The 54,445-nt window shown below is 71.8% G+C and carries 55 protein-coding genes and 1 pseudogene (2 of these 56 running past the window's edge); 32 read left to right on the top strand and 24 right to left on the bottom strand.

The features are described from left to right. Both ABTZ54_RS19375 and ABTZ54_RS19370 read left to right on the top strand, forming a co-directional pair. On the top strand, positions 1-26 hold the final stretch of the coding sequence (locus tag ABTZ54_RS19375) for a GtrA family protein (RefSeq protein ID WP_502997274.1). The gene continues 445 nt to the left of window position 1, outside the view; 26 of the gene's 471 nt are visible here — the last part of the coding sequence; its start codon lies beyond the left edge, outside the window; it ends in the stop codon at positions 24-26. Next, on the top strand, positions 14-937 hold the full coding sequence (locus ABTZ54_RS19370; RefSeq protein ID WP_351664658.1) for a YihY/virulence factor BrkB family protein: 924 nt from the start codon (positions 14-16) through the stop codon (positions 935-937). The genes ABTZ54_RS19375 and ABTZ54_RS19370 overlap by 13 nt, the downstream gene beginning before the upstream one ends. On the opposite strand, the gene ABTZ54_RS19365 is transcribed toward ABTZ54_RS19370, so the two are convergent. Next, positions 849-2,141 carry a D-alanyl-D-alanine carboxypeptidase family protein gene (locus ABTZ54_RS19365; protein ID WP_351664696.1) on the bottom strand — a complete coding sequence of 431 codons (1,293 nt, stop codon included), beginning with the start codon at positions 2,139-2,141 and terminating at the stop codon, positions 849-851. The two genes, ABTZ54_RS19370 and ABTZ54_RS19365, sit on opposite strands and share 89 nt — an antisense overlap. A 124-nt stretch (positions 2,142-2,265) precedes the next feature. Between ABTZ54_RS19365 and ABTZ54_RS19360 the strand changes: the two genes are divergently transcribed. From ABTZ54_RS19360 to ABTZ54_RS19340, 5 genes are all read left to right on the top strand, one after another. Beyond that, positions 2,266-2,511, top strand: coding sequence for an SCO4848 family membrane protein (locus tag ABTZ54_RS19360; RefSeq protein WP_351664656.1), 246 nt, complete (start codon positions 2,266-2,268; stop codon positions 2,509-2,511). A gap of 28 nt (positions 2,512-2,539) precedes the next feature. Next, positions 2,540-3,841 (top strand): metallophosphoesterase, encoded by a 1,302-nt coding sequence (locus ABTZ54_RS19355; RefSeq protein WP_351664654.1) that lies wholly within the window; start codon positions 2,540-2,542, stop codon positions 3,839-3,841. A gap of 216 nt (positions 3,842-4,057) precedes the next feature. After that, positions 4,058-5,617: an ABC transporter substrate-binding protein gene (locus tag ABTZ54_RS19350; protein WP_351664652.1), complete on the top strand. Its 1,560-nt coding sequence runs from the start codon at positions 4,058-4,060 to the stop codon at positions 5,615-5,617. Positions 5,618-5,789: 172 nt separating this feature from the next. Continuing rightward, positions 5,790-6,296, top strand: coding sequence for a SigE family RNA polymerase sigma factor (locus ABTZ54_RS19345; protein ID WP_351664650.1), 507 nt, complete (start codon positions 5,790-5,792; stop codon positions 6,294-6,296). Positions 6,297-6,354: 58 nt separating this feature from the next. Beyond that, entirely contained in the window at positions 6,355-7,155 is an 801-nt protein-coding gene (locus ABTZ54_RS19340; RefSeq protein WP_351664648.1) for a hypothetical protein, read from the top strand. Between the two features lie 19 nt (positions 7,156-7,174). Here ABTZ54_RS19340 and ABTZ54_RS19335 read toward each other — a convergent pair whose 3' ends face one another. Together ABTZ54_RS19335 and ABTZ54_RS19330 are read right to left on the bottom strand one after the other, a co-directional pair. Next, complete coding sequence (locus ABTZ54_RS19335) at positions 7,175-7,936, bottom strand: TetR/AcrR family transcriptional regulator (protein ID WP_351664646.1); 762 nt, start codon at positions 7,934-7,936, stop codon at positions 7,175-7,177. Between the two features lie 163 nt (positions 7,937-8,099). After that, positions 8,100-9,338 (bottom strand): MFS transporter, encoded by a 1,239-nt coding sequence (locus tag ABTZ54_RS19330; protein ID WP_351664644.1) that lies wholly within the window; start codon positions 9,336-9,338, stop codon positions 8,100-8,102. An 87-nt stretch (positions 9,339-9,425) separates the two neighbouring features. On the opposite strand from ABTZ54_RS19330, the gene ABTZ54_RS19325 reads away from it, so the two are divergent. Continuing rightward, on the top strand, positions 9,426-9,956 hold the full coding sequence (locus ABTZ54_RS19325) for a MarR family winged helix-turn-helix transcriptional regulator (protein ID WP_351664642.1): 531 nt from the start codon (positions 9,426-9,428) through the stop codon (positions 9,954-9,956). A gap of 12 nt (positions 9,957-9,968) precedes the next feature. On the opposite strand, the gene ABTZ54_RS19320 is transcribed toward ABTZ54_RS19325, so the two are convergent. The 6 genes from ABTZ54_RS19320 to ABTZ54_RS19295 form a co-directional block, all read right to left on the bottom strand. Continuing rightward, positions 9,969-10,445, bottom strand: coding sequence for a hypothetical protein (locus tag ABTZ54_RS19320; protein ID WP_351664640.1), 477 nt, complete (start codon positions 10,443-10,445; stop codon positions 9,969-9,971). Positions 10,446-10,533: 88 nt separating this feature from the next. Then, complete coding sequence (locus ABTZ54_RS19315) at positions 10,534-11,292, bottom strand: succinate dehydrogenase iron-sulfur subunit (RefSeq protein WP_351664638.1); 759 nt, start codon at positions 11,290-11,292, stop codon at positions 10,534-10,536. Next, a complete protein-coding gene (gene sdhA, locus ABTZ54_RS19310; protein WP_351664636.1) occupies positions 11,292-13,046 on the bottom strand; it encodes a succinate dehydrogenase flavoprotein subunit in 1,755 nt (584 codons plus the stop codon). Before sdhA ends, ABTZ54_RS19315 begins: the two co-directional genes overlap by 1 nt. Before the next feature lie 24 nt (positions 13,047-13,070). Further along, positions 13,071-13,544 (bottom strand): succinate dehydrogenase hydrophobic membrane anchor subunit, encoded by a 474-nt coding sequence (locus ABTZ54_RS19305; RefSeq protein WP_351664634.1) that lies wholly within the window; start codon positions 13,542-13,544, stop codon positions 13,071-13,073. Between the two features lie 8 nt (positions 13,545-13,552). Next, positions 13,553-13,933, bottom strand: a complete 381-nt coding sequence (sdhC, locus tag ABTZ54_RS19300; protein WP_123954581.1) for a succinate dehydrogenase, cytochrome b556 subunit — start codon at positions 13,931-13,933, stop codon at positions 13,553-13,555. A gap of 224 nt (positions 13,934-14,157) precedes the next feature. Beyond that, on the bottom strand, positions 14,158-14,562 hold the full coding sequence (locus ABTZ54_RS19295) for a 2-oxo-4-hydroxy-4-carboxy-5-ureidoimidazoline decarboxylase (protein WP_502997278.1): 405 nt from the start codon (positions 14,560-14,562) through the stop codon (positions 14,158-14,160). 312 nt (positions 14,563-14,874) lie between these two features. On the opposite strand from ABTZ54_RS19295, the gene ABTZ54_RS19290 reads away from it, so the two are divergent. The 3 genes from ABTZ54_RS19290 (at position 14,875) to ABTZ54_RS19280 (ending at position 17,887) form a co-directional block, all read left to right on the top strand. After that, on the top strand, positions 14,875-16,515 hold the full coding sequence (locus ABTZ54_RS19290) for a beta-N-acetylhexosaminidase (RefSeq protein ID WP_351664632.1): 1,641 nt from the start codon (positions 14,875-14,877) through the stop codon (positions 16,513-16,515). A gap of 136 nt (positions 16,516-16,651) precedes the next feature. After that, entirely contained in the window at positions 16,652-17,299 is a 648-nt protein-coding gene (locus ABTZ54_RS19285) for a DUF4328 domain-containing protein (protein WP_351664630.1), read from the top strand. Positions 17,300-17,365: 66 nt separating this feature from the next. After that, on the top strand, positions 17,366-17,887 hold the full coding sequence (locus tag ABTZ54_RS19280; RefSeq protein ID WP_351664628.1) for a hypothetical protein: 522 nt from the start codon (positions 17,366-17,368) through the stop codon (positions 17,885-17,887). Positions 17,888-17,921: 34 nt separating this feature from the next. Here the strand turns inward: ABTZ54_RS19280 and ABTZ54_RS19275 are convergent, their stop codons facing one another. Beyond that, positions 17,922-18,668: a Clp protease N-terminal domain-containing protein gene (locus ABTZ54_RS19275; RefSeq protein WP_351664626.1), complete on the bottom strand. Its 747-nt coding sequence runs from the start codon at positions 18,666-18,668 to the stop codon at positions 17,922-17,924. A 372-nt stretch (positions 18,669-19,040) separates the two neighbouring features. On the opposite strand from ABTZ54_RS19275, the gene ABTZ54_RS19270 reads away from it, so the two are divergent. Both ABTZ54_RS19270 and ABTZ54_RS19265 read left to right on the top strand, forming a co-directional pair. Beyond that, on the top strand, positions 19,041-19,730 hold the full coding sequence (locus ABTZ54_RS19270; RefSeq protein ID WP_351664692.1) for an RNA polymerase sigma factor: 690 nt from the start codon (positions 19,041-19,043) through the stop codon (positions 19,728-19,730). Continuing rightward, positions 19,730-20,737: a hypothetical protein gene (locus ABTZ54_RS19265; RefSeq protein WP_351664625.1), complete on the top strand. Its 1,008-nt coding sequence runs from the start codon at positions 19,730-19,732 to the stop codon at positions 20,735-20,737. The genes ABTZ54_RS19270 and ABTZ54_RS19265 overlap by 1 nt, the downstream gene beginning before the upstream one ends. A gap of 183 nt (positions 20,738-20,920) precedes the next feature. On the opposite strand, the gene ABTZ54_RS19260 is transcribed toward ABTZ54_RS19265, so the two are convergent. Continuing rightward, complete coding sequence (locus ABTZ54_RS19260) at positions 20,921-21,796, bottom strand: L,D-transpeptidase family protein (protein WP_351664624.1); 876 nt, start codon at positions 21,794-21,796, stop codon at positions 20,921-20,923. Positions 21,797-21,993: 197 nt separating this feature from the next. On the opposite strand from ABTZ54_RS19260, the gene ABTZ54_RS19255 reads away from it, so the two are divergent. The 3 genes from ABTZ54_RS19255 to ABTZ54_RS19245 are packed head-to-tail and all read left to right on the top strand — an operon-like array spanning position 21,994 to position 25,160. Then, positions 21,994-23,574 (top strand): acyl-CoA mutase large subunit family protein, encoded by a 1,581-nt coding sequence (locus ABTZ54_RS19255; RefSeq protein ID WP_351664623.1) that lies wholly within the window; start codon positions 21,994-21,996, stop codon positions 23,572-23,574. A gap of 60 nt (positions 23,575-23,634) precedes the next feature. Then, positions 23,635-24,291 (top strand): leucine efflux protein LeuE, encoded by a 657-nt coding sequence (leuE, locus tag ABTZ54_RS19250; protein WP_351664622.1) that lies wholly within the window; start codon positions 23,635-23,637, stop codon positions 24,289-24,291. Positions 24,292-24,338: 47 nt separating this feature from the next. Beyond that, on the top strand, positions 24,339-25,160 hold the full coding sequence (locus tag ABTZ54_RS19245) for a MerR family transcriptional regulator (RefSeq protein WP_351664621.1): 822 nt from the start codon (positions 24,339-24,341) through the stop codon (positions 25,158-25,160). Positions 25,161-25,184: 24 nt separating this feature from the next. Here ABTZ54_RS19245 and ABTZ54_RS19240 read toward each other — a convergent pair whose 3' ends face one another. Continuing rightward, entirely contained in the window at positions 25,185-26,486 is a 1,302-nt protein-coding gene (locus ABTZ54_RS19240) for an alpha-2,8-polysialyltransferase family protein (RefSeq protein WP_351664619.1), read from the bottom strand. Next, positions 26,483-27,487, bottom strand: a complete 1,005-nt coding sequence (locus ABTZ54_RS19235; protein WP_351664617.1) for a glycosyltransferase family 2 protein — start codon at positions 27,485-27,487, stop codon at positions 26,483-26,485. Before ABTZ54_RS19235 ends, ABTZ54_RS19240 begins: the two co-directional genes overlap by 4 nt. Before the next feature lie 199 nt (positions 27,488-27,686). On the opposite strand from ABTZ54_RS19235, the gene ABTZ54_RS19230 reads away from it, so the two are divergent. From ABTZ54_RS19230 to ABTZ54_RS19180, 11 genes are all read left to right on the top strand, one after another. Continuing rightward, positions 27,687-28,988: a DUF6716 putative glycosyltransferase gene (locus ABTZ54_RS19230; RefSeq protein WP_351664615.1), complete on the top strand. Its 1,302-nt coding sequence runs from the start codon at positions 27,687-27,689 to the stop codon at positions 28,986-28,988. Continuing rightward, positions 28,988-30,211 (top strand): cytidylyltransferase domain-containing protein, encoded by a 1,224-nt coding sequence (locus ABTZ54_RS19225; protein ID WP_351664613.1) that lies wholly within the window; start codon positions 28,988-28,990, stop codon positions 30,209-30,211. The genes ABTZ54_RS19230 and ABTZ54_RS19225 overlap by 1 nt, the downstream gene beginning before the upstream one ends. A 19-nt stretch (positions 30,212-30,230) precedes the next feature. Beyond that, complete coding sequence (locus ABTZ54_RS19220; RefSeq protein ID WP_351664612.1) at positions 30,231-31,124, top strand: N-acetylneuraminate synthase family protein; 894 nt, start codon at positions 30,231-30,233, stop codon at positions 31,122-31,124. Further along, positions 31,121-32,269: a hypothetical protein gene (locus ABTZ54_RS19215; RefSeq protein ID WP_351664610.1), complete on the top strand. Its 1,149-nt coding sequence runs from the start codon at positions 31,121-31,123 to the stop codon at positions 32,267-32,269. The genes ABTZ54_RS19220 and ABTZ54_RS19215 overlap by 4 nt, the downstream gene beginning before the upstream one ends. A gap of 116 nt (positions 32,270-32,385) precedes the next feature. Then, positions 32,386-33,615 (top strand): amidohydrolase, encoded by a 1,230-nt coding sequence (locus ABTZ54_RS19210; protein WP_351664608.1) that lies wholly within the window; start codon positions 32,386-32,388, stop codon positions 33,613-33,615. Positions 33,616-33,893: 278 nt separating this feature from the next. Next, a complete protein-coding gene (locus ABTZ54_RS19205; protein ID WP_351664606.1) occupies positions 33,894-34,952 on the top strand; it encodes a BMP family lipoprotein in 1,059 nt (352 codons plus the stop codon). Positions 34,953-35,069: 117 nt separating this feature from the next. After that, positions 35,070-36,785, top strand: a complete 1,716-nt coding sequence (locus tag ABTZ54_RS19200) for an ABC transporter ATP-binding protein (RefSeq protein ID WP_351664604.1) — start codon at positions 35,070-35,072, stop codon at positions 36,783-36,785. After that, positions 36,782-37,900, top strand: coding sequence for an ABC transporter permease (locus ABTZ54_RS19195; protein ID WP_351664602.1), 1,119 nt, complete (start codon positions 36,782-36,784; stop codon positions 37,898-37,900). Before ABTZ54_RS19200 ends, ABTZ54_RS19195 begins: the two co-directional genes overlap by 4 nt. Then, complete coding sequence (locus ABTZ54_RS19190; protein ID WP_351664600.1) at positions 37,897-39,159, top strand: ABC transporter permease; 1,263 nt, start codon at positions 37,897-37,899, stop codon at positions 39,157-39,159. Before ABTZ54_RS19195 ends, ABTZ54_RS19190 begins: the two co-directional genes overlap by 4 nt. Further along, the gene (locus tag ABTZ54_RS19185; RefSeq protein ID WP_351664598.1) at positions 39,156-39,542 is read left to right on the top strand and encodes a cytidine deaminase; all 387 of its coding nucleotides are present in this window, start codon (positions 39,156-39,158) and stop codon (positions 39,540-39,542) included. The genes ABTZ54_RS19190 and ABTZ54_RS19185 overlap by 4 nt, the downstream gene beginning before the upstream one ends. An 80-nt stretch (positions 39,543-39,622) precedes the next feature. Then, the gene (locus ABTZ54_RS19180; RefSeq protein ID WP_351664596.1) at positions 39,623-40,900 is read left to right on the top strand and encodes a thymidine phosphorylase; all 1,278 of its coding nucleotides are present in this window, start codon (positions 39,623-39,625) and stop codon (positions 40,898-40,900) included. 42 nt (positions 40,901-40,942) lie between these two features. On the opposite strand, the gene ABTZ54_RS19175 is transcribed toward ABTZ54_RS19180, so the two are convergent. Further along, on the bottom strand, positions 40,943-41,590 hold the full coding sequence (locus ABTZ54_RS19175; protein WP_351664594.1) for an HAD family hydrolase: 648 nt from the start codon (positions 41,588-41,590) through the stop codon (positions 40,943-40,945). Here ABTZ54_RS19175 and ABTZ54_RS19170 point away from each other — a divergent pair. Next, positions 41,589-41,921 carry an STAS domain-containing protein gene (locus ABTZ54_RS19170; RefSeq protein ID WP_351664592.1) on the top strand — a complete coding sequence of 111 codons (333 nt, stop codon included), beginning with the start codon at positions 41,589-41,591 and terminating at the stop codon, positions 41,919-41,921. The genes ABTZ54_RS19175 and ABTZ54_RS19170 overlap by 2 nt on opposite strands. Here ABTZ54_RS19170 and ABTZ54_RS19165 read toward each other — a convergent pair whose 3' ends face one another. From ABTZ54_RS19165 to ABTZ54_RS19155, 3 genes are all read right to left on the bottom strand, one after another. After that, positions 41,922-42,884 (bottom strand): sigma-70 family RNA polymerase sigma factor, encoded by a 963-nt coding sequence (locus tag ABTZ54_RS19165; protein ID WP_351664590.1) that lies wholly within the window; start codon positions 42,882-42,884, stop codon positions 41,922-41,924. Between the two features lie 91 nt (positions 42,885-42,975). Continuing rightward, positions 42,976-43,671 carry a L,D-transpeptidase gene (locus ABTZ54_RS19160; RefSeq protein ID WP_351664588.1) on the bottom strand — a complete coding sequence of 232 codons (696 nt, stop codon included), beginning with the start codon at positions 43,669-43,671 and terminating at the stop codon, positions 42,976-42,978. A 66-nt stretch (positions 43,672-43,737) separates the two neighbouring features. Beyond that, positions 43,738-45,009, bottom strand: a complete 1,272-nt coding sequence (locus tag ABTZ54_RS19155) for an MFS transporter (RefSeq protein WP_351664586.1) — start codon at positions 45,007-45,009, stop codon at positions 43,738-43,740. A gap of 63 nt (positions 45,010-45,072) precedes the next feature. Here ABTZ54_RS19155 and ABTZ54_RS19150 point away from each other — a divergent pair, with 63 nt between their 5' ends. Beyond that, positions 45,073-46,026: a LysR family transcriptional regulator gene (locus tag ABTZ54_RS19150; protein WP_351664584.1), complete on the top strand. Its 954-nt coding sequence runs from the start codon at positions 45,073-45,075 to the stop codon at positions 46,024-46,026. 7 nt (positions 46,027-46,033) lie between these two features. On the opposite strand, the gene ABTZ54_RS19145 is transcribed toward ABTZ54_RS19150, so the two are convergent. Further along, positions 46,034-46,807 carry an alpha/beta hydrolase gene (locus ABTZ54_RS19145; protein WP_351664582.1) on the bottom strand — a complete coding sequence of 258 codons (774 nt, stop codon included), beginning with the start codon at positions 46,805-46,807 and terminating at the stop codon, positions 46,034-46,036. Between the two features lie 170 nt (positions 46,808-46,977). On the opposite strand from ABTZ54_RS19145, the pseudogene ABTZ54_RS19140 reads away from it, so the two are divergent. After that, a pseudogene (locus ABTZ54_RS19140) lies at positions 46,978-48,059 on the top strand (RNA-guided endonuclease InsQ/TnpB family protein). Positions 48,060-48,151: 92 nt separating this feature from the next. On the opposite strand, the gene ABTZ54_RS19135 reads toward ABTZ54_RS19140, so the two are convergent. Further along, on the bottom strand, positions 48,152-48,958 hold the full coding sequence (locus ABTZ54_RS19135; RefSeq protein WP_351664580.1) for a GNAT family N-acetyltransferase: 807 nt from the start codon (positions 48,956-48,958) through the stop codon (positions 48,152-48,154). A 105-nt stretch (positions 48,959-49,063) separates the two neighbouring features. On the opposite strand from ABTZ54_RS19135, the gene ABTZ54_RS19130 reads away from it, so the two are divergent. Continuing rightward, on the top strand, positions 49,064-50,218 hold the full coding sequence (locus ABTZ54_RS19130) for an adenosine deaminase (protein ID WP_351664578.1): 1,155 nt from the start codon (positions 49,064-49,066) through the stop codon (positions 50,216-50,218). 140 nt (positions 50,219-50,358) lie between these two features. After that, positions 50,359-50,793 (top strand): hypothetical protein, encoded by a 435-nt coding sequence (locus ABTZ54_RS19125; protein ID WP_351664576.1) that lies wholly within the window; start codon positions 50,359-50,361, stop codon positions 50,791-50,793. A 90-nt stretch (positions 50,794-50,883) separates the two neighbouring features. On the opposite strand, the gene ABTZ54_RS19120 is transcribed toward ABTZ54_RS19125, so the two are convergent. The 5 genes from ABTZ54_RS19120 to afsQ1 all read right to left on the bottom strand — a co-directional run. Continuing rightward, entirely contained in the window at positions 50,884-51,084 is a 201-nt protein-coding gene (locus ABTZ54_RS19120) for a PspC domain-containing protein (RefSeq protein ID WP_351664574.1), read from the bottom strand. Positions 51,085-51,175: 91 nt separating this feature from the next. After that, complete coding sequence (locus ABTZ54_RS19115) at positions 51,176-51,691, bottom strand: VanZ family protein (protein ID WP_351664572.1); 516 nt, start codon at positions 51,689-51,691, stop codon at positions 51,176-51,178. Positions 51,692-51,849: 158 nt separating this feature from the next. Then, on the bottom strand, positions 51,850-52,482 hold the full coding sequence (locus ABTZ54_RS19110; protein WP_351664570.1) for a hypothetical protein: 633 nt from the start codon (positions 52,480-52,482) through the stop codon (positions 51,850-51,852). Beyond that, a complete protein-coding gene (locus ABTZ54_RS19105) occupies positions 52,479-54,077 on the bottom strand; it encodes an ATP-binding protein (protein WP_351664568.1) in 1,599 nt (532 codons plus the stop codon). The genes ABTZ54_RS19110 and ABTZ54_RS19105 overlap by 4 nt, the downstream gene beginning before the upstream one ends. Continuing rightward, on the bottom strand, positions 54,074-54,445 hold the 3' portion of the coding sequence (gene afsQ1, locus ABTZ54_RS19100) for a response regulator (protein WP_205628185.1). It continues 306 nt past the right edge of the window; 372 of the gene's 678 nt are visible here — the last part of the coding sequence; its start codon lies off the right edge, out of view; it ends in the stop codon at positions 54,074-54,076. Before afsQ1 ends, ABTZ54_RS19105 begins: the two co-directional genes overlap by 4 nt.

Below are 54,445 nucleotides of genomic sequence, written 5' to 3'. Positions count from 1 at the left end.
AGACGCGCACGACATGGACTGGCTGACCAAGCTGCCCGTCGTCGGACCCTGGGTCGTCCGCTTCATGAAGACCCACGCCTGGCGCGCGTACGAGATCCTCGACGAGGTCCGCTGGAGCAGGCTCGCCGCCGCCATCACCTTCCTCAGCTTCCTCGCCCTCTTCCCGCTGATCACCGTCGCCGCCGCGGTCGGCGCCGCGCTGCTCAGCACCGAGCAGCTCGACAAGATCGAGAACAAGATCGCCGACCAGGTCCCCGGCATCTCCGACCAGCTCGACATCGGCAGCCTCGTGGACAACGCGGGCACCATCGGACTCGTCGCCGGAGCCGTGCTGCTCTTCATGGGCATCGGCTGGGTCGGCTCGATGCGCGAATGCCTGCGCGCCGTCTGGGGCCTCGACGGCGTCGACGAGGGCAACCCGTTCGTCCGCAAGGGCAAGGACACCCTCGTCCTGTTCGGCCTCGGCGGCGTCGGGCTCTGCTCGCTCGCCGCGTCCTGGCTCGGCTCCACCGCCGTCGGCTGGACCGCCGACCGGCTCGGCATCGCCAACGAGGGCGCGGGCGGCACCCTGCTCCAGGCCGCCGCCCTGATCGTCGCGATCGTCGCCGACTTCCTGCTCCTGGCGTACATCCTGACGATACTGCCGGGCGTCGAACCGAGGCGCCGCGACCTGGTGGTCGCGGCGCTCATCGGAGCGGTCGGCTTCGAGCTGCTGAAACTGCTGCTCGGCGGCTATATGCGGGGCGTCGCGGGGAAGTCGATGTACGGGGCCTTCGGCGTGCCGGTGGCCCTGCTGCTGTGGATCAACTTCACCGCGAAGCTGCTGCTGTTCTGCGCGGCCTGGACGGCTACGGATTCACGCTCTCGTCCACCGGAGCAGCGGGCCGGTCCTTCTGGCGGCGACGCGCCGAACCCGCCAGCGGCCAGCGCCGGTTGACCAGGAAGACGGCGCCCGCGAGGAGCACCAGCACCCCGCCCGCCACGGCGAGCGCGATCCCGACGCCGCCCGACTTCTCCTGGGCGACGGCCGCCTTCTCGGCGTCCGTCGGGGCGTTCTTGCCGGGGGCGGGCAGCAGGCCGTCGGAGGCCGAACCGGCCGAGGAGCCGCCGGACGACCCCGTGTCCGTACGGGCCGACTTCGGCGGCACCAGCTCACCCACCGGCGTCACCTTGCCGGAGGCCGCGAAACCCCAGTCGAAGAGCCGGGCGGTCTCCTTGTAGACCGCGTGCTGCTCCTTGGAGGACGGGTTCATCACCGTGACGAGCAGCACCCGGCCGTTGCGCTCGGCGACACCCGTGAAGGTCGCGCCCGCGTGCGTGGTGTTGCCGTTCTTGACGCCCGCGATGCCCTGGTACGCGGGCACGCCGATGTCGCCGGTGAGCAGCCGGTTGGTGTTCTGGATCTCGAAGCTCTCGCGCTTCTTGCCGGGCTTCTGCTCCCCGGGGAAGGCGGCCCGCGGGGTCGCGCAGTACTCCCGGAAGTCGGCCTTCTGCATGCCGCTGCGGGCGATGAGCGTGAGGTCGTACGCGGAGGAGACCTGGCCCGGGGCGTCGTAGCCGTCCGGCGAGACGACATGGGTGTCGAGCGCCTGGAGGTCGGCGGCGTGCTCGTTCATGTCCCGCACGGTCTGCGGGACGCCGTTGTTCATCGCGGCCAGCACGTGGACGGCGTCGTTGCCGGAGCGCAGGAAGACGCCGAGCCACAGGTCGTGGACGCTGTAGGTCTGCTTCTCCTTGATGCCGACCAGGCTGGAGCCCGCGCCCATGCCGGCCAGGTCCTCCGCCCTGACCGTGTGGTTCTCGGTCTTGGGGAACTTCGGCAGCAGGGTGTCCGCGAAGAGCATCTTCAGGGTGGAGGCGGGGGCCAGCGGCCAGTGCGCGTTGTGCGCGGCGAGCACCTGCCCGCTCTCCGCGTCCGCGACCACCCACGACCGCGCGCTGACGTCCTTCGGCAGCACCGGCGCACCCGCCCCCAGCTGCACCTGCGTACCCGGCCGGGACAGCAGGGTGCCGCCGACGCTGGACATCACGTTGGGCGGTTTGGGCTGCTTGTCCTTCTCGTCCGCATGCGCGGGAGCCGAGGCGAGAAGGGGAAGCAGCGCGGCGGCGGCGGTCACCGCAGCGGCGGCCTTCGCGGTCATCTTCGATGCGGACACGATCGAGAACGTACATGCCCGCAACCGCGTTCCGAACACCGCGGGGCGGTTCGCCCACCCTCGTCCACCCGTCCGCAGCCCCGCCGAGGCGGCCGGTGATACTGGCACCATGAAGCTCAGTCGGCCCGCCTCCTGGTTCCTGCTCGCCTTCGGCGTCTGGAGCTGGTTCATCTGGATCACTTTCGTCAAGAACTTGTGGAACGACGGGAGCGGTCTCGCGTTCGACGACGCGGGCGATCCGACGGCCTACTTCTGGGTGCACCTGCTGCTGGCCATCACGTCCTTTGTCTTGGGGACGGTCGTCGGGAGCATCGGGTTGCGTGGCGTGCGCGCACTTCGGCGCGAGCGCGGATAACGGATAGCGGACAAGGGGTACGTGGGGCGTGGTCGTCGTCTTCCTGCTGGTGCTGGTCGTGGTCCTCGCCGTGCTCGGCGCGGTCCACTGGTACGTGTGGCGGCGCCTGGTGCGCGACCTGACGGCCCCGGGCGGCCTCGCCCGCCGGGCCGGCACGGCCGCGGCGGTCGTCCTGCCGCTCCTCTCGCTCGCCGCCCTGGTCTCGGGCCGCGCGGGCGCCCCCTTCGCCCTCCAGCAGACCGTCGCCTGGCCGGGCTTCCTGTGGCTGGCGCTGCTCCTGTACGTGACGCTGGCCCTGGCGGTCACGGAGCCGGTGCGGCCCCTGCTGCGGCGGACGCTGGAGCGGCGGGCGGGGGCGGGGGCGCCGGAGGCGGCGGAGCCGGTGAGGGTCGGGGCGGGGGCGGGGGCGCTGGACGGGCCGGTGGCCCGGGTGGCCCCGGATGCCCCGGTGGCCCCGGAGGTCCCGGAAGCCCCAGCTCCCCCTGACGCCCCCACCCCCGACCTCTCCCGCCGCCTCTTCGTCAACCGGATCGTCTCCGGTACCGCCGCCGCCGTGGCCGTCGGGACGGTCGGGGCGGGGACGTACGGGGTGTTGCGGGGGCCGCGGGTGAAGCGGGTCACGGTGCCGTTGGCCAAGTTGCCGCGTGGGGCGCACGGGTACCGGATCGCGGTCGTCTCGGACATTCATCTCGGGCCGATCCTGGGGCGGGCCCACACCCAGCGGATCGTCGACACGATCAACGCCACCCAGCCCGATCTGGTCGCCGTCGTCGGCGACCTGGTCGACGGCACCGTGCAGGATCTCGGGCCCGCCGCCGAGCCCCTGGCGCGGTTGCGGGCCCGGGACGGGTCGTTCTTCGTGACGGGCAACCACGAGTACTTCTCGGGCGCCGACGCCTGGGTCGACCACGTCCGTGAGCTCGGGATGCACCCGCTGCGCAACGCCCGCGTCGAGATCGGGGCCGGTTTCGACCTCGCCGGTGTGGACGACGTCGCGGGGGAGAGCGAGGGCCAGGGGCCGGACTTCGGCAGGGCGCTCGGGGACCGGGACCGGGCGCGTACCGCCGTGCTGCTCGCGCACCAGCCGATCGTCATCGACGACGCCGTCCGCCACGGCGTCGACCTCCAGCTCTCCGGCCACACCCACGGCGGTCAGCTCTGGCCCGGCAACTACCTCGCCGAGCTGGCCAACCCGACCGTCGCGGGGCTCGAACGCTACGGCGACACGCAGCTCTACGTCTCGCGCGGCGCGGGCGCCTGGGGGCCTCCGGTCCGGGTCGGCGCGCCCTCGGACATCACGGTCGTGGAGCTGGCGTCCCGTCAGGCGTGACGGGGACGGCGTGACCGGTATGACGTGACGGAGTGCGGTGTTACGGATACGTACCGTTCCGCCCGCTCCGTCCCTTACTTCCCTCATCCCGGACATATGTGTGCGGTGTGAATGTTTACTCTTCCACTTGTGAAATCCGTGTGATTGGCTGACGCCATCGCGGCAGGCTGGGCGCCGTCGCGGCAGGGGTGGGAACGAAAAAGGGAAGCACGTCTCATGCGGTCGTCGGTCCGTCTGCGGATTCTGATCACTTGTGGAGTTCTGGTGGCCGCCGGGATCGGAGGCTGGCAACTCCTGCCCTCCGATGAGGAGCGGACCGCGCCGATAGCCGTCGGCACCACCGACAAGGTGACCTCCCTCGACCCGGCCGGCGCCTACGACGCCGGTTCCTGGGCGATGTACAGCAACGTCTTCCAGTCGCTGCTCACCTTCAAGCCCGGCTTCACGACCCCGGTCCCGGACGCCGCCGAGAGCTGCAAGTTCATCGGCACGCAGCTGACCACGTACCAGTGCGTGCTCCGCGACGACCTCACCTTCGCCAACGGGCGCAAGGTCACCGCCGAGGACGTGGAGTTCTCCTTCGAGCGGATGCTGGGCATCAAGACGGACGTCGGTCCGCAGCCCCTCTTCCCGACGCTGAAGAGCGTCGTGGCCGACGGGCGGAAGGTCACCTTCAACCTCAGCGGCCGGGACGCCACCTTCCCGCTGAAGCTGGCGACCGGCGCCGGCTCGATCGTCGACCGCACCGCGTACCCGGCGAAGTCGCTGCGTGCGGGCACCACGGTGGACGGCTCGGGCCCGTACGTCCTCAAGGAGTACAAGCCGGGCGTGAGCGCCCGTCTGGAGCCCAACCCGAACTACAAGGGCGCGATCACCAAGACCGGCCGCACGGTCGTCGTGAAGTACTTCAAGGAGTCGGAGGAGCTCGCCGCCGCCTGGAAGGACAAGCAGGTGGACGTGACGCACCGGCAGATGCCGCCGGCCTTCATCAACTCGTTGAAGGAAGCGACCAAGGACGGCACTCGTATCACCGAGGCGTCCAGCGCCGAGACCCGCAACCTCAACTTCAACGTCCGGCCCGGCTCCCCGATGGCGAAGAAGGCGGTACGCCAGGCCGTCGCCGCCGTCGTCGACCGCCCCGCCATCACCACCGGCACCTACCAGAGCACGGTCGAGCCCCTCTACTCCCTCATCCCGCAGGGCTACGTCGGCCACAGCACGGCCTTCTACGACGTCACCCCGGAGCCCGACACGGCCAAGGCCAAGCGCCTCCTGAAGGACGCGGGCATCGACACCCCGGTGAAGTTCACCCTCGGCCACAGCAAGGACGCCACCTACGACGCCGAGGCCGCCGAGCTGAAGAAGCAGCTGGAGGAGAGCGGCCTGTTCGAGGTCGACGTCGTCGCGGTCGACTGGCAGGCCTTCCAGAAGGGGTACGCGAAGGGCGCCTACGACGCGTACACCGTCGGCTGGCTGCCCGACTTCCCGGACTCCGACAGCTTCACCGCGCCGCTGGTCGGCACCGGCAACACCCTGCACAACGGTTTCTCCAGCAAGCGGATCGACTCACTGATCGCCGCCACCCAGCAGTTCAGCGACCGCTCGCGGGCCACCGGCGACTTCCGGGACATCCAGGCCGCCGTCGCCGAGGACGTACCGCTGGTACCGCTGTGGCAGAAGAAGGACTACGTCCTGTCGACCGAGGACGTCTCCGGATCGCAGTTCCTCTCGGACGGCACCGGCATCTGGCGCCTGTGGGAGCTCGGCTGGATCTAGCCGGATACCTACGAAGGGCCTGTCCGCATGGACGGGCCCTTCGGCGTATGCCGGAAAAAAAATCCCGCGCCCCGCACGACATCCCGCCGTCCCGCGTAGTCAAGAGGGGTGTGCACGGGGAACTCCCCGGGCCGTCGGAACAGGCGGAACGAGTGGAACGGGTGGAAGACGAGTGACATCAGCGCAGGAGGACGCGTATCTGCGGTTCGTGGCCGAGAGAGGGCGGGCGCTGTACCGCTCGGCGTACGTCCTCGCGGCCGGTGACGCGCATCTCGCGGAGGATCTGGTCCAGGAGACGCTGAGCAGGGTGTACGTGCACTGGAAGCGGGTGGCCCGGGCGGACAGCCCGGCCGCCTACGCCCAGACGGTGCTGGTCCGCGCCTTCCTCAGCATGCGGCGCCGGCGCAGCACCGGCGAGCGCCCGGTCGGGAATCTGCCCGACCGCGTGGAGCAGGGCCCGGACACCGCGCTCCGGCTCACCCTGCTGGACGCGATCGGCCGGCTCCCGCCCCGCGACCGCGCGGTGCTCCTGCTGCGCTACTGGGAGGACCGCAGCATCGAGGAGACCGCCCGGATGCTCCGGCTCAGCAACAGCGCGGTCCGCTCCCAGGGCACCCGGGCCCTCGCACGGGTGCGCGCGCTGCTCGGCGACAGCCTCTCCGACCTGGTCCCGCGCTGACCACGACCGCGCCGCACAGCCTTCATCGACGATCGACGACAGAAATGGTGACGCCAGCATGCCGTTCGAAGCAGACCTCGCCCGCGCCCTGGACCGTACGACCGACTCCCTCGACCCCGACCTCACCGAGCTGATGGGCGGCGCCGTCGAGCGCGGACGCCGCCGCAGGCGCCGCCGTACCGCCGGGATCGTCGCCGGGGCCGGTGCCTGCGCCGCCGTGGCCGCCGCCGGTCTGGTCCTCCCCGGCGTGCTCGCCGGGTCCCGCGCGGGGGAGTCCGACATCGCCATGGTGGCGCTCGCGATGCCCCGTTCCGCGATCAGCGACCAGCAGATGATCCGGGCCCTGGAGGCGACGTTCCCCGGGGGCCGGTTCAGCGAGGTGGCCGGGCAGAGCAACAACCCCTCGGATCCGTCCGCCGGTTACGTCGCCAACGCCGGGCTGGTCGTCGACGACGGGCACGGCGCCGCCAGGGTCGGCGTCTCGGCCGTGCGGATCAAGTTGCCGCTCCAGGACGGCGACGGGCTGAGCTGCGACGCGAAGCCCGTTCCGGAGGGCGACAGTTGCGAGCTGACCGAGCTGCCGAGCAGTGCCGCGATCCCCGGCGGGGCGCTGGTGATGGCGGAGGAGAACGCGGGCGCGCACCCGGCGGGCCCCGGCACCGCGCACCGCTGGACGGTGACGGTGACCCTGAAGAAGACCGGCGCCCAGCTCCAGATGGTGCAGTGGAACAGCCTCGGCGGCGGCACCGGATCCGATCTGCCGAAGCCGACCCGTACCGCGCCGCCGCTCTCCTCGCAGCAGGCGGTGGCCGCGCTCACCGGCGCCGCCTGGGCGCCGATCCTCGGCGCGGTCGGCTGACCGGGGGGCCGGACGAGTCCTAGGACTTGGGCGCCCGCCGCGGCTTGCCCGAGGCCGCCATGCCGGCCGCCGTCGGCATCATGTCGGCGAGCAGCTCGTGCATCTCCAGCACCAGCGGGCGCAGCACCCGGAAGCGGGAGAGCTGGATCGCGCGCGCGGTGACGGGGGAGAGCTTCCCCACCAGGCGGCGGCTGTTGGAGGCGCCCTCGGAGCGGTCGTACACCCAGAAGAGCACCAGGCCCATCTGCTGGAGCCAGAGCAACTGGGGGAGCGCTTCGGCCAGTTCGGGGTCGATCTTCACCTTGGCCCCGGAGATGACCCGCCGGTGCACCTCGATCGCCGCCCGGCGCGGGCCCTCCGACTCGGGCGAGAAGGGGCTGAGCGGACTGTCCGGGTCGGCGGCGTTCTTGAAGAACTGGGACGCGAACTCCTGGTACGGCGAGGCGATGTCCAGCCAGGCGAGCAGTACGCCGCGGATCCGGGCCGCCAGGTCCTTCTCGCCGCTGTTCAGGATCGGCTCGACGGCCGCCTGGTGCTCCTCGGCGATCTGGTCGTAGAAGCCCTGGACCAGGTGCTCCTTGGAGGAGAAGTAGTAGTACGCGTTGCCGACGGAGACCCCGGCCTCCTGGGCGATGGCCCGCATGGTCGTCTTGTCGTACCCGCGTTCTTTGAACAGCCGGAGTGCGGTCTCCAGGATGAGCGCCCGGGTCTGCTCGCTCTTGGGCGCCTTGGCGGGCTTCTCCGCCGGCACGTCCTGCTGCTCTTCACTCGCGTCGTTCACGAGGCCTGAGCCTAGTCGGGTGTACGGGGTGTCTCCCACCCCCGTCCACGGCCTGGAAAAGCCCGGGGCCGCGGCGGGGGAGGGCGCCTGGGCGGGGGCCATGGCGTGCCGGACTTCCGCGCCGTCGCGGCCCGGCGGATCAGGGCCGGACAGGCCCCAGCCCTCAGCCGTCCCTGAAGCGCCGCACTCCCGGCACGAGCCCCGTGCCGAGGCAGCAGCCGCCCACCAGGACGGCGGCGGCCAGCAGTGGGACCTCCGGCCCCCAGGCGGCGGCCGCGAGGGGCGCGAGTGCGTAGCCGAGTGGCATCGCGGCGAGCGAGAGCAGCCAGTCGTACGAAGTGACGCGGGCCAGCGCGTGTGCGGGTACGGCCCGTTGGACCGCCGTCTCCCAGAGCGGGCCGAGGAAGCCGAGCCCGGCCTGGGCGAGCCCGTACGCGGCGATGGTGAGGGGCGCGGGGGCGTCCGTCGCGAGGAGGACCAGGGGCAGCGCGTACGTGGCGAGGCCGAGGTTGGCGGTGAGGACCGGGCGCCGGGGGCGGATCCGGTCGGCGGCCAGCGAGCCGAGCAGCAGTCCGACGGCGCCGACCTGGAGGAGGAGCACCCAGGTGCCCTTGCCGCCGAGCCGGTCGAGGGCGATGGCCGGGCCGAGGGTCATGAGGACGGCGGCGGCGCCGTTCCAGGCGCTGTGGCCGATGAGGCTGGTCCAGTACCAGTCGCGGGTGCGGACCTCCCGCCAGCCCTCCTTGAGGTCGTCGAGCAGGGCGCTGCGGGGGGTGGTCACCCGTTCCACGCGTACGGCGCACAGCAGGGCGGCGCTGACGGCGAAGCTGGCCGCGTCCAGGACGAAGGCCCAGCCGGGGCCGACGGTCCAGATCAGCGCCCCGGCGAGGGCGGGGCCGCAGACGCGGCCGGCGCTGTGGGCGACGCCCATGGCCGCGTTGGCGCGCTGGAGGCCCTCGGGGGGCACCGTGCCCTTCACGAGCGGCGCTCCGGTCGGCATCGCGAACGCCCCGGCGGCGCCGCCGACCACCTCGACGGAGGCGATCACCCACAGGGTGGGGGAGCCGCTCAGGAGCTCGATCCCGACGAGGAGCTGGGTGGCGCAGCGTACGAGGTCCATGGCGAGGGCGACGGTCCGGGCGTCGAACCGGTCGCCGACCACGCCGCCGAGCGGCAGCAGGAGCAGCTTGGGCACCATGGAGCAGGCGAGCACCAGGGCGAGCGTCGAGGTCGATCCGGTCGCCTCCAGGACGGCGAGGGCGAGGGCGGCGGGGATGACGGCGTCGCCGAGGAGGGAGAGCGTACGGCCGGTGAAGAGCAGCCGGAAGGAGCGGGTGCGCAGGGGGTGGGGGCTCGATGGGGGCGACGGGGCGGCGGGCACGGCGGATCTGGGCAGGACCATGCCACGCAGAGTATTTCGGTGCCGAATAATTCGTCAACGAAATACTTAGCCCGCTCGGCGTCCCCGCCCCGGACGTACGATCACTGCATGGCACCCACCGAGGAAGCGCGCGACTGGACCGACGAGCACGTGGCCCGCTGGCAGCCGGTCCTGCCCGGCCTCGATCCGGTCGTCGAGGGCGCGGTCACCCGGATGAAGAAGCTCTCCGTCCATCTGCGCCGGGTGCGGGAACAGTCCCTGGTCGACTTCGACCTCGAACGCCACGAGTTCGACACCCTCCACAAGCTGGCCGGCCGCGGCGGCAGCGCCGCCCCCTCCGAACTGGCCCAGGACCTCGACCTCGCCCCCGCCTCCGTCACCGGCCGCCTCGACGCCCTGGAGAAGCGCGGCCTCGTCCACCGCACCCAGTCCACGACCGACCGCCGCCGCGTGATCGTCGAACTCACGCCCTCGGGCCACGAGACCTGGCTCGGCGCGATGGACGTCCTGGGCCACGAGGAGTACCGCCTCCTCGGCACCCTCACCCCCGAGGAACGCACCCAGCTCAACGACCTGCTCCGCCGCGTCATGCTCGTCGCGGAGGAGAACACGGGGGCGTCGGCGGCCTGGCGCGGCTAGGCCGACAAAAGATCAGGCGCTCAGCGCCCGCGCGTAGTTGAGCTGCCCCATCACCCAGTGCATGGTCTCCGGGCTCGTCGCCGGGATCATGGTCGAGTGGTAGCGCCCGCCGCTGGTGACCGTGATCTGGATGAAGCCGGTCGTCCGCTTCTCCTTCATCAGCAGGAACAGCAGGCCCAGGAAGCAGAAGACGAAGAACACGACCGCGAGGACGATACCCGTGGTGGAGATCTTCTCCTCGGTCCGCGACATGTCCATCGCGTTCCAGGCCGCGCCCTTGAGCGGCATCGGCCCGGCCGGGGTGACGATCTGGTCCCCGACGACGGAGATGTCGCCGAGCGTGAGCCGAGGCCCCACCGGAGCCGGCATCAGCGGAGCCGGCACCGGCATCCCCGTCGGCTGCTGCGGGTACCCGTACCCCGGCGTCGCGGGCTGCCCGCCGGGCCCCCACTCGTACTCCCCCGACTTGTAAGGGTTCGGCTCGCTCATCAGTCCCCGTCCTCCGCACACGAAAAAGCCCGCTTCTGCACGTCGCAGCGTACAGAAGCGGGCTCTCCCGCAAGGTGGGGCCCAGGGATCAGAAGCGGCGCGTGATCAGCGCGCGCTTCACTTCCTGGATCGCCTTCGTGACCTCGATGCCACGCGGGCAGGCGTCCGTGCAGTTGAACGTCGTGCGGCAGCGCCACACGCCGTCCTTGTCGTTCAGGATCTCCAGGCGCTGCTCGCCCGCCTCGTCACGCGAGTCGAAGATGAAGCGGTGCGCGTTGACGATCGCGGCCGGACCGAAGTACTGGCCGTCGTTCCAGAAGACCGGGCACGAGGAGGTGCAGGCGGCGCAGAGGATGCACTTCGTCGTGTCGTCGAAGCGCTCGCGGTCCTCGGCGGACTGCAGGCGCTCGCGGGTCGGCTCGTTGCCCTTGGTGACCAGGAACGGCATGACGTCCCGGTACGCCTGGAAGAAGGGCTCCATGTCGACCACGAGGTCCTTCATCACCGTGAGGCCCTTGATGGCCTCGACCGTGATCGGCTTCTCGGGGTTCAGGTCCTTGATCAGCGTCTTGCAGGCGAGCCTGTTCTTGCCGTTGATCCGCATCGCGTCCGAACCGCAGATGCCGTGCGCGCACGAGCGGCGGAAGGTCAGCGTGCCGTCCAGATCCCACTTGATCTTGTGAAGGGCGTCGAGCACACGCTCCTTCGGGTCGATCTCGGTCTGGAAGTCCTCCCAGACCGCCGCGTCCGAGATCTCGGGGTTGAAGCGGCGGATCCGGACGGTGATCGTGATGTACGGGGAGGCGGCGGACTCCGCCTCGACCTTGTCCAGTACGGGAGTAGCCATCAGTACTTACGCTCCATCGGCTGGTAGCGGGTCGTCACGACCGGCTTGTAGTCGAGACGGACGGTCTCGGCGCCGTCCTCGCCGACCTCGCGGTACGCCATGGTGTGGCGCATGAAGTTGACGTCGTCGCGGTTCGGGTAGTCCTCGCGGTAGTGACCGCCGCGGGACTCCTTGCGCGCCAGGGCCGAGACGGCCATGACCTCGGCCAGTTCGAGCAGGTTGCCCAGCTCGATGGCCTCCAGCAGGTCGGTGTTGAAGCGCTTGCCCTTGTCCTGGATGGACACGTTCTTGTACCGCTCGCGCAGCTCGGCGATCTTCTCGACGGCCGTCTTGATGGTCTGCTCCGTGCGGAACACCATCACGTTGGCGTCCATCGTCTCCTGGAGCTCACGACGGATGTCGGCGACCCGCTCGTGACCCGTGGAGTTGCGCAGCTTCTCGATCGTCTCGACGACGAGCGCCTCGGGGTTCTCCGGCAGCTCGACGTAGTCGTGCTTGGCGGAGTACTCGGCGGCGGCGATGCCGGAGCGCTTGCCGAAGACGTTGATGTCGAGGAGCGAGTTGGTGCCGAGGCGGTTGGCGCCGTGCACCGACACGCAGGCGACCTCGCCGGCCGCGTACAGACCCGGGACGACGGTGGTGTTGTCCGACAGGACCTCACCCTCGACGTTGGTCGGGATGCCGCCCATGGCGTAGTGCGCGGTGGGCTGGATCGGGATCGGGTCCGTGTAGGGCTCGATGCCGAGGTAGGTGCGCGCGAACTCCGTGATGTCGGGCAGCTTGGCGTCCAGCTGCTCCGGCGGGAGGTGCGTCAGGTCCAGGTAGACGTGGTCGCCCTCGGGACCGCAGCCGCGGCCCTCGCGGATCTCCGTGTAGATGGAGCGGGAGACGACGTCACGGGACGCGAGGTCCTTCATGACCGGCGCGTACTTCTCCATGAAGCGCTCGCCGTCCTTGTTGCGCAGGATGCCGCCCTCACCGCGGGCGCCCTCCGTGAGCAGGATGCCCATGCGCCAGATGCCCGTCGGGTGGAACTGGAAGAACTCCATGTCCTCCAGCGGCAGCCCGCGGCGGTAGCACGCGGCCTGGCCGTCACCGGTCAGGGTGTGGGCGTTGGACGTCACCTTGAAGAACTTGCCGGTGCCGCCGGACGCGTAGATCACGGCCTTCGCCTGGAAGACGTGGATCTCGCCGGTGGCCAGCTCGTAGGCGACCACACCGGCGGACTTCTTGACGCCGTCGACCTCGGTGATCAGCTGGTCCAGGACGTAGAACTCGTTGAAGAACTCCACGCCCTCCTTGACGCAGTTCTGGTACAGCGTCTGGAGGATCATGTGGCCGGTGCGGTCCGCGGCGTAGCAGGACCGGCGGACCGGGGCCTCGCCGTGGTTACGGGAGTGACCACCGAAGCGGCGCTGGTCGATCGTCCCGTTGGGCGTCCGGTTGAACGGCAGGCCCATCTTCTCCAGGTCGAGGACGGCGTCGATGGCCTCCTTCGCCAGGATCTCGGCGGCGTCCTGGTCGACCAGGTAGTCACCGCCCTTGACCGTGTCGAAGGTGTGCCACTCCCAGTTGTCCTCCTCCACGTTGGCCAGCGCGGCGGCCATGCCGCCCTGCGCGGCGCCCGTGTGGGAGCGGGTGGGGTAGAGCTTCGTCAGCACGGCGGTGCGGCTGCGCTTCGTCGACTCGATGGCCGCGCGCATGCCGGCGCCGCCGGCGCCGACGATGACGGTGTCGTACTTGTGGAACTTCATGACGTGGTTACCTCAGCCCCGTGCCTAGCGGATGTTCGGGTCGAAGGTGAAGATCACCAGCGTGCCCAGAAGGATGGTGAACACCGTGGCGGTGTACAGCAGGCCCTTGAGCCACAGGCGCGTGTTGGCGCGCTCCGCGTAGTCGTTGATGACCGTGCGGAGGCCGTTGGCACCGTGCAGCATCGCGAGCCACAGCATCAGCAGGTCCCAGACCTGCCAGAACGGGGACGCCCAGCGGCCGGCCACGAAGGCGAAGCCGATCTTGGAGACGCCGCCGTCCAGGAAGAGCTGGATCAGCAGGTGGCCGAGGACCAGGACGACGAGGACGACACCCGAGAGGCGCATGAAGAGCCACGCGGCCATCTCGAAGTTGCCCCGGGTCGCCCGCGGGGTCTTGCCCGTGCGCTTGCGGGGGGCCTCGATGTACGGGGCCGGGTTGTCCACGTCGTAGGCAGCGCCCTCGACGGGACCGATGGCGGAAGTGGTGTCAGCAGACATGTCTGAAGTCAGCTCCCGAACAGTTCACGTGCGGCGTGGCCGAGGACGGGGTACAGCGAGCCCGCCATCAGCACGACCCAGATGCCCACGACGGTCCAGAGCATCTGCTTCTGGTAGCGCGGGCCCTTGGACCAGAAGTCCACGGCGATGACACGGAGACCGTTCAGCGCGTGGAAGAGGATGGCGGCGACGAGGCCGTACTCGAGGAGTGCGACGATCGGCGTCTTGTACGTCGCCACGACATCGTCGTACGCCTCGGGGGAGACGCGGACGAGAGCGGTGTCAAGGACGTGTACGAACAGGAAGAAGAAGATGAGGACGCCGGTGACTCGATGAGCCACCCAGGACCACATTCCTTCCCGGCCGCGGTACAGCGTTCCAGCCGGCACGGAAAAACCCTCCGGGAGCGGGGATCGGGGCCGGCCGGCTTCTCTGTCGGTCTGGCCCGGCCGGGTACGGTCCACCGGCCCCGGTCATCGTAGCGACGACTTGTCGGTTCGCTCGCGCGGGGTCCATAGGTGTGATCAAACAGGCACGGACGGACTATCAGCGGAGTCCGAATCGCCGCATTTAGGGCGCTTGCGGAGCAACCTTCCGGGCATCTCGGACGAACTCACCCGCCTGCGACCGAACGGGTGAGCCGGGTACGGGCGAGACGGCGCAGCTCCTCGGCGGCGACCACCCGCTCCTCCTCCCTTTCGTTGCCGAGACGTGACCGGATCCCGGCGAGGACCCGGTCGAGCCGCTCGCCCGCCGGGACCCCGTCCAGGCTGATCACGAACGCGTGCCCGAAGCCGCTCTCGTACGCGGCGTGCGCGGCCCGCAGCGCCGTCCGCGCGGCCGGCGGGGCGTCCGGGTGCGGCAGCGCCGCCGTCTCGTGCGACAGGGCCTCGTCCAGATCCGGCCCCGACAGGTCGTAACCGGCCTCGTCGGCGGCGGCGAGCAGCGCGTCGAGGGTCGGGTACGGGCGGTGCGCGGCCACCCGTTCGGCCCAGTGCCGGCTGCCGCAGCAGCGCAGCAGCAGGGCCTCGGCGAGGGCGTGCGGCGCCTCGTTGAAGCCGGACAGGCCGCCGGGGTGCCAGTGACGTGCCGCCTGGGCAGGTATGGCGGGTGGGTCCAGGGTCCGGGAGGGTGCGTGAGTGTCGCTGGTGCTGGTCAGCGGTGACTCCGGGAGCGAAAGCCGTGGGGTGGATGTGACGCCACGCTATCGGCGGTACGGGGGAAGTGTCCGACGGATGCGCGAATTTCACCTGGACGAGTGGTTTCGGGCCGAGCGGCGACAGAAGGCCCGGGATGCCATGAATCGCGAGGTGAGGGAGGATTCCGAGTGATGCGGTACTCCATACGGGGGCCCCTCCGGGGCCCCGCACTGATGGCGGCCGCGGTGGCGCTGGCCACCGTGACGGCCTGTTCGAACGGCTCCGGCGGCGGCCCGCCCGCCGCCTCCGGCACGGGCACGGCCACCACGGCCACCGCCCCGACCGGCCCCACCACGGCCTCGGCCCCGCCGCCCGCGCCGCCGAGTCCGACGCCCACGAAGACGTATCCGCTCTCCACGGCCCCGCTCACCATCCCGGCCGTCCGCTCCCACACGGCGGCCCGCGGCCCCGGCTGGAAGCCGGGACCCGACACCGGGGTCGTCGTCGCCGCGAAGGACGAGGCCGCCCTCGCCGACGAGGCCCGGCTGATCGCGGGCGAGCTGCGCGTCCCGTACCGGGGCACCGCGGCCGCCCGCCCCGGCGACGTCTCCCTCGCTCTCGGCGGGCAGGGCGCCGCCGAGTCGTACACCCTCGCCGTCCAGGGCGGCGGGGTCCGGATCACCGGGCCCGACCAGGCCGGCGTCTTCTACGGCACCCGCACCCTCAAGCAGTCCGTCAGGTCCACCGGGGCGATACCCGAGGGCGTGATCGCCGACGCCCCGGCGAAGCCCCAGCGCGGTCTCATGGTCGACATCGCCCGCAAGTACTTCACCGCCGGCTGGATCGAGGCCCGGGTCCGCGAGATGGCCGACCTCAAGCTGAACCAGCTCGGGCTGCACTTCTCCGACGACCAGGGCTTCCGCATCGCCTCCGACAGCCACCCGGAGATCGTCTCCGCCCAGCACCTGAGCAAGGCCGAGGTCCGGCGGATCGTGGCGCTCGCGGCGAGCCTGCACATCACCGTCGTCCCCGAGATCGACTCGCCCGGACACCTCGGCGCCGTCATCGACGCCCACCCGGAGCTCCAGCTCGTCAGCGCCACCGGCCGCAAGCCGCGCGGCGCCGTCGACATCTCGAAGCCGGCCTCCGCGAAGATCGTCGACGAGCTGCTGCGCGAGTACATCGGCCTCTTCCCCGGTGCCTACTGGCATCTGGGCGGCGACGAATACGTGGCCCTGATGTCGAAGAACCCCGAGGCGACCTACCCCCAGCTCGCCCGCGCCGCGACCGCCCGGTACGGCGCCTCCGGCCGGGTCCAGGACCTCGCCACCGGCTGGCTGAACGACCGCGCGGCGGTGGTGCGGCCGACCGGCAAGGCCCTGCGCGCCTGGAACGACGGCTTCTTCCCGGGCGGGGTGGCCACCGCCGACAAGGACCTCCAGGTCGCCTACTGGACCGGCAAGGAGATCGGCGCCCGTCCGCCCGTCCCGTACCTGAGCGCGGGCCGCAAGGTGATCAACTACAACGACGAGTACCTCTATTACGTGCTCGGCCAGCCCAACGACTTCACGTACCCCACCGGCCGCCGCATCTACGAGCAATGGACCCCCCTCGTCCTGCGCGGCACCGCCCCCGTGGCCTCCCGCTACGACCCGCAGATCCTCGGTGGCAGCTTCGCGGTCTGGTGCGACCTCGCGGGCGCCCAGACCCAGGCGCAGGTGGCCGACGGCATCCGGATGCCCCTGACGGCGACCTCCCAGAAGCTGTGGGACGCCAGGAAGCCGTCCCTGACCTGGGACCGCTTCAAGACCCTGGCGTCCCAGGTGCGCTGACGCCCCGGCTCCGCCCGGGCCCTTTCCCCGTGGACGCCGCCCTTCCGGGTCACGTACGGTCCTCTCCCGCGGCCGCCCGGCCGCGCCGGCGCCTCGGGGAGAGGCGCCGCACGTCCCTGGGGGATCCGCCTTCACCATGCTCCGCAATCCCAACGGCCTGTCCATAGCCGTCGTGTGCCTGCTCGCCGCGACTGCCGTCGCCGACCTCGCCAGCCTCGCCGCCACCGCCGCCATGCGCTCCGACCTCACCGGCCCGCTCGCGGACCACCCCGACCCGGAGGGGTACGAGGGCACCCTGAGCGCGCTCCTGGCCTGGACGGCGCAGGGCATGCTGCTGATCGCGACCGCGGTCGTCTTCATCGTCTGGCTCTTCCGGGTCCGGGGGAACGCCGACGTCTGGGCGCCGGACCTCCAGCGCCGGGCGAAGGGCTGGATGATCGCGGGCTGGGTCGTCCCGATCGTCGCGCTCTGGTTCCCGAGGACCGTCGTCGTGGACATCTGGCGGGCGAGCCGCCCGGAGCCCTACGGGGCCGACCGCAAGGGCGAGCTGGTCCTGATCAACTTCTGGTGGCTGTTCTTCCTCGTCTCGCAGATCGTGTCCGAGGTCGGCGGCCGTTCCTTCGACGACGCCCACGACGTCGACACGCTCGTCGCCGCCACGGGCTGGATCCTCACGGGCGACCTCACCGACGTCGTCGCCGCCGTCCTCGCGATCCTGCTCGTCCGCCGTCTCACCTCTATGCAGCACCAGAAGGCGACTGGCATGATTCCGGCCGCGCAGTGACGGAAATTCGCCGCACGGCGCAGTAGTGGAAGTACTGCGTCCGCATCGGGTGGCGAGGAGGCGTCCATGACGTCGGCGACGAGCACGGGGCTGCTGGAACTGATCGACCGGGCCGACGAACGGAGCCTGGCCGCCGCCGGACTCGCCTGTCTCGACCGGTGTCTGCCGCTGCTCGCGCCCGAGGGCGCCGAGGTGCTGCGGCCCGTGTGGGCCGCGGTCGCGCGCGGCGACGGCGGGGCGTGGGGCGAGGCCGTGGGCAAGGCCCGGGCCGCGCTGGAGGGTGCGGGCGACGGCGCCGACGGGGTCGTCACCCTGGTGCGCGCGATGCTCGACGGCCTTCCCGCCGAGTGGGCCGAGGGCCCGCTGCGGGAGTGGGCCGCGCGCTGTTCCGCGATCGCGCTGACCGTGCACGGCCGGTACGACGCCAACGAGGACGGCCCGCTCCACGCGGGTGAACTCCGGCGTCAGCAGGCCGTACTGGAGGCCGCCGCCCACGGCCCGACGGGGCTGCGCCGGGCGCGGGAGCTGTCGACCGAGGGCGGCCGGGTGCTGCGGGCGGTCGTCTCGCGCCGGGCGCGTACCGCCTGACGGAGCCGCGCGGGGCCCGGCCGCCCTCGGTGCGTCAGGCCTCCGGCTCCTCGATCTTCAGCGACGCGACGGCCTCGGCGATCTCCTGTTCGGCGACCGCCTTGTCGAGGCCGAGGCCGGCGAGCGCGCCCTTGCCGTCCTCGAACTCCAGGAGCGCCAGCAGGATGTGCTCGGTGCCGACGTAGCTGTGGCCGAGCCGCAGGGCCTCCCGGAAGGTGAGCTCCAGGACCTTCTTGGCGTCCGCGTCGAACGGGACGAGCGCGGGCCGCTCCTCCGCCGCCGGGGGCAGTGCCGGGGTCAGCGCCGCGCGGAGCGCCTCCGGGGTGACGCCGTGCCGGGTGATCCAGACGGCGGCGATGCCCTCGGGCTCGGTGAGCAGGCCGAGCGCCAGGTGGGCGGGGGTGATCCGGTCGTTGTGGGCCTGGTGGGCCTCGTTCTGGGCGCCCACGACGACGTTCCGGGCCCGGGGGGTGAAGCGGCTGAACCCGGCGTTCGGGTCCAGCTTCGCCGCGTCGCCGTCCTTGTCGTCCTTGGGGACGAAGCGCTTCTGGGCGGCCTGCCGGGTGACGCCCATGCTCTTGCCGATGTCGGTCCAGGAGGCGCCCGCGCGCCGGGCCTGGTCCACGAAGTGCCCGATGAGGTGGTCGGCGACCTCGCCGAGGTGGTCCGCCGCGATGACCGCGCCGGAGAGCTGGTCGAGGGCGTCCGGGTGGGACTTCTTGATCGCTTCGATCAGGTCGTCGAGACGCACGGGGTTGTTCACGCCGAGTGGATTCGTCATGAGTGCAACCCTAGGTTGACAGTCCCGGGGTGTCAACGGGAGGTTGACAGTCGACGGTCAAAAGGTCGACGGTCAAAAGAAAAGGGCGCCCGGTGAGAGGCGCCCGAAAAGGAAGACGACCGGGGCCGCCACCCCCCACAGGAGAGGCCCCGGTCGTCGTCCGCGGAGCCGCAGCACGGCCCCGTACTCCTAACAGCGCCATGCCCGCGATTTCTGTCACACCCCACCGTCCCCGGCAGAAGTTGCAGGTTGTACAAAGAGCGGACCCGCGTGGACGCGGCGCCCGAAAAGGACGTAGCGTTTCTGCTGCGCCGCGGGCGGCGTGGCGGTGACGACCAGCCGCGATGGCGCGACGACGAACAGGTGTGGGGAGTGCTGGGGGACGACGCGGAGCTGACCGCCGCAGTGCTCGCCGCGCAGAACGGCGACGAGGACGCCTTCCGCACCGTCTACCGCGCGGTGCAGCCCCGGCTCCTCGGATACATACGCACGCTGGTCGGCGAGGCCGACGCCGAGGACGTCGCCTCGGAGAGCTGGCTCCAGATAGCCCGCGACCTCGACCGCTTCTCCGGCGACGCCGACCGCTTCCGCGGCTGGGCCGCCCGCATCGCCCGCAACCGCGCGCTCGACCACATCCGGATGCGCGGCCGCCGTCCCGCGATCGGCGGCGACGAGACCGAACTCACCGACAAGCCCGCCGAGTCCGACACCGCCGGCGAGGCACTGGAAGCCCTGGCCACCGGCCGCACCATGCACCTCATCTCCCAGCTTCCGCAGGACCAGGCCGAGGCCGTCGTCCTGCGGGTCGTCGTCGGCCTGGACGCCAAGAGCGCCGCCGACACCCTCGGCAAACGCCCCGGCGCCGTCCGCACCGCCGCCCACCGCGGCCTCAAGAAACTGGCCGAACTCCTCGGCGCGGCAGGCGCCGCGGGCCCCGAGGACCCCGAGGCCGATCCCGCCGCCCCCCTGGACGGCGTCCCTCCGCAGCGCGGCCGCCGCCCGGGGGCCACCGCCCCCGGCGGTGTGACGCAAACGCCCGCGCGGACGCAGAAGGACATGTGATGGCCGACGAGCGGTACCAGTGGCTCGACCAGGAGGCCGCGGAGCGGCTGCTGCGCGGCGAGCCGGTCGAACCCGCCCGCGACCCCGCCGACCTCGACGACACGGCCCGTGCGCAGGCCGAACTCCTCGCCCGGACCCTCGGCGCGGCCCGTACCCCCGTCGCCGTCCTCGGCCCGGACGGTGAACTCCCCGGCGAGGCCGCCGCCCTGGCCGCCTTCCGCGAGGCCTCCGCCGAGCGCGCCGCCGAAGCCGCCGCGACCCGGTACGCGGTGCCCGGCGCCGCGCCCGAACTCGGCACCGTACAGATCGCGCGGGCGCCCTCCGGCCCCCGCTGGGGCCGCTCCCTGCGCTACGGCCTGGCCGCCGCGCTCGCGGCCGTCACCGTCGGCGGGGTCGCCGTCGCCGCCGGTACGGGCGTGCTGCCGCTGACCGGGGAGCCGAAGCCCGCCCGCTCCGTCAGCGCGGTCGAGCCCCCCGAAGGCTCCGCCACCACCGGATCCGCCGTCCCCGGCTCGCCGACCGGCGGCACGGGCCCGGCGGTCCCGTCCGTGCCCCTGGACGACGAGCACTCCGCCACTCCCGGCGCCACCGGCTCCCCGGCGACCGCCACGGCCGGATCCGGCCACGGCAGCGCCACCCCGTCGCCGAGCCGGACCACCGCGGGCAAGGGCGGGGACGAGGACGCCGAGCGCAGCAAGACACTGAAGGCCTGCCGCGAGTTCCAGGAGGGCAGGCTGGCCGACAGTGGCAGGCAGCGGCTCCAGAGCGCGCTCCGGAACGGCGAGACCGTCAAGCGCTACTGCACCCGCGTCCTCTCCGGCACCCCCGCCACCGGCGACACGAGCGGCGGCTCGGACGGTGACGACAACGGTGACCGAGGCGGCGAGAAGCACCACCCCGGCGGCTCCGGCGGCTCCGGGAAACCGGAGTCGAAGCCCGGCACGAAGCCCGCGACGGGCGACGAGCAGGGCGAGGAGAAGCCCGACCGGCACCCCCCGCGCCGCTAGGTGTGACACTTTTCGATCCGCCGGCGCAGTACTGAGTGAGCCGACTGGTCATCGGCGAGCGCAACGAGCCGGGGTTCCCCCCGTACCTTCGGCTCAGCGCACCGGCGCGGGTGGGACACGTTCCCCCGGTCCCACCCGCGCCCCTTCTTCCCACGGGCCCCACGGGCCCCCGGGCCCCTCAGGTCACCAGTGCACGACGACCTTGTCGCCCACCTTCACCTGGTCGAACAGCCGCGACAGCTTCGCCTTGTCCCGTACGTTGACGCAGCCGTGCGAGGCTCCCGCGTAGCCGCGCGCCGCGAAGTCCGCCGAGTAGTGCACCGCCTGGCCGCGGCTGAAGAACATCGCGTACGGCATGGGCGTGTGGTAGATCGTCGACGTCCACTCCCGCGCCTTCCACTCGACCGTGAACAGGCCCTCGCGGGTGGGGGTGTTCTCCGAGCCGAAGCGCACGTCCATCGACGAGACGACCTTGCCGTCGATCATCCAGGCGAGCGTCCTGCTCTCCTTGCTGATGCACATCACCCGCCCGGTCATGCAGCGCGGGTCCGGGGCGTCCAGCTTGTTGGTGGTGGACGGCTTCAGCTCGTCGGCGGTCGGCCGGTGCGTCAGGGCGACCAGCTTCTGCCAGGTCGCCTCGTCGACCGAGCCGGTCGGCGGCAGCTCCCGCTTCTTCTGGAAGGACTTCACCGCGCCCGCGGTCATCGTCCCGTAGAAGCCGGTGGGCGCCCGGTCGAAGTAGCCGAGCTGCCGCAGCCGCGCCTGGAGCTCGCGCACCTGCTCGGTCTCGTCGCCGTCGCCCATCAGGGCCTTGGGGGCGGGGGCCGAGGTGCCGGCGGAGGGCGACGAAGGCTTGTCGTCCGAGGACGGGGTCGACGGGCTCGAGGAGCTCGTCGAGCTCGCCGGGGGAGCGGTCGTGGTCGCGGCGGGCGGCGCCGTCGTCGTGCCCCCGCCCCCGCCCGTACCGCCGGAACCCGCGCCCGCGGGCCCGCACCCCGCGACGAGCGCGATGCCCGCCGCTGCCAGGACCACTCTGCGTATGACGGACGATCGCTTCATCTCTGTCCCCCGAATGTCGTGTGTACACAAGGGATGATTCCCAGCCGAGCGCGGTTGCGCACGTGACCGAATCGAGACGGGCATGCTGTGAGGAAGGTCCCAGCGGGCTGCTCTCCTCCCTGCCGTACGGCCGGGGCTACAGTCCGTCGCGACGGGACCGTACCGCTGAGTAGCAGGCTGATCGGGAGGCACAACACATGGCGCGCGAGTCGGAGTCGGGGCTGCCCATCGAGCCGGTCTACGGGCCGGACGCCCTGGACGGATGGGACCCCGCCGAGAAGCTGGGCGAGCCGGGCGCCTACCCCTTCACCCGCGGTGTGTACCCCTCGATGTACACCGGGCGGCCCTGGACCATGCGCCAGTACGCCGGTTTCGGCACCGCCGTCGAGTCCAACGCCCGCTACAAGCAGCTCATCGCCAACGGCACCATGGGCCTGTCCGTCGCCTTCGACCTGCCCACCCAGATGGGCCACGACTCCGACGCGCCCCTCGCGCACGGCGAGGTCGGCAAGGTCGGCGTCGCCATCGACTCGATCGACGACATGCGGGTCCTCTTCGACGGCATCCCGCTGGACCAGGTCTCCACGTCGATGACCATCAACGCCCCCGCCGCGCTGCTGCTCGTCCTCTACCAGCTCGTCGGCGAGGAACAGGGCGTCCCGGCCGACCGGCTGACCGGCACCATCCAGAACGACGTGCTCAAGGAGTACATCGCCCGCGGCACGTACATCTTCCCGCCCAAGCCCTCGCTGCGGCTGATCGCGGACGTCTTCCAGTACTGCAGGGCCGAGATCCCGAAGTGGAACACCATCTCGATCTCCGGCTACCACATGGCCGAGGCCGGTGCCTCGCCCGTGCAGGAGATCGCGTTCACGCTCGCCGACGGCATCGAGTACGTCCGCACGGCCGTCGCCGCCGGCATGGACGTGGACGACTTCGCGCCCCGGCTCTCCTTCTTCTTCGTCGCCCGTACGACGATCCTGGAGGAGGTCGCCAAGTTCCGCGCCGCCCGCCGGATCTGGGCGCGGGTGATGAGGGAGGAGTTCGGCGCGAAGAACCCCAAGTCGCTGATGCTCCGCTTCCACACCCAGACCGCCGGCGTGCAGCTCACCGCCCAGCAGCCCGAGGTCAACCTGGTCCGGGTCGCCGTCCAGGGCCTGGCCGCCGTCCTCGGCGGCACCCAGTCCCTGCACACCAACTCCTTCGACGAGGCCATCGCGCTGCCCACCGACAAGTCGGCCCGCCTCGCGCTGCGTACCCAGCAGGTCCTCGCGTACGAGACCGATGTGACCGCCACCGTCGACCCCTTCGCCGGCTCGTACGTCGTCGAGCGGATGACGGACGAGGTCGAGGCGGCAGCCCTGGAGCTGATGGCGAAGGTGGAGGAGCTGGGCGGCGCGGTCGAGGCGATCGAGCGCGGCTTCCAGAAGGGCGAGATCGAGCGTTCCGCGTACCGGATCGCCCAGGAGACCGACAGCGGCGAGCGGGTCGTCGTCGGCGTCAACCGCTACACCGTCGACGTCGAGGAGCCGTACGAGCCGCTGCGGGTCGACCCGGTGATCGAGGCCCAGCAGGCGGACCGGCTCGCCCGGCTCCGCGCCGAGCGCGACCAGGCGGCCGTGGACGCGGCCCTGGCCGAGCTGCGGAAGGCCGCCGAGGGCACGGACAACGTCCTCTATCCGATGCGGACGGCCCTCAAGGTGCGGGCCACGGTCGGCGAGGTCTGCGACGCGCTGCGCGCGGTGTGGGGCACCTACGTGCCGACCGACGCCTTCTAGTGACGCGTAGGGGGCCCAGGTCACAGCGGAGTGTCGTACCCGTGTGCGACACTCCGCTGCATGCTGGGTGTCACCGATCTGCCGACCTATCTCGCCGGGCTCGTCCTCATCATTCTCCTGCCGGGGCCGAACTCGCTGTACGTGCTGTCCGTCGCCGCCCGCAAGGGCACCCGGACCGGCTACAAGGCCGCCGCCGGTGTCTTCACCGGCGACACGGTCCTCATGACGCTCGCCGCCCTCGGCGCGGCCTCGCTCCTCCAGACCACACCGCTGCTCTTCATGATCGTGAAGTACGCGGGCGCCGGCTATCTGACCTGGATGGCCATCGGGATGCTCCGCTCGGCCTGGGCGATGTGGCGCGCCCGCGACGAGCAGCCGGCCGCCGAGGAGGCCGCCACCGGCCAGCCGGAGACGGTCGAGCGGCCGTACCGGCGGGCCCTGATCATCAGTCTGCTCAACCCGAAGGCGATCCTCTTCCTGATCTCCTTCTTCGTGCAGTTCGTGGACCCGTCCTACGCCTACCCGGCGCTCTCCTTCCTGGTCCTCGGCACGCTGCTCCAGATCGGCAGCTTCCTCTACCTGACCACCCTGATATTCGGCGGCACCCGCCTCGCCGCCGCCTTCCGCCGCCGCAAGCGCCTCTCCGCGGGCGCCACGACGGCCGCCGGCGCGCTCTTCCTCGGCTTCGCGGTGAAGCTGTCGACGGCCGGGGCCTGACCCCGCTTGACCCTGACACCGTGTGAGGCCGTTGCGTAAGGGGCGTCATGTTCATCATCGGAGACTTCGCCCGGCACGGGCGCGTGTCGGTCCGGATGCTGCGTCACTACGACGCCATCGGACTGCTGCGCCCGGCCCGGGTCGACCCGCACAGCGGCTACCGCTTCTACGAGGCGGGGCAGCTCGCCCGGCTCAACCGTGTCATCGCGCTCAAGGATCTCGGCTTCACCCTCGAACAGGTGCAGGCGATCCTCGACGAGCAGGTGGGCGCGGAGGAGCTGCGCGGGATGCTGAGGCTGCGCCAGGCCGAGCTGGAAGCGGCCCTGGAGCAGGCGCGGGCCCGGCTCGGTCAGGTCGGTGCGCGGCTCCGAGCCATCGAGAGCGAGGGACACATGTCCACGCAGGACGTCGTCGTCAAGAAGGTCCCGGCCGTGCGGATCGCGGAGCTGAGCGCGGTCGCCGCCAGTTTCGAGCCCGAGCACATCACGCCGGTCATCGGCCCGCTGTACGAGGAGCTGTGCGGCCGCCTTGAGGGGGCCGGGCTCACCGGGTTCGGCCCGGGCATCGCCTACTACGAGGACGCCGGGCGCGGTGACGGCTCGGTCGTCGTGCACGCCGCGATGACGGTGCCCGAGGGCACCGCCGTCGAGGGCGTGGAGGTGCTGGTGCTGCCCGGCATCGAGGAGGCGGCGACGGTCGTGCACCGGGGCCCGATGGAGACCCTGCTGCCGACCGTGCAGACCCTGGCCACCTGGATCGACGCCAACGGCTACACCTCCACCGGCTACGCCCGCGAGCTGTACCTGGAGTGCCCGGAGGACAAGGCGAAGTGGGTGACCGAGTTCCAGGAGCCGGTCACCCGGGCGTAGCGCCCGGGAGCGCCCCAGCGCCCGTCAGCGGGCCAGCGCCCTCTTCAGCTTGAGGGCGCGCCGGGCGAGCCGGCGGATCCGCGGGTCACGGGGGACCGGGAGGCCGCCCGGCAGGCCCAGTGAGGTGAGGCGGCGGCGGGTGAAGTGGTGCCGGGTCCTGGCCGCGAGCGGTCCGGACAGGTGCCGCACCGCCGCCTCCCGCAGGTCCGCCCGTACCTTCGGCTGCATCGCGAAGCCCACGGCGGCGACCAGACCCGCGAGCTCCTCCGTGCTCGGCGGGGCGGTCTCCTCGCCGTCCTCCAGGGCCGGGACGAGGGTGTCCACCAGTGCCAGCGGGATCCGGTTGCTGTTCTGGTACGGGGAGAGCCGGGCCAGCAGGGGCCGGGTGCCGACGCGGGCGGTGGCGATCCCGTAGAAGGCGCTCGCGGTGAGCAGCGCCGTGGAGAAGCAGCCCACCACCAGCGCGGGCCGCAGCTCCCGGTACAGCACCTCGGCGAGCACCGGGGTGTCCAGGACGGTCAGTTCGGCGCCGAGCGCCTCCGCCTCCCGGACAAGCGCCCGCGACCAGGCGTCGGGCGCGGTCGGGTGCGGCTTGAAGACGAGCCGCCGGTGGCCGCGCGCGACGGCGCCGCGCACCATCCGCAGATGCAGCTCGCCCTCCTCCTCGGGGGTGAGGAGGGAGAGCGCCGCGAGGTACTGGCCGAGCAGCAGCGCGGGGCCCTCCTGCGGGGCGGCGGGCCCGGCCAGCTCCTCGACGACCTTGGTGAACGCCTCGGTCGGCACGGTCTCGGCGACGGCGCCGAACTCGGCGAGCAGCAGCGGCGCGAGGCCGGGCACCAGGTCGAGGTGGAGCAGCCGGCGGACCCGCTCGCCGACCAGCGGGTCGATCTTGTTACGGGTGGGCCCGTAGCTCATCAGACCGTCCGCGTACACCTCGATCGCGGCGTCCGGGAAGAGCTGGGCGATGGTGAGCGCGGGCGCCACCTGGAGGGATTCCAGGACGAGTTCGACGCGGTCGGTGCCGAGCCCCCAGAGCAGCCGCAGATGGCGCTGGAGCATCGGCAGGTCGTCGGCGCGGGGCGTCCAGCCGCCGGGGTGCAGCGGCTCGATCGTCCCGTTCCAGTCCAGCACGTCGTCGAAGCGGCCGCGCAGCCGCTCGAAGCCGGGCATCCGGTCGAGCGGGGTGGCGGTCTCGGGGACGGCCGCGTTGGTGGAGACGAGCAGCAGGCGCCGGCCGGCGGGGCGGAAGCAGCCGCTGTCCAGGGCGGCGGCGAGCGTGGCGGCACCGTAGAGGGTGGAGGCGCAGAAGATCTGGGTGGTGCTCATGCGGCGCCCGCTTCCTGAACGGTCGGGGTGGTGACTGCGGGTGCCGGCCTGCGGCGCTTCAGGCGGCGGAGTGTGCTCGCCCGGTCGTCGCCCATCGCGGTGAGCGCCTCGCCGAGGACGTCCTGCGGGAGGCGCCGCAGCGCTCCCGCGCTCATCGCCCGCAATTTCCGCGCCACTTCGGGTTCGAATTTGGCCATGTTCCCGATGTGATGGGAAATCACCGCGCAATAGGTGCGGACGGCCTTCGGAAGAAGTCGGTCGGCATCCGGATCGGACATTGTTTCTTCGATCACCCGGTCGAATGCGCGAATGAAATCGAGCTGCCGCTCGTCGCCGATCTGGGTGAGCGAGGTGGCGACCCCGCGCCGGTAGAAGATTCCCAGCTCTCCGGTGACCGCGAAGGATTCCGCCTCCCGGTGCAGCCGCCAGATCCACGGCCGGTCCTCGGCCGTCCGCAGCCCGCCCGGGAAGTGCAGCAGCCCCCGGTCGAGCAGCCGCCGGTGGTAGAGCCCGGCCCAGGCGTACGGGTAGTCCACCGAGGTCGTCCGGTCCGCCGGCAGGATCGCGTCGCGCGGCCGCAGCACCTCCCCGCGTCGCCCCACCGGCACCCGCCGCACCGACCGGCTGCGCCCGGTCACCCGGACGTGGTCGGTGCGCAGGAAGTCGCAGCCGAGCCCCTCCAGGGTGGCCACCAGCCGCTCGTAGCAGCCGGGCGCCACCCAGTCGTCGCCGTCCAGGAAGGCCAGGTACTCGCCGCGCGCCGCGTCGAGTCCGGTGTTCCGGGCGGTGGCGAGACCCTCGTTGCGCGCGTGCCGGAGCAGCACCGCCCCCGGGATCTCGCCGGCGGCCCGTTCCAGGAGCTCCGTGGTCCCGTCGGTCGAACAGTCGTCGACCAGCAGGAACTCGAAGTCCTCGCGGGCGTTGGCGCGCAGGCTTCTGAGGGCGTCGGGGGCGTATGTCTGCACGTTGAAGAACGGCACGACGACGGAGAGCTTGACCACCCGGCCGACGCTAGGCGCCGCCCCGGCATTCGTCCTGACCGCGAGAGGGATGCCCGGTGAACACAAAGCGGCGGGCCCCTTAACCACCCCGGACCCGAACCCCTTTCTGTCCGTTTCCCGCAATGCGTCATGGTGCTGTTAACCATTTGTTGTGGCCCAGTTGGGCCGCGAATCCCCCGGCCCTCCTAGCGTCCTCGACGTGCCATCACGTACCGATCGAGCGGCGCGCGTCGCCGTACTCGCCGACTCCGACACCCGGTGGAAATGGGGCGTGCTCACCGCCCGCCGCATCACCAACGCGAGCCCCGAGAGCCCCGCCGATCCCACCGGTTTCGTCCTGCGCGGCCGGGCCACCCCCACCGCGCGGCAGCTCGCCGAGACCGGCGTGTCGGACGTCCCCCCGCGCGAGGTGACGGGCGCCGAGTTCCTGCGCGAGGTACGCGACGGCGGCTACGACGTGATCGTCCTCGCCCTGGTCGGCGGCACCGTCCGGGCCATGCTCCAGGGCCTGGCCGAACTCGGCCTCGACCGGCGCCCGGTGATCGTCACCGGCTATGTCGGCGTGGTCTACGAGAAGCTGGCCGACGGACTGCTGCTGCGCCACGGCGCCGACGTCGTCCTCGCCAACTCCCGCCACGACGCCGAGCGTTTCCGCGCCGTCTACGAGGGCGTCGGCGCCGACGCGGACGCTGTCGTCGAGGCCGCCCTGCCCTTCCTCGGCGGCGCCCCCCACGCCCCGGAGCCCGGCCGCGACACCCTGGTCTTCGCCGCCCAGCCCTCCGTGCCCGTCACGCGGAACGAGCGCGCCTACGTGCTGCGCCGCCTCGTCGAGCACGCCCGGCTGCACCCGGACCGCGAGGTCCTGCTCAAGCTGCGCTCCAAGCCCGGCGAGCACACCACGCACCTGGAGGAGTTCCCGTACCAGAAGCTGGTGCGCGACCTGCCCGTGCCGCCCAACTTCCGGCTCGTGTACGGGCACATGGGCGAGGTCCTGGACCGCACCGACCTGCTCGTCACCGTCTCCTCGACGGCCGCCCTCGAAGCCCTGCACCGGCGGATCCCCACCGCGGTCCTCACCGACCTCGGCGTGCGCGAGGCGCTCGGCAACCACCACTTCATCGGCTCCGGCCTGCTCACCTCCTTCGACCGCCTCGACGCGCGGACCGTCCCGCGCCCCGACGAGGAGTGGCTGGCCCGCCAGGGCGTCGGGGCCGTCGGCGGGACCGGGGGAGTCCCGTACGAGAAGGCCTTCGACGCCGCCCGCGAGCGGGTCGCCGCGCTGCTCGAAGGACCCCCGCCGCCGCCGCTCGCCCCGTACTACACGCCCGAGACGGCGGGCGGCTACCTGCCCACCGTCCTCGCCCGCCACCGGCTCGACCTCACCGCGCCCGAGCCCCGCGAGAGCGGGGTGCGCCGGATCGTCCGCGAGGCGGCGCGCGGCGCCTACCGCCACGGCGTGCAGCGGGTGGCCCCCGTCATCCGCCGCCTGGGAGAGATCTGATGACACCGCCGACGCCGACCGTCCTCGCCGTGATCCCCGCCCGGGGCGGCTCCAAGGGCGTCCCCGGCAAGAACCTGGCCACCGTCGCCGGGCTGCCGCTGGTCGCCCGCGCCGTCCGGGCCTGCCTCGCCGCCCCCCGCGTCACCGACGTCGTCGTCTCCACCGACGACCCGGGCATCGCCGACACCGCCCGCTCCTTCGGCGCGGAGGCCGTCCAGCGCCCCGCCGCCCTCTCCGGCGACACCGCCACCAGCGAGGCGGCCGTCCTGCACGCCATGGACGCCTTCGAGGCCACCACCGGCCGCCGCCCCGACGTCGTCCTCCTCGTCCAGTGCACCAGCCCCTTCCTCACCCCGGACGAGGTCGACGGCACGGCCGCGCGGATCACCTCGGGCGCCGCCGACACGGCGTTCACCGCGGCCCCGTCGCACGGCTTCCTGTGGCGGGAGGGGTCCGGCGACAACGCGACCGCCACCGGCGTCAACCACGACAAGGCGCACCGCCCCCGCCGCCAGGACCGCGAGCCCGAATTCCTGGAGACCGGCGCTGTCTATGCCATGGCCGCCGAGGGCTTCCGCACCCACCGGCACCGCTTCTTCGGCCGCACCGCCCTCGTCGTCACCGACCCGGCCCGGGTCCTGGAGATCGACGACCCGCACGACCTCGCCCGGGCCCGCGCCCTCGCGCCGCTCCTCGACACCACGGCCGCGCCGACCCTCGACGACGTCGACGCGGTGGTCCTCGACTTCGACGGCACCCAGACCGACGACCGGGTCCACATCGACGCCGACGGACGCGAGTTCGTCTCCGTCCACCGCGGCGACGGCCTCGGCATCGCCGCCCTGCGCCGGGCCGGCCTCCCGCTGCTGATCCTGTCCAGCGAGCAGAACCCCGTCGTAGCCGCCCGCGCCCGCAAGCTGCGCATCCCCGTGCTGCACGGCGTGGACCGCAAGGACCTCGCCCTCAAGCAGTGGTGCGACGAGCAGGGCGTCGACCCGCAGCGGGTGCTCTACGCCGGCAACGACGTCAACGACCTGCCCTGCTTCCACCTCGTCGGCTGGCCCGTCGCGGTGGGCAGCGCCCACGACTCCGTACGGGCCGCCGCCCGCGCGGTCACCGAGACCCCCGGCGGCTTCGGAGCGATCCGCGAGATCGCCGCCTGGCTCCTCGGACCCGAGCTCCACACCCCCGACACCCCCGCACGCCGATCCCCGATCTCCTGAACTCCCCGAAGGAACCCTCATGAGCACCCGCCTCCGCACCCTCGGCAGCAAGACCGCAGGCCCGGGCCACTCCGTCTACATCACGGGCGAGATCGGCATCAACCACAACGGCGACCTGAACAACGCCTTCGCCCTCATCGACGCCGCCGCCGAGGCCGGCTGCGACGCCGTCAAGTTCCAGAAGCGCACCCCCGAGATCTGCACCCCGCGCGACCAGTGGGACATCGAGCGGGACACCCCCTGGGGCCGGATGACCTACATCGACTACCGCCACCGCGTGGAGTTCGGCGAGGACGAGTACCGCGCGATCGACGAGCACTGCGCCAAGCGCGGCATCGACTGGTTCGCCTCCCCGTGGGACACCGAGGCCGTCGCCTTCCTGGAGAAGTTCGACGTCCCCGCCCACAAGGTGGCCTCCGCCTCCCTCACCGACGACGAGCTGCTGCGCGAACTGCGCGCCACCGGCCGCACGGTGATCCTCTCCACCGGCATGTCCACCCCGAAGCAGATCCGGCACGCCGTCGAGGTCCTGGGCAGCGACAACATCCTGCTCTGCCACGCCACCTCCACGTACCCGGCCAAGGCCGAGGAGCTCAACCTGCGCGTCATCCAGACGCTCCAGGAGGAGTACCCGAACGTCCCGATCGGCTACTCCGGCCACGAGACGGGCCTCCAGACCACCCTCGCCGCCGTCGCCCTGGGCGCCACCTTCGTCGAGCGCCACATCACCCTCGACCGCGCCATGTGGGGCTCCGACCAGGCCGCCTCCGTCGAGCCGCAGGGCCTCCAGCGCCTGGTCCGCGACATCCGCACCATCGAGGCGGCCCTCGGCGACGGGATCAAGAAGGTGTACGAGTCGGAGCTCGGCCCGATGAAGAAGCTCCGCCGGGTCCAGGGGCTCGTCGCCGCATGACCGGGCAGCTGGCGTTCGTCGAGAGCCCGGTCCAGCTTCTGAACGTCCTGGAGTGGGCCCACACGGCCGCCCTCCAGGACCCGCCCCGCCTCCAGGCGGTCCCGCCCCAGCCGACCCGCCGCACGCCGGTGCCCGCGTCGGCGACCGGTGGCCCCACGGGTCCCACAGGCCCCACCGGCCACCCCGTCCCCACCGGCCTCACCGGCCTCACCGTCGTCGTTCTCTCGCCCACCGACCCCATGTCCCGGGGCCAGCTGCGCCGCATGGCGCAGCTGGCCAGGGACGAGGGCATCACCGTGAAGTGGCAGGACGCCCGGCAGGGCCGGGGGGCCGTGGTGCGGACGCTCCGGGAGCTCGCCCGGCCGCTGCGCGCGGCGGACCGGGTGATCATCGGGGACCCCTTCTCGCGCTACGTCCAGCTGCTGCTCACCCTCTTCGGCCCCCGCCGGGTCACCGTCGTCGACGACGGCACCGCCACCATGGAGTTCGCCGCCCAACTGGCGCGCGGCGAACGCCTGGTGCGCTGGCACCGGCGGGGCAGCCGGGGCCCGCGCGAACTGGTGCTCGCCCCGGTGACCTCGATGGCCCGCCGCAAGCTGGCCCCCGGCCGGCACCGTACGGTGGAGATCTTCACCTCGCTGCCGGTCGAACCGCCGCCGGGCACCACCGTGCTCGCCAACGACTTCGCCTGGACCCGGTCCCGCTTCGGCCCGCCCCGGCTGACCCGGGGCGCCGACCTGGTCGGCACCTCGCTCGTGGAGACCGGCGTCGTCGACCCCGACGAGTACCTGCGGGCCGTCACCGTGCTCGCCCGCACCCACGGCGCCACCCGCTACTTCGCGCACCGCCGCGAGAGCGCCGAGAAGCTGCACCGGATAGCGGTGGAGACCGGTCTGGAGGTGGTCCGCCCCGATCTTCCGCTGGAGCTGATCGCCCGCCGCGGCCCCATCGGACGTACGGTCGTCAGCTTCCCGTCCACCGTCGTGCACACCCTGCCGCTGGCCCTGGCCGGCACGGGCGTGAAGGTGGCCGTCTGCGAGATCGCCCCCGAGTGGCTGCGGGAGAACGCCTCACCGCGCGCGCAGGGCTTCCTGGCGGGCGTCGCCGGCACCGCGACCCGCACCGAAAGACTCGAATTCGGGTAAGCGTACCCACAGAGGGTGACCGTCATGCCCACGGAACCAGATTTCTTTCCCCTATCGGGCTGAACTTTTCGTGATCAACGGGCAGTTGATCTCACTTGGGGCCTACGCTTCAAAGGGTGAACCAGTTGAAGTCCCGTGAGACCGGCCCCCCCGAGGCGTCCGCGACGCTGCCCGGAACGCTGTCCGACCCCCTGCGCGGCGAACTGATCGCGTTCCGCAGGGACTTGCACATGCATCCCGAGCTCGGCAACCAGGAGTTCCGCACCACCGCCGCGCTCAAGGAACGCCTGGAGGCGGCCGGCCTGACGCCGAAGGTGCTGGCCACCGGCACCGGTCTCATCTGCGACATCGGCACCTGGGACCCGGACCGGCCCATGCTGGCGATCCGCGCCGACATCGACGCGCTGCCCATCCCGGACACCAAGTCCGTGGCGTACCGCTCCACCGTGCCCGACCGCGCCCACGCCTGCGGCCACGACGTGCACACCACCGCCGTCCTGGGCGCCGGGCTCGTCCTCGCCGAGCTGGACCGGCAGGGCCGCCTCCCGGCCCCCGTGCGCCTGATCTTCCAGCCCGCCGAGGAGGTGCTGCCCGGCGGCGCCGCCGACACCATCGAGTGCGGCGTCCTGGACGGGGTCGGCCGGATCATCGCCGTGCACTGCGACCCCAGGGTCGACGCCGGCCGGATCGGGCTGCGCGCCGGGCCCATCACCTCCGCGTGCGACCGCCTGGAGGTCACCCTCGACGGCCCCGGCGGCCACACCGCCCGCCCGCACCTGACCACCGACCTGGTCACCGCCGCCGCCCGGGTCGCCGTGGACGTCCCCGCCGTGCTCGCCCGCCGGGTGGACGCCCGCTCGGGCCTCTCGGTGACCTGGGGCCGGATCGAGGCCGGGCACGCCTGCAACGTCATCCCGCAGCACGCCGAGCTCTCCGGCACCGTCCGCTGCCTCGACCTGCCGTCCTGGCGGGACGCCCCGGACCTGGTGCACGCGGCGATCGACGAGATCGCGACCCTGCACCGTGCCAAGTCGACCGTCGACTACGTCCGGGGCGTCCCCCCGGTCGTCAACGACCCGGTCGTCACCGAGCTCCTCCGCGACGCGATGACCGCCCGGCGCGGGGTGTACGCGGTCGAGGACACCGAGCAGTCCCTCGGCGGCGAGGACTTCTCCTGGTACCTGGAGCACGTCCCCGGCGCCATGGCCCGGCTCGGCGTCCGGGTCCCCGGCGACACCCGCGTGCGCGATCTGCACGCCGGCGACTTCGACGTGGACGAGCGGGCCATCACGGTCGGCGTGGAGCTCTTCACGGCGGCGGCCCTGCTCGACTCACAGAAGCGTTGAATACCGGACTTTAAGTACGACTTAATGGGTGGCTGATCCTCGTTCCTCCGTCCGGCTCAGCCCCCGGCGTGTCGAATCGGGGCCCGGCCCGTACGCCCGTACCAGCGTGTATGACGGGCCGTGTCGGGCCGGATGCCGGGGGTTGCGAGTTGGCCGGTTCGCGTCGATCCGATAACGACTCATGAACGGGTCTTTAACTGACATCTACGCGCGTTACGATCGCCGCGAAACCAGCGCCGGAAGAGGCGCTTTCGGTCAGTCTCGAAGGGACCCTCCTCTTGCGCCGGATCACCAGGATCACCACGGTAGGCATCGCCTCCGCGGCCCTCGCCCTGTCCGCCACCGCCTGTGGCAAGTCGTCGACGGACTCCGGTTCGAGCTCCAGCTCCACCGCCGGTGCCACCAAGGCCGCCATCGCGTACGACATCGGCGGCCGCGGCGACCAGTCCTTCAACGACGCCGCCTACGCGGGTCTGCAGAAGGCCGAGAAGGAGCTCGGCGTCAAGGGCGCCGAGGCCGAGCCGTCCGAGGGCGAGGGCGACGCCGACAAGGTGCAGCGCCTGACCGCTCTGGCCCGCGCCGGGAACAACCCGGTCATCGGCGTCGGCTTCGCCTACGCCCCGGCGATCGAGAAGGTCTCCAAGGCCTACCCGAAGACCACCTTCGGCATCATCGACGACACGTCGAAGACCGGCCCGAACATCGCCAACCTCGTCTTCAACGAGGAGCAGGGCTCCTACCTGGCCGGCGTCGCCGCCGCCAAGGCGTCCAAGACCGGCAAGGTCGGCTTCATCGGCGGTGTCGAGGTCCCGCTGATCAAGAAGTTCGAGGCGGGCTTCACCCAGGGCGTCAAGGACACCAACCCCAAGGCCCAGGTGCTCACCCAGTACCTGACCCAGCCGCCGAACTTCGACGGCTTCGCCAAGCCCGACCTCGGCAAGGCCGCCGCGCAGGGCCAGCTCGACAAGGGCGCCGACGTGATCTACGCGGCCGCCGGTCTGGCCGGCTCCGGCGCGATCGAGGCCACCTCGAAGGCCGGCAAGTGGGCCATCGGCGTCGACTCCGACCAGTACAACCAGAAGGGTCTGGCCGCGTACAAGGACAGCATCCTCACCTCGGTCACCAAGGACGTCTCGGACTCCGTCTTCAACCTGATCAAGTCGGTCAAGGACGGCAAGCCGCAGTCCGGTGAGATCCGCTACGGCCTCGCCACGGACGGCGTCGGCCTGGCCGACTCCAACCCCGCCTACAAGAAGATGACCGACCTCATCGCCGCTGTCGACAAGGCGAAGAAGGACATCGTCGACGGCAAGATCACGGTCAAGACCACGCCGTAACGGCACCAGGTCACGACCTGAGCCCGAGGGCCCGGTCCCGGTGGCACTTCCCACCGGACCGGGCCCCGGGCCCATTCCCGTACGGGTTTTCAATTTTCGGCAGCGCTACGCGTGTAGATGTCACACCGGCACGATAACTTCGCCCCGCCCTGCCCCTCCGCTCCCGCTCCTTCCGGCCAAGGAGAGTGCGCCATCAACGCGTCCAGCCCCCCTGCCGTAGAACTTCACGGCATCACCAAGCGGTTCCCCGGCGTCGTCGCCAACAAGGACATCGCCATCACCGTCCGCAAGGGCACCGTGCATGCCCTCATCGGCGAGAACGGTGCCGGCAAGTCCACCCTGATGAAGATCCTCTACGGCATGCAGAAGCCGGACGAGGGCACCATCGCCGTCGACGGCGAGCAGGTCTCGTTCTCCAGCCCCGCCGACGCCATCGCGCGCGGCATCGGCATGGTGCACCAGCACTTCATGCTCGCCGACAACCTGACGGTCCTGGAGAACGTCGTCCTCGGCGGCGAGAAGCTCTACGGCATCGGTGCCAAGGCCCGCCGGAAGATCCAGGAGATCTCCGACGCGTACGGCCTCGGGGTCCGCCCCGACGTCCTCGTCGAGGACCTCGGTGTCGCCGACCGGCAGCGCGTGGAGATCCTCAAGGTCCTCTACCGCGGCGCCAAGATCCTCATCCTCGACGAGCCGACCGCGGTCCTCGTGCCGCAGGAGGTCGACGCGCTCTTCGACAACCTGCGCGAGCTCAAGTCCGAGGGCCTGACCGTCATCTTCATCTCGCACAAGCTGGGCGAGGTCCTGAAGGTCGCCGACGACATCACCGTCATCCGCCGCGGCACCACGGTCGGCACCGCCGACCCGAAGACCGCCACCACCAAGCAGCTCGCCGAGCTGATGGTCGGCAGCGAGCTGCCCTCGCCGGAGACCCGCGAGTCGACGGTGACGGACGTCCCGATGCTCAAGGTGCAGGGGCTGACCCTGGTCGAGTCCGGGGCCGCCCCCAGCGCCCCGCTGACCACCGCCGCGCCCGCCGACCCGGCCACCGCGGTCGAGGTCCACGACGAGGCCGTCGCGGGCCGCAAGCTGCTCGACGACGTCTCGCTCACCATCCACAAGGGCGAGATCCTGGGCATCGCCGGCGTCGAGGGCAACGGCCAGACCGAGCTCATCGAGGCCCTGATGGGCATGAACAGCCCCGACGCGGGCGTCATCACCCTCGACGGCACCGACATCTCCAAGGTCTCGGTCCGCAAGCGCCGCGAGGGCGGCATCGGCTACATCCCCGAGGACCGGCACCGCCACGGCCTGCTCCTGGAGGCCCCGCTCTGGGAGAACCGCATCCTCGGCCATGTCACCGAGGCGCCCAACTCCAAGCGCGGCATCCTCGACCCGAAGGCCGCCCGCAAGGACACCGAGCGGATCGTGCGCGAGTACGACGTGCGCACCCCGGGCATCGACGTCACCGCGGCCTCGCTCTCCGGCGGCAACCAGCAGAAGCTGATCGTCGGCCGCGAGATGAGCCACGCCCCCAAGTTCCTGATCGCCGCCCACCCCACCCGTGGTGTGGACGTCGGCGCCCAGGCGCAGATCTGGGACGCGATCCGCGACGCCCGCCGCGAGGGCCTGGCGGTGCTGCTGATCTCCGCCGACCTCGACGAGCTGATCGGCCTCTCCGACACGCTCCGCGTCATGTACCGCGGCAAGCTGGTCGCCGACGCCGACCCCGCCACCATCACGCCCGAGGAGCTGGGCTCCGCCATGACCGGCGCGGTCACCGGCCACCTCGAAGGCACCGAAGAGCACCCCGAAGACGGTGACGCCCGATGATGAAAATCGACAAGGACAAGCTGATCATCGGGGCCGCGGGCCCCGTGCTCGCCCTGGTCACCTCGTTCGTCCTCACCGTGCTGGTGCTGCTCGCCACGGGCCTCGACCCGATCGAGCCGATCCGGCTGATGATCGAGAACGCCGCGTACTCGGACATCCAGGTCCTGATCATCAACCAGACCGGGATCTACTACCTGGCGGCCCTGGCCGTGGCCGTCGGCTTCCGGATGAACCTCTTCAACATCGGCGTCGACGGGCAGTACCGCCTCGCCGCGATGCTCTCGGCCGTGGTCGGCGCCGCCGTCACGCTGCCGGGGCCGCTGCACATCGTGCTGATCGTGCTGGTCGCGATGCTCACCGGTGCCGCCTGGGCCGGTGTCGCGGGCATCCTGAAGACCACCCGCGGGGTCTCCGAGGTCGTCTCGACGATCATGCTCAACGCCATCACCACCGCCCTGGTGGCCTGGCTGATCCTGCCGAAGAACTTCGGCGTCCAGCCGGCCGGCTCCAACAACCTCACCACCGGTGACATCGCCGAGTCCGGCTGGTTCCCGGGCATCGACATGGGCGAGGGCAACGGCCAGATCTACGGCTTCACCTTCGTCGCGCTCGCGCTCGGCGTCGTCTACTGGTTCGCGCTCAACCGCACCAAGTTCGGCTTCGACCTGCGCGCCACCGGCGCCAGCGAGTCCGCCGCGCAGGCCAGCGGCGTCGACGCCAAGCGGATGATCCTCACCACGATGCTGATCTCGGGTGCGCTGGCCGGTCTGTCCGGCATGCCGACGCTGCTCGGCGAGACCCACACGTACAGCCTCGACTTCCCGGTCGGCGTCGGCTTCACCGCCATCGCCATCGCCCTGCTCGGCCGCAACCACCCGGTCGGCATCCTCTTCGCGGCCCTCCTCTTCGCGTTCCTGGACAAGGCGTCGAGCTCGCTCGACACCGCCGGGTACCCGAAGGAGATCACCCAGATCATGCAGGGCATCATCGTGATCGCCGTGGTCGTCTCCTACGAGCTCGTCCGCCGTTACGGCCTCCGCCGCCAGCAGCAGAAGGTCGGCGAGCAGCTCGCCGCCGGCGGTGCCATCAAGACCGACAAGGAGGTGGCGGCATGAGCACCGGCACCGTTGCCAAGCCGAGCGCCGCGCCCCAGAGCGCCGGGCGCCGCAAGCTGACCTGGCCCTGGATCCTGCTGATCGTCGCGGGCGGTCTCGCCCTCTTCTCGCTGGTCCGGGTCATCTCCGGGGCCGACGACCTCACCTCCGTCGGCCAGGTCTCCGGCGCGCTCCAGCTCGCGGTGCCGATCGGCCTCGCCGGTCTCGGCGGTCTGTGGGCCGAGCGCGCGGGCGTCGTCAACATCGGTCTCGAAGGCATGATGATCCTCGGCACCTGGTTCGGTGCCTGGGCCGGCTACCAGTGGGGTCCGTGGACCGGCGTGGCCGTCGGCATCCTCGGCGGTGCGATCGGCGGCCTGCTGCACGCGATCATCACCGTGACGTTCAACGTCAACCACATCGTCTCCGGTGTGGCGATCAACATCCTCGCGGTGGGCTTCACCCGCTACCTGTCGAACTTCACCTTCGGCGAGGCCGAGGGCGGCTCCTCCAAGCAGTCCCCGCGGATCGACCAGATCACCCAGATCACGATCCCAGGGCTCTCGGACTGGTTGCAGGACCTCCAGCAGAAGCACTGGTTCCTGATCTCCGACATCGCCGGCATCCTCGGCGGTCTGGTCACCAACCTGTCGCTGCTGACCGTGGTCGCGATCCTGCTGATCCCGGGCACCTGGTGGCTGCTTTGGCGCACCTCCTTCGGCCTGCGGCTGCGCTCCTGCGGTGAGAACCCGGTCGCGGCCGAGTCGCTGGGCGTCAACGTCTACAAGTACAAGTACATCGCCGTCACCGTCTCCGGCGGTCTGGCCGGCCTCGGCGGCGCGTTCCTCGCGATCGTCGCCACCGGCATCTACCAGGAGGGCCAGACCGGCGGCCGCGGCTACATCGGTCTCGCCGCGATGATCTTCGGCAACTGGATGCCGGGCGGCATGGCGATGGGCGCCGGCCTCTTCGGCTTCACCGACAGCCTCAAGCTGCGCGGCGGCGCCGAGAACGTGCACGCGCTGCTGCTGTTGGTCGCGCTGCTCCTGGTGATCGCCACGCTGTGGCAGCTGTACAAGAAGAAGTACGTGGTCGCGGGCGTCTCCGCCGCCTTCTCCGCGGGCTTCTTCCTCTGGTACGCGTTCACCGACGAGGTCCCGAGCCAGTTCGTGGACGCCGCTCCGTACGTCACCACGCTGCTCGTGCTGGCCCTGTCGGCGCAGCGGCTGCGGATGCCGAAGGCGGACGGTCTGCCGTACCGGAAGGGCCAGGGCAAGTGACGGACTGGGAGCTCCTTCGGGCGACCGCCCGGGAGGCCATGTCCCACGCCTACGCCCCGTACTCCGGCTTCCCGGTGGGGGCGGCGGCCCTGGTCGACGACGGGCGGGTGGTCTCCGGCTGCAACGTGGAGAACGCCTCGTTCGGTCTCGGTCTGTGCGCCGAGTGCGGCCTGGTGTCGCAGCTCCAGGCGACCGGGGGCGGCCGGCTCACGCACTTCGTGTGCGTGGACGGCCGGGGCGAGTCCCTGGTGCCGTGCGGCCGTTGCCGGCAGCTCCTGTACGAGTTCGGGGGCCCCGAACTCGTCCTGGAGACGCCCGCCGGGTTCGTCACGCTCGCGGACATGCTCCCGCAGGCGTTCGGCCCGGACCATCTCACCAAGTAGTACTTCGGAGCGGCCCTTCCGGCACGATGGGAGGGCCGCTCCTCCTTTCCCTCTCTATGCGCGTAGAAAGAGGCTTCACCATGGACGTCATCTCCGTCATTCGCACCAAGCGGGACAAGGGCGAGCTGAGCCCCGAGCAGATCGACTGGGTCATCGACGCCTACACCCGCGGCGAGGTCGCCGACGAGCAGATGTCCGCCCTGGCCATGGCGATCCTGCTGAACGGCATGAACCGGGACGAGATCGCCCGCTGGACCGCGGCGATGATCGCCAGCGGCGAGCGCATGGACTTCTCCTCCCTCTCCCGCCCCACCTCCGACAAGCACTCCACCGGCGGCGTCGGCGACAAGATCACCCTGCCGCTCGCCCCGCTGGTCGCCGCCTGCGGCGCGGCCGTGCCGCAGCTCTCCGGCCGGGGCCTCGGCCACACCGGCGGCACCCTGGACAAGCTGGAGTCCATCCCGGGCTGGCGGGCGCTGCTCTCCAACGAGGAGATGCTGCACGTCCTGGACACCACCGGCGCGGTCATCTGCGCGGCGGGCGACGGCCTGGCCCCCGCGGACAAGAAGCTCTACGCGCTCCGTGACGTGACCGGCACGGTGGAGGCGATCCCGCTGATCGCCTCCTCGATCATGTCGAAGAAGATCGCCGAGGGCACCGGCTCGCTCGTCCTGGACGTCAAGGTCGGCACCGGCGCCTTCATGAAGACCATCGAGGACGCCCGCGAGCTCGCCTCCACCATGGTCGCCCTCGGCACCGACAGCGGCGTGAAGACCGTCGCGCTCCTCACCGACATGTCGACCCCGCTCGGCCTCACCGCGGGCAACGCCCTGGAGGTCCGCGAGTCCGTCGAGGTCCTCGCGGGCGGCGGCCCCCAGGACGTCGTCGACCTCACGATCGCCCTGGCGCGCGAGATGCTCACCGCGGCCGGCATCAAGGACGCCGACCCGGCGAAGGCCCTCGCCGACGGCTCCGCGATGGACGTCTGGCGCCGCATGATCCAGGCCCAGGGCGGCGACCCGGACGCGACCCTCCCGGTCGCCCGCGAGCAGCACGTCATCACCGCCCCCTCCTCCGGCGTCCTGACCCGCCTCGACGCCTACGACATCGGCATCGCCGCCTGGCGCCTGGGCGCCGGCCGCGCCCGCAAGGAGGACCCGGTCCAGGCCGGCGCGGGCGTCGAACTCCACGCCAAGCCGGGCGACACGATCACGGCGGGCCAGCCCCTGCTGACCCTCCACACGGACACCCCGGAGAAGTTCGACTACGCCCTGAAGTCCCTGACGACCTCCTGGGACATCGCCCCCGAGGGCACGTCCTTCACGGCGAACCCGATCGTGCTCGACCGCATCGCGTGACGGTCTGATGCCGGACCTGAGCCGGAGGCATACGTCTCCGGCTCAGGTCAGCAGCCCCACCAGCTCCCGCATGTCGTCGAAGACCACCGTGCCCGGGCCCATCAGGCGGTCCGCCCTGGTCAGGCCGCCGCAGTAGCCGAAGGCGCGCATGCCGGCCGCGCGGGCGGCCTGGACGCCGTACGGGGAGTCCTCGACGACGGCGCAGTGTTCGGGCGGGACGCCCATCGTGGTGGCGGCGTGCAGGAAGAGGTCGGGGGCCGGCTTCGGGTGGGGGACGTGGCGGGCGCTGAAGATGCGGCCCTCGAAGCGGTCGAGGAGGCCCGTGCGGGTCAGGTTGGCGCGGATGGATTCGGGGCTGCCGTTGGAGGCGAGGCAGAAGGGGACGGAGAGGGCGTCGAGGACGTCCGTGATGCCCTCGACCACGGTCAGCTCCGCGTCCAGGGCGTCCTCGTAGCGCTGCCGGAACGGGTGCTGCCAGTCCGGGGCCAGCGTGCGGCCCGCCCGCTCCTCGACGAGCGCGGTGAGGCGCTTGTGCGAGACGCCGATGAACAGGTCCGCCATCTCGGTCTCGGTGAACTCCGCGCCCACCTCCGCGAAGACCTCCCGGTCCACCCGGCAGTAGACGCGCTCGCTGTCGACCAGAACACCGTCACAGTCGAAGATCACCAGTTCGACACGATCATGAGTCATGGGCCTGAGCCTAGAGGGCGCCGCGATGAGTTACGGGGGCGGCGGCGGTCCTTCTGATGTGGACACTTCTCGCACTCTCGAACTACGGCTCACCGGGCGCCCCGCCCCGGAGGAGGTCAGACGGCTCTGCGCCCTGCTGGACGCGGCCGAGCCCACCGACGTGGTCTGTGAGCTCGGCGGCCTCGGACGCCGGGCCGACCTCGGCGCCGTCGACGCCGTGGCGCGGCTGCGGCTGGCCGCCCGGCGGCGCGGGCACCGGCTCACCTTCCGGGGAGCCGGGCCCGAGCTGCGGGCCGTACTGGACCTCGCCGGCCTCGGCGACCTGCTCTGATCAGGCGGGCAGCCGGTCCGGCAGGTCGAACAGCGGGAACCAGCGCTTGGTGTCCAGGAAGAAGTCCATCCCGCCGATCTTCCCGTCGTGCACCTGGAGCACGATCAGCGCCCACGGCGCGAAACCGCCCTCCGGGTCCGGGTGGTAGTGCGCGAAGGCCGGCGCGCCGTTCGCCACGGTCGGCACCAGCTTCGAGCCCCGGCAGACCTCGCCGACCCCCAGCATCCAGCCCACGATGTCCTCGTGGCCCCGCAGCCACAGGTCGTACGGCGGCATGGACATCGTCGCGTCCTCGTGGAGGAGCGCGGTCAGCGCCTGCATGTCGTAGCCCTCGAAGGCCGCCACATAGCGGTCGAGCAGCGCCTTCTGCTCCTCGTCCAGCGGATCCGCCGCGTCCGAGGCGGCCGGCGCCTGCTCGGCCAGCGTCGCCCGGGCCCGCTGCAACGCGCTGTTGACCGACGCGACCGACGTGCCGAGCAGCTCGGACACCTCGCTCGCCTTCCACGCGAGGACCTCGCGCAGGATCAGCACCGCCCGCTGCTTCGGCGGCAGATGCTGGAGCGCCGCCACGAACGCCAGCCGCACCGTCTCCCGGGAGACCGCCGTCTCCGCCGGGTCCGCCACCGACGGCAGCACCCGCCCGTCCGGCACCGGCTCCAGCCAGGTGATCTCCGGGCGCTCGTTGAGCCGGGCCTGCGCGACCGGCGTCGGATCCGTCAGGTCCATCGGACGAGCCCTCCGGTTCCCCGCGCTGAGCGAGTCCAGACACACGTTGGTGGCGATCCGGTACAGCCAGGACCGCAGCGAGGACCGCCCCTCGAAGGAGTCGAGCGCGCGCCAGGCACGCACCATCGTGTCCTGCACCGCGTCCTCCGCCTCGAAGGCGGAGCCCAGCATCCGGTAGCAGTAACCCGTCAGCTCCGTACGGTACTTCTCCAGGTCCTCGGTCATCACGTCGGTCATCGGTCCCACCCCGCTCGCCCCTCACCGGCCCCCGTTCGGAGCCGATGAGGGGAAGCTACCGCAGCGCACCGACAACGCGCGGCCGACCGGCTCACGTGCCGGGCTTGCGCCCGTACACGAACACGTCGTCACCGTTCCTGAGCAGATTCCAGTACGCCTTGGCGTCGGCCGACCGCATGTTCACGCAGCCGCCCGAACCCGGCGGATTCCACATGGACTTGGTGGTCGAGTGGAAGGCCTGCCCGCCGTCGAAGAACTGGGCGTACGGCATCGACACGTTGTACAGCGTCGACCAGTGGTTGATGTTGCGCCAGTAGATCTTCTTCGCGCCGGTACGCGTCGGCGTGGCCGCCTTGCCCGTACGCACCGGCACCGGGCCGTACTTGAGCCGGGACCCGTCCTGGATCCAGGTCAGCTGCCGCGTCAGGTCGACACAGGCGATCCGCCCCTTGTTCGTCGGACACCTGCCGTCCTTGTTGGGATTGGTTCCGGCCGCCCGCTGCGCCAGCATCGTGGACATCGTGCGCCAGGTGACCGTCCCGGCGTAGCCCGCCGACGGCGTGATGCCGTGCTTGAGCTGGAAGCCCTGGATCGCCTTGCAGTCGGCGAGCGACTGGCGCCCGTCGACCGGCCGGCCCAGGAACTTCTCCACCTGCTTCTGGTACGGACCGGTCGTCGCGGTGCAGGACGCCGCCGCCGCCGGCCCGCTGCCGAGCGCCACCGTGACCGGAACCACCAGCGCGGTGACCGCGAGGCCGATGCCGGCCCTCCTCCGTATCGCATTCATGATCGTCAACTCCCCCTTGAGTCCTGCCTCTTACGACGTCCGGGGGAGCCGAACAGTTGCGGTCGCTCAGCAGGCGATCCGCAGGCGGCGGGCCTCGACCCGGCGCGCCTCGACCCGCGCGCTGTGCGAGCCGTAGAGGGTGACCGACACGACGCCGAGCACCGCCACCAGACCGATCAGGACCGTCCCGGCCCAGCCGCCCGCGTGGAAGGCCACCGCGCCGAGCGTGCCGCCCGCGCTGCTGCCCAGGTAGTACGCCGACTGGTAGAGCGCCGAGGCCTGCGCGCGGCCCGTCTTCGCGGTACGGCTCACCGAGGAGGAGGCCACCGCGTGCCCGGCGAAGAAGCCGGCCGTGATCAGCACCAGGCCCGCGAGGACGGCGGGCAGCGTGTCGGCGAGCGAGAGCAGCAGGCCCGCCGTCGTCGTGGAGACGGCCAGGTACAGCGCCCCGCGCCGCCCGAGCCGGCCGACCAGCTTCCCGGCGGCGGCCGAGGAGACCGTACCCACCAGGTAGACCAGGAAGATCGAGCCGATCACGCCCTGCGGCAGCGAGAACGGCGCCTCGACCAGGCGGTAGCCGATCACCGTGTACACCGCGCCGAACACCGTCATGAACAGCGCGCCGATCACGTACAGCCGCATCAGCAGCGGGTCCGCGAGATGACCCCGTACGGTCCGGCCCAGCGCCCTCGGGTTCAGCGAACCGGGCGTGAAGTGCCGGGCCCTGGGCAGCAGCGCCCGGAAGGCGACCGCGCAGACCACGGCCAGCACGCCGACGGCGGCCAGACCCGCCCGCCAGCCCCACAGCTGCGCGATCCAGCCGGTGACGATCCGCCCGCTCATGCCGCCGATCGAGTTGCCCGCCACGAAGAGACCGATCGCGGCGATCAGCGCCTTCGGCCGCACCTCCTCGGCGAGGAAGGCCATGGCCGAGGCCGGCACACCGGCCAGCGCCGCGCCCTGCACCGCGCGCAGCACGACCAGGCTCTCCAGGCTGGGGGCGAGCGGCACGAGCAGCCCGACGCCCACGGCGACCGCGAGCGAGGCCGTCATCATCGAGCGCCGCCCGAAGCGCTCGGACAGGGCGCTGAGCGGCAGGACGCACAGGGCGAGCGCGCCGGTCGCGGCGGAGACCGTCCAGGAGGCCGCCGACGCGGAGGCGCCGAACTCGGCCGAGACGGCGGGCAGGAGGGCCTGGGTGGAGTAGAGGAGGGCGAAGGTGGCCACTCCCGCGGCGAACAGCGCGAGGCTCATCCGGCGGTAGCCGGGGACACCGGGGGAGAGACGGGAATCGGCGGCCGGGCTGGTGGCGGCCGCCTTGGTACTGGCGGAAGGCATGTACACGAACGTAGGACGACCCAGTTCATGCGTCCAATGCACGGAACTGCTGTAATCGTTCCCATGCTGCATGAGTACAGGTCACAGCCTCGCCTGTCACCGAACAGTAACGAAGAAGACATGGGACTGCTGCTCGCGCCCCGGCTCGCCTACTTCGCCGCCGTCGCCCGGCACGAGCACGTCACCCGGGCCGCCGCCGAGATGGGCGTCCCCCAGTCCACCCTTTCCCGCGCCGTGGTCCGGCTCGAAGAGGACCTCGGCGTCGCCCTCTTCGCCCGCCGCGGCCGCACCGTCTCGCTCACCCCGGCGGGCCGCCGCTTCCTCGCCTCCGCCGAGCGCGCGCTCGCCGAGGTCGAGAAGGCCGCCGACTCGGTACGCGCCGACGCCGACCCCACCGCGGGACGGGTCGCCTTCGGCTTCCTGCACACCATGGGCTCCGAGACCGTCCCCGGACTCCTGCGCGCCTTCCGCGTCGACCACCCCAGGGTCCGCTTCACCCTCGTGCAGAACTACGGCGAGGCGATGATCGAACGCCTCCGCGCGGGCGAGCTCGACCTCTGCCTGACCTCACCCGTCCCCGACGCCCCCGACCTCGTCGCCCGCCGCCTCGACGAACAGCGCCTGCGCCTCGTCGTCCCCGACGACCACCGCCTCGCGGGCCGCAAGCGCATCCGCCTCGCCGAGGCCGCCGACGAGACCTTCGTGACCCTGGAACCCGGCTACGGGCTGCGCCGCATCACCGACGACCTGTGCGCCCAGGCCGGGTTCACGCCCCGGATCGCCTTCGAGGGCGAGGAGGCCGAGACCCTGCGCGGCCTGGTCGCCGCGGGGCTCGGCGTCGCCCTGCTGCCCCCGCCCGCGGTCGCCCGCCCGGGCGTCGTCGAACTGGGCGTGACCTCCCCGCGCGCGGTCCGCGAGATCGGCGTGGCCTGGCTCGACGGCCACCCGGACACGCCCCCGGTCGCCGCCTTCAAGAAATTCCTCCTGGGCAAACGAGGCACCCTGCTCCCGGAGTGAGGCCGTCCTACCGCAACGACCGTCCGAACCCGGCCGCCAACGGCATCCGCAGCCCCAGCGGCGGCGGCGCGGCCATCGCGTCCGCGAGCGGCCGGCTCTGTGGCCGCGCGAACAGCGTGGACAGCACGAAGTCGGCCGCCAGCGCCCCGACTTCGTCCTGGTACTGGCGCAGCCCGTGCCCGTCGGCGTGCACCTCGAAGCGGCAGGTGTCCCGGTTGGACTTCTTGGCCCGCTCGGCGAAGCGGTAGGACAGCTCGGGGTCGGTCCGGGAGTCGTTCGTGCCGTGCACGATCAGCACCCGCCGCCCGACCAGCTGCCGCACCGGCTCCGGCTCGGCCGCCCGGTCCTCCTCGGGCAGCCACGGCGCGAGCGCGAGCACCGCCGCCACCGCCGGGTGCCCCGCCGCCCGCAGGGCCGCCCGCGCCCCCATCCCGCGCCCCAGCAGACACACCGGCACGTCCCCGTACCGCCGCACCGCCTCGGACACCGCCCAGGAGGCGTCCTCGGCCAACTGCGCGTCCGTCCCGTTCCACCCCCGCCCCCGGTACCGGACCACATGCGCGACCAGCCCCTCGGCCCGCCCCGCCCGCGCCAGCCGCCGCGCCAGCGGCACCGCCGCCGCGCGCGCGAACGCCGAGGGCCCCCGCGCCGAGGAGTCCTCCCCGTCCGGGAGCAGCAGAACCACCCCGCCCGCCTCGGTGACCGGGTTCGCCGCTCCTGCGGGCCGCCCGAGCCGGGGTCTCCGGGAGCCGGCCGTTCCTACGAGTGCGTAGTGCGCCATGACGGAACAGTCTCAGAAGTGGAGGTGTACGACACCCCTACGTGCGGTCAATTGAGTGTGAAGGTTGCCCAGTCTTCAGATCGCCGCAAGCTGCACGTAGTCGACCACTCTTTCGGGGGCCACCGCGAGATCGTCCGGACAGGGCAAGCGAAGCCGGATACCGTCGCCGCATGACCGACCCGCCCAACGCCCTTACCGGACATGTCCGGTGGACATTCCGTCTGCGGGTGTCCTCGACAGCGCTCGCCGCGCTGTCGGGTGAGTGGGGTCGCAGCCGCTGGGTCTGGAACGAGTGCGTCGCCCAGGCCGGGACGTGCGGGCCCGTGCGGCTCGACCGCATGCTGACCGAGGCTCGAGCGCGCGTCCCGTGGTTGCGGGAAGGATCGTCGGTCGTGCAGCAGCAGACCGTCCGTGACTTCGGAAAGGCACGCGCGAAGGCGCTCAAGGACATCGCGGAGGGTCTGCCCGTGGCCCGCCGGGCCGGGACGCCCAGGTACAGGAAGCGGCATGGAGCTCTGCCGAGCCTGAACTACACGCGACGCGGCTTCCGATTGAAGGACGGACGTCTTCATCTCGCCGGAGGGATCGTGCTGACCGTGGTGTGGTCGCGCTCGCTGCCCACACCTCCTTCCAGTGTCCGGGTGCTCCGCGACACCCTGGGGCACTGGTACGCCTCGTTCGTCGTCGCGGCCCAGGTGGAGCCGTTGCCCACGACCGGGCGGGTGATCGGCGTGGACTGGGGAGTGAGGGAGACGGCGACCACCACGTCCGATGACCACGATCTGCCCCACGCCGAGCATGGGCAGAATGCGCGGGTGCGGCTGACCCGGTACGACCGGATGATGGCCCGCCGCCGGCCGAAGGCCGGGCAGCCCGCGTCGGCCGGGTACCGCGAAGCGAGGCGGCTGCGGGCCAAGGCGTACAAGAAGGCCGCGCGTCAGCGCGAGGACACGGCACGCAAGTGGGCCAAGCGGGTCGTCCGTGACCATGACGCCCTCGCCGTCGAGGACTTCAGACCGAAGTTCCTCGCCAGGAGCACCATGGCGAGGAAGGCCGCGGACGCCGCCATCGGCGCCACCAAGAAGGCCCTGATCGAGATGGGGCACAAGCACGGCCGCTGAGGATGCGCATCTACACCTGCGCCGCGTGCGGAGTCTCGTCCCGTCGGGACAAGAACTCCGCCCACGTGATGCTCCTCCGGGCAGGTTTGGACCCGGTCGGTGTCGAGGACCCAAGACCTTCCGGGACGTAGTCCCAGGAGGCTGTCCGAGCCGGAAATCCCCACGCCGTCCCGGGTGGGGAGCATTCAATGTTACGTATCGCTCGGCCGAACGTCCGTACGCCTCAGGTCCGTTCGAAGCAGTGCACGCTGCCGACCGGGACGAAGCCCCGGCGGGCGTACCAGTGGCGGGGCCAGTCGTCGGTCAGGGCGATCAGGAAGCGGGTGGTGCAGCCGGCCTCGGCGGACAGGCGGAGGGCGGTGTCCAGGACGACGCCCGCGTGGCCCTGGCCGAGGTGGGACGCGGCCGTGACGAGGTCCTCGATCTGGGCGACGCCGGTGGCCGGGTCCAGGTAGAGGTCGGCCCAGGAGGCCGGTTCGCCCCACGTGTTGTGCGAGGCGAGGAAGCGGACGTCGGGGGCGCCGCGCAGGCGGGCCGAGCGGCGCTCCACCAGGGTGCGGATCACCTCGTCGGGGGCGTCGGGCAGGAAGCGCCGCTGGCTCTCGGTGAGCGGGCCGCGCAGGGTCGGGAGGCCGACCTCGCGGGCTCCGCCGCGTTCGGGGAGCGGGCCCTCGTGGCGCATCACGACCGTGCGCGTGAGGGTGTACCCGGCCCGGGCCAGCGGGCCCGCGCACGCCTCCCCGGTCGCCGCGTCCAGCACGTACACCGCGCGGTGCGCCAGCGGGGCCATGGCCGCGTCCACGTGGCCGGGCAGCGCCTCGGGGTCGGTCGGCCCGTCGATCAGGACGTAGTTGTTGCCGTAGGACAGCGCGTACGTGTCGTCCAGGGCCGCGAAACCGCCGGGTACCGGGACGGTCCGCTCCGCCTGCCGCCGGGTGAAGGAGGACAGGAAGGCGTGGATCCGGCGCAGTTCCTCGGGGTCGGCGGGGTCGGCGGGGTCGGGCTTCGGGGTGGCGGCGGCGGGAGGCATACGGCCAGGCTAGGGCGGGCGGGGGCCCGGCCGCACGGAATTCCGCGCCCCTGGATACGGCGCGAAAGGGGCGCGCTCTACGCGCGTAGGCGCTAGAGTGCCGAAATGACGAGCCAGATCCCCAGCACCCCCGCCGCGGACCAGATCCGCCGCGCCCCGAAGGTGCTTCTCCACGACCACCTCGACGGTGGGCTGCGCCCCGGCACGATCATCGAACTCGCCCGTGCCCAGGGCTACGAGAGCCTTCCCGAGACCGAGCCCGACAAGCTGGGCGTCTGGTTCCGGGAGGCCGCCGACTCCGGCTCCCTGGAGCGCTACCTGGAGACCTTCGCGCACACCTGCGCCGTCATGCAGACCCGCGAGGCCCTGGTCCGGGTCGCCGCCGAGTGCGCCGTCGACCTCGCCGAGGACGGCGTCGTCTACGCGGAGGTCCGCTACGCCCCCGAGCAGCACCTGGAGGGCGGCCTCACCCTGGAGGAGGTCGTCGAGGCGGTCAACGAGGGCTTCCGCGAGGGCGAGCGGCTTGCCCGGGCGAACGGCCACCGCATCCGGGTCGGCGCCCTGCTCACCGCGATGCGGCACGCCGCCCGCGCCCTGGAGATCGCCGAGCTGGCCAACCGCTACCGCGACACCGGGGTCGTCGGCTTCGACATCGCGGGCGCCGAGGCGGGCTTCCCGCCCACCCGGCACCTGGACGCCTTCGAGTACCTGAAGCGGGAGAACAACCACTTCACCATCCACGCCGGCGAGGCCTTCGGCCTCCCGTCGATCTGGCAGGCGCTCCAGTGGTGCGGCGCCGACCGGCTCGGCCACGGCGTGCGGATCATCGACGACATCGAGGTCGCCGACGACGGCTCGGTCACCCTCGGCCGGCTCGCCGCGTACGTGCGGGACAAGCGCATCCCGCTGGAGATGTGCCCCACCTCCAACCTCCAGACCGGCGCCGCCGACTCGTACAAGGAGCACCCCATCGGGCTGCTCCGCAAGCTGCACTTCCGTGCCACCGTCAACACCGACAACCGGCTGATGAGCGGCACCAGCATGAGCCGTGAATTCGAATTCCTTGTCGAGGCATTCGACTACACGCTCGACGACATGCAGTGGTTCACTGTCAATGCGATGAAATCAGCGTTCATTCCTTTCGATGAACGCCTCGCGATGATCAATGATGTGATCAAGCCCGGCTATGCCGAGCTGAAGTCCGAATGGCTGTTCCAGCAGACGGCCACGACCAGCGAGTCTTCCCGCCAGGCGGGCTGACCGCCACCTCAGGAGGACCATCGGGGCGGCCGGGCCCACCACGCCCGGCCGCCTTTCGGTGTTTGCGGCGGGGACTTTCGCTGATTAGTTTGCGTAGCCACTCTGCATTCCCCACTGAGATTCCTGAGGAAGATTTTCTGATGAAGCAGTCTGCCGCCAAGACGCTCGGTGTCGCCGCCCTCGGTGCCGCTTTCGCCGCTGCCGCCGCCGGTACGGCCTCCGCCACCGCGCTGCCGCTCGTCGGCACCGACGCGCTCGGCACGGTCACCAGCGTCGTGCCGCTCGGCGAGGACGTGACCGACCTCCCCTCCGGCGTCGCCGAGACCCTCGGAGCCGGCCAGGGCGCCCTGAACCTCGGCGCCGAGCAGGGCATCGGGACCCTCCCGCAGATCGCCGACCAGGCCGGCAAGGCCCTCCCGCCGGTCACCGAGCAGGCCACCAAGGTCCCGATGGACGGCGTGCAGACCGGCCTCGCCCACACCCCGGCCGGCCAGCTCACCGGTCTTCTCGGCGGCCTCCCGGTCGGCCAGCTCACCGGCGGCCTGCCGCTGAACGGCCTCCCGCTCGGCGGCTGACCCCCGGAGGTCACCGGCCACCGCCGTACACACGCCTGAGGGCGCCCACCCCGGACCGGGATGGGCGCCCTCAGGCACGTACGCGTCCGCCTACCAGGCGGCGCTCGTCGACTTCTCCTCCGGCAGCAGCACCCACAGCGCCAGATAGAGCAGGAACTGCGGGCCGGGCAGCAGACACGACACCAGGAAGATCAGGCGCATCGTCCCCGAGGAGATGCCGAAGCGCCGTGCCAGCGCCGCGCACACTCCGCCGATCATGCGTCCTTCACGGGGGCGGGCAAGTGCGGCCATGGTGGGCTCCTTCGGAGTCTCGCGGGGGCCGCTTCGTCGGGCCCCCGATGTGACTCCATCCTCGCCCCGGACCCCGGGACGAAGCGTCGGTCTACGGGGCGATCCCGACCCTGGGAATCGTCGGGGTCACCCCCTGCGGGGAACGCCCCCGCCTCCTCCCAGAGGAGGAGCGCACCCCCGACCTGCGGCGCAGCCGCGCCCGCCCGGCCGGGACGAGCAGCAGATGGGCGAGGGCCACGCCCGCCGTGTTCAGGAGCACCGAGTCCACGTCCACGACCTGCCCGGGCACCGCCGTCTGCAACAGCTCGATCACCGTCGACAGCAGCGCCCCCGCCGCCGTCGTACGGGCAAGGGACGCCCACGGCGACACGGAGAGCCGCCCGTCGGCCATCGGCAGCAGCACCCCCAGCGGGGCCAGGAGCAGCAGCCCCCCGGCGATCCGCCGGGCCGCCTCGGCCGGGCCGAGCGCCAGATCCACCCTGATCCCGGCCAGCGGGGTCAGGTTCGGCGCGGTCACCCAGGCCACGTCCCGTGGGCGGAGCGCCACCCAGGCGACGAACAGCAGATGGGCGAGGAGGAGGGCGAACCCCGCCACGCGCACGACCATGGCGGCACTGCCGCCCGAACTGCCGGAATCACCCGAACCTTGACGCTGCACGCCCCCCAAGACGCACACCCCGGCGGAATCGGTTCCGCCGCCCCGAAGAACGAGGTCAGGGACGCGATGCACCCCGATGAGGAAGCCGCGCCCGCCCCTGCCCGTACTCAGGAAGCCGTAGGTGCCGTAGGGGTCGTCTGCACCGTCGAGTCCGGGCGCTCCTTCAGCTCCTGCGTGCACCGGTAGCGCCGCGGCTCGTACGGGCCGGGGCCGCCGAGCACCACGGTGTCGCCGCCCGCGCCCGCCGCGCTCTCCGCGAAGGTGCAGACGATCTGCGCGAACGCCGTCGGCGGCAGGTCCTCCGGCTGACGGCTCAGCCGCAGCGTGCCCTTCGGGTCGCCCCGGTGGCCGCCGGCCACCACCAGCGGGCCCTTCACGGCCGTCGCGAACCCGGCCTGCCGCTCCTCCTCCGACGGCTCGCTCTCCAACTGCGCGAGCAGCGCCGAAGCCGTGCGTACGGGATCGCCGACGGCCTTCTCCTCCGGCAGCGGCGAGCGGCGTTCCACCCGCTCCAGCTGCGCCCCGCACAGCAGGTACACGCGCAGCGGCACGCCCTGCGTCCCGGCCGCCTCCGCGCCGCCGGTCACGTCGCACGGCACCCGCGTGGGCGCGGCGCCCGCGTCCACCGGCACCGAGGTCGTCCTGATCCCGCAGCCGGAGACGAGCCCGGCGGCCAGGGCCACGCCCATGACCAGCAGGGCACCCCCGCGGCGGTGACGGCCGTTCCGACTGGGGCTCAACGCTCCTCCACCTCGCCCTGGCTGCTACGGGTCCGCAGCTCCCGCGCGACCCCGGAGGCGTCCCGGGGAAGCCGCAGTACGAACACCGCGCCGTCCACCCGGCCCTCCTCGTCGGTCGAGTTGGCGGCGGTGATCGAACCGCCGTGGATCAGCGCGTTCTCCATGGCGATGGACAGGCCGAGGCCGCTGCCCTCGGAGCGGGGCCGGGACGCGCTCGCCTTGTAGAAGCGGTCGAAGACATGCGGCAGGACCTCGACGGGGATGCCGGGCCCGTGGTCGCGCACCGCGATCACCAGATCCTCCCCGTACTCGCGCTCCTCGCCGTCACCGGCGGTGGCGGCGGGCTGATCGGCCCCCTCGGCCCGCTCGGCCGGCTCCGTCCGCACCGACACCCGCACCGGCGAACCGCCGTGCTTGAGCGCGTTGCCGATCAGGTTCGCCAGGATCACGTCGAGCCGCCGCGGGTCGAGCCGCGCCACGATCCCGCGCTCGGCGTCCAGGTCCACCGCGTCCAGCCAGGCCCGCGCGTCGATGCACGCGGTGATCTGGTCGGCGATGTCCACGTCGTCGAGGACCAGCCGGGCGGTGCCCGCGTCGAAGCGGGTCACCTCCATCAGGTTCTCCACCAGGTCGTTGAGCCGCCGGGTCTCGCTGACCACCAGCGCCACCGCCGGGGCGATCATCGGGTCGAGCGAGTCCTGCTCGTCCTCAAGGACCTCCGTGACGGCCGTCAGCGCGGTCAGCGGGGTGCGCAGCTCGTGCGACATGTCGGCGACGAAGCGACGGCTCGACTCGTCCCGGGCGCTCATGTCCGCGACCCGCTTCTGGAGGGATTCGGCCGCGCTGTTGAACGTACGGGAGAGATCGGCCAGTTCGTCGGTGCCGGAGACCTGGAGGCGGGTGTCCAGCTTGCCCTCGCCGAGCTGCCGGGCGGCCTCGCCGAGCCGCTGCACCGGCCGCAGCACGGTGGCGGCGGCGACCTGCGCGAGCAGCACCGAGCCGATCACCGCGAGCCCGGTGGCGATCCCGAGGGACCAGGAAAGGGAGTTGAGGTCGGCCTTCTCCGCGGCGAGCGACTTGAACATGTAGCCGGTAGGCCCGCCGCCGTCGATCTTCGTCCCGCCGACCAGGTACGGCGTCGAACCGCGCTGGGTCCGCTGCCAGAACAGGTGGTACGGGTAGGGGTTGGCGTCCGTCACGGGCCGCTTGGTCTCCACCGCGGTCTGCAGCGGACGCGGCACGTCCGCGAGGGTGAAGGCGTCCGGGTCGGAGGCGCCGACGATCGGCTTGCCCGCGTCCCGCTCACCGATGAGCAGCACGCTGTAACCGGCGCTGCCGCTCGCCATCTGCTCGGCGGTGCGCCGCAGCTCCTCCTCGGTGGGCCGCGGCGGCAGCGTGGCCGCCCGGTTCTGCATCTCCTGCCGGAAGTCGTTCAGCGCCCCGTTCTGGGTGCGGGTGAGCACCGCCTCGCGGTTGAGCCAGTACGCGATGCCGGAGGCCGCGGCGGCGGCGGTGAGCGCGACGAGGGCGAACACGACGACGAGCCGGAGCCGCAGGCTGGTGAGCCGGAGCCCCGCGATGATCCCCTTGGTCACGCAGGGACGTCCAGCCGGTAGCCGACGCCCCGCACCGTACGGATCAGGGTCGGCGAGGACGGCACGTCCTCGACCTTGGCGCGCAGCCGCTGCACACAGGCGTCCACCAGGCGCGAGTCGCCCAGGTAGTCGTGCTCCCACACGAGCCGCAGCAACTGCTGGCGCGACAGGGCCTGCCCGGGCCGCCGGCTCAGCTCCAGGAGCAGCCGCAGCTCGGTCGGGGTGAGCTGGAGGTCCTCGCCGTTCTTGGTGACGGTCATCGCGGAGCGGTCGATGACCAGCGAGCCGAAGCTGGCCGAGTCGGTGGACTCGCGCTCGCCGCGCCGCAGCACGGCCCGGATCCGGGCGTCGAGCACCCGGCCCTGGAC

The organism is Streptomyces sp. NPDC094032 (assembly GCF_040303965.1).
Taxonomy (GTDB): Bacteria; Actinomycetota; Actinomycetes; order Streptomycetales; family Streptomycetaceae; genus Streptomyces.
The sequence above is the reverse complement of the archived record's forward strand: the minus strand, read 5'-3'. Positions and strand labels throughout refer to the sequence as shown.

Excerpts from the sequence above, each read along its gene's own strand:
- ABTZ54_RS19320 (WP_351664640.1), bottom strand. The coding sequence starts at position 10,445 with ATGAGCGAGCCGAACCCTTACAAGTCGGGGGAGTACGAGTGGGGGCCC.
- ABTZ54_RS19260 (WP_351664624.1), bottom strand. The coding sequence starts at position 21,796 with ATGAAGCGATCGTCCGTCATACGCAGAGTGGTCCTGGCAGCGGCGGGC.
- ABTZ54_RS19115 (WP_351664572.1), bottom strand. The coding sequence starts at position 51,691 with ATGGTCGTGCGCGTGGCGGGGTTCGCCCTCCTCCTCGCCCATCTGCTG.
- ABTZ54_RS19370 (WP_351664658.1), top strand. The coding sequence starts at position 14 with ATGGACTGGCTGACCAAGCTGCCCGTCGTCGGACCCTGGGTCGTCCGC.
- ABTZ54_RS19170 (WP_351664592.1), top strand. The coding sequence starts at position 41,589 with ATGGGCCTGAGCCTAGAGGGCGCCGCGATGAGTTACGGGGGCGGCGGC.
- ABTZ54_RS19175 (WP_351664594.1), bottom strand. The coding sequence starts at position 41,590 with ATGACTCATGATCGTGTCGAACTGGTGATCTTCGACTGTGACGGTGTT.
- ABTZ54_RS19290 (WP_351664632.1), top strand. The coding sequence starts at position 14,875 with ATGCGGTACTCCATACGGGGGCCCCTCCGGGGCCCCGCACTGATGGCG.
- ABTZ54_RS19135 (WP_351664580.1), bottom strand. The coding sequence starts at position 48,958 with ATGCCTCCCGCCGCCGCCACCCCGAAGCCCGACCCCGCCGACCCCGCC.
- ABTZ54_RS19315 (WP_351664638.1), bottom strand. The coding sequence starts at position 11,292 with ATGGCTACTCCCGTACTGGACAAGGTCGAGGCGGAGTCCGCCGCCTCC.
- ABTZ54_RS19330 (WP_351664644.1), bottom strand. The coding sequence starts at position 9,338 with ATGGTCCTGCCCAGATCCGCCGTGCCCGCCGCCCCGTCGCCCCCATCG.
- ABTZ54_RS19265 (WP_351664625.1), top strand. The coding sequence starts at position 19,730 with ATGGCCGACGAGCGGTACCAGTGGCTCGACCAGGAGGCCGCGGAGCGG.
- ABTZ54_RS19275 (WP_351664626.1), bottom strand. The coding sequence starts at position 18,668 with ATGACGAATCCACTCGGCGTGAACAACCCCGTGCGTCTCGACGACCTG.
- ABTZ54_RS19240 (WP_351664619.1), bottom strand. The coding sequence starts at position 26,486 with ATGAGCACCACCCAGATCTTCTGCGCCTCCACCCTCTACGGTGCCGCC.
- ABTZ54_RS19350 (WP_351664652.1), top strand. The coding sequence starts at position 4,058 with ATGCGGTCGTCGGTCCGTCTGCGGATTCTGATCACTTGTGGAGTTCTG.
- ABTZ54_RS19145 (WP_351664582.1), bottom strand. The coding sequence starts at position 46,807 with ATGGCGCACTACGCACTCGTAGGAACGGCCGGCTCCCGGAGACCCCGG.
- ABTZ54_RS19125 (WP_351664576.1), top strand. The coding sequence starts at position 50,359 with ATGAAGCAGTCTGCCGCCAAGACGCTCGGTGTCGCCGCCCTCGGTGCC.
- ABTZ54_RS19180 (WP_351664596.1), top strand. The coding sequence starts at position 39,623 with ATGGACGTCATCTCCGTCATTCGCACCAAGCGGGACAAGGGCGAGCTG.
- ABTZ54_RS19360 (WP_351664656.1), top strand. The coding sequence starts at position 2,266 with ATGAAGCTCAGTCGGCCCGCCTCCTGGTTCCTGCTCGCCTTCGGCGTC.
- ABTZ54_RS19200 (WP_351664604.1), top strand. The coding sequence starts at position 35,070 with ATGTCACACCGGCACGATAACTTCGCCCCGCCCTGCCCCTCCGCTCCC.
- sdhA (WP_351664636.1), bottom strand. The coding sequence starts at position 13,046 with ATGAAGTTCCACAAGTACGACACCGTCATCGTCGGCGCCGGCGGCGCC.
- ABTZ54_RS19215 (WP_351664610.1), top strand. The coding sequence starts at position 31,121 with ATGACCGGGCAGCTGGCGTTCGTCGAGAGCCCGGTCCAGCTTCTGAAC.
- ABTZ54_RS19225 (WP_351664613.1), top strand. The coding sequence starts at position 28,988 with ATGACACCGCCGACGCCGACCGTCCTCGCCGTGATCCCCGCCCGGGGC.
- leuE (WP_351664622.1), top strand. The coding sequence starts at position 23,635 with ATGCTGGGTGTCACCGATCTGCCGACCTATCTCGCCGGGCTCGTCCTC.
- ABTZ54_RS19280 (WP_351664628.1), top strand. The coding sequence starts at position 17,366 with ATGACGTCGGCGACGAGCACGGGGCTGCTGGAACTGATCGACCGGGCC.
- ABTZ54_RS19365 (WP_351664696.1), bottom strand. The coding sequence starts at position 2,141 with ATGACCGCGAAGGCCGCCGCTGCGGTGACCGCCGCCGCCGCGCTGCTT.
- ABTZ54_RS19155 (WP_351664586.1), bottom strand. The coding sequence starts at position 45,009 with ATGCCTTCCGCCAGTACCAAGGCGGCCGCCACCAGCCCGGCCGCCGAT.
- ABTZ54_RS19285 (WP_351664630.1), top strand. The coding sequence starts at position 16,652 with ATGCTCCGCAATCCCAACGGCCTGTCCATAGCCGTCGTGTGCCTGCTC.
- ABTZ54_RS19195 (WP_351664602.1), top strand. The coding sequence starts at position 36,782 with ATGATGAAAATCGACAAGGACAAGCTGATCATCGGGGCCGCGGGCCCC.
- ABTZ54_RS19120 (WP_351664574.1), bottom strand. The coding sequence starts at position 51,084 with ATGGCCGCACTTGCCCGCCCCCGTGAAGGACGCATGATCGGCGGAGTG.
- ABTZ54_RS19130 (WP_351664578.1), top strand. The coding sequence starts at position 49,064 with ATGACGAGCCAGATCCCCAGCACCCCCGCCGCGGACCAGATCCGCCGC.
- ABTZ54_RS19255 (WP_351664623.1), top strand. The coding sequence starts at position 21,994 with ATGGCGCGCGAGTCGGAGTCGGGGCTGCCCATCGAGCCGGTCTACGGG.
- ABTZ54_RS19160 (WP_351664588.1), bottom strand. The coding sequence starts at position 43,671 with ATGAATGCGATACGGAGGAGGGCCGGCATCGGCCTCGCGGTCACCGCG.
- ABTZ54_RS19165 (WP_351664590.1), bottom strand. The coding sequence starts at position 42,884 with ATGACCGACGTGATGACCGAGGACCTGGAGAAGTACCGTACGGAGCTG.
- ABTZ54_RS19190 (WP_351664600.1), top strand. The coding sequence starts at position 37,897 with ATGAGCACCGGCACCGTTGCCAAGCCGAGCGCCGCGCCCCAGAGCGCC.
- ABTZ54_RS19220 (WP_351664612.1), top strand. The coding sequence starts at position 30,231 with ATGAGCACCCGCCTCCGCACCCTCGGCAGCAAGACCGCAGGCCCGGGC.
- ABTZ54_RS19150 (WP_351664584.1), top strand. The coding sequence starts at position 45,073 with ATGCTGCATGAGTACAGGTCACAGCCTCGCCTGTCACCGAACAGTAAC.
- ABTZ54_RS19305 (WP_351664634.1), bottom strand. The coding sequence starts at position 13,544 with ATGTCTGCTGACACCACTTCCGCCATCGGTCCCGTCGAGGGCGCTGCC.
- ABTZ54_RS19340 (WP_351664648.1), top strand. The coding sequence starts at position 6,355 with ATGCCGTTCGAAGCAGACCTCGCCCGCGCCCTGGACCGTACGACCGAC.
- ABTZ54_RS19245 (WP_351664621.1), top strand. The coding sequence starts at position 24,339 with ATGTTCATCATCGGAGACTTCGCCCGGCACGGGCGCGTGTCGGTCCGG.
- ABTZ54_RS19325 (WP_351664642.1), top strand. The coding sequence starts at position 9,426 with ATGGCACCCACCGAGGAAGCGCGCGACTGGACCGACGAGCACGTGGCC.